Origin of the sequence: Paraniabella hibiscisoli (assembly GCF_022512515.1) — a bacterium.
Lineage (GTDB): Bacteria > Bacteroidota > Bacteroidia > Chitinophagales > Chitinophagaceae > Niabella > Niabella hibiscisoli.
Genome location: NZ_JAKWBK010000001.1, coordinates 3,721,885 through 3,779,555 on the forward strand (window position 1 = coordinate 3,721,885; position 57,671 = coordinate 3,779,555).

The following is a 57,671-nucleotide window of genomic DNA, read 5'->3' on the forward strand; positions in this document are numbered from 1 at the left end:
CATCGCGTATTCATTTAGAAATCGTGGAGCATGTAAAAAGCTGCAAGAAAAAATAGTTATTGAAGACCAGTTATTTAGACATTTTATTTATAAATCCCCCTTTTTTATTTAAAAGAGCCACCCGTTAAATTTTAAATCTGAGTATACATTCATGGCCTGATAGCGATCCGGTTCAACGATGTATCCCACCCGGTGATGCTGATTAAAACCAATATTAACCAACTCTTCAAATGCAAGCGTAGATGGAAAAATTAATGGACATGCTATTTTTCAAGCGGGTTGTAGTGATCTCGCTGACTCTGATGTTGCCTTTTCTTTCGTTTTCCCAGGACGAGGATACGGTAACATCCATTCAATATAAAAGTCCCTTTCAGACGTTCATATCCCCGACTGGTTCCCAGGATTCAGTTAATGGATCCAGACTTTTATCTTTCCCGGTAACCAATATTGAAACCGCCTTACATGGCTTACTTTCTGGTTTAGATATCCGTATGTCTTCAGGAGACCGTTTTAGCGGTGGTGCGTTGAATCTTAGGGGGCAAACACCTTTGGTTGTAATAGATGGTATTGTTAGGTCCTGGTCTTCCATTAATCCGGAACAGGTAGAGACTGTCTCAGTATTGAAAGATGCGGTTAGTTTAAGCCGCTATGGAATGCGGGGCGCTAACGGCGTACTGCTGATCACTACGCGGCGCGGCGGTGTTTCCAAACCTCGTATATCTGCGACCGCACAAGCGGGTGTACAGCAGCAGCTTTTCCAGGCGAAGTATTTGGATGCGTATAATTATTCACTCTTGTTGAATGAAGCAATCGTAAACCAGGGAGGTACCGCCAGGTACACACAGTCGGACCTGGACCTGTATAAATCGGGCACTGATCCATTCAGGCATCCTAACGTTGACTGGCGGGAATTGCTCACCAACAAAAATGCCGGTATGCAACGCTATAATGTCAATATTGACGGGGAGGCGCGGCAGCCAGGTATCATCTCGATTTTGACTATCTGAATCAAAATGGTTTTTTAAAATCGGGAAAGAGTATGAACTCTTATGAAACCAACGATTATGCAGAACGCTATTTGATAAGAGCTAATGTTGATGTAAAGGCTACGAAAACAACCACACTGGGCGTTAATATTTTTACCCGCATCCGCGAGTTGAATCAGCCTGGTGCAACGGTGGCAACCATCTACAATAATTTATATTATACACCTAATAATGCCTACCCGGTTGTTGATCCGCGCGATTCGCTCGCCGGAACACTTCAGTATCGGGATAATCTTTATGGCAGCGCTTTCAACTCGGGTTACAGAAGAGCCTTCGATAGAATATTATATTCTGACGTGGCGTTAAGGCAGGAACTTCCATTTATTAAAGGTCTGTATGCAAAAGGTATTGCATCATTTAATTATTCATTCGGGCAAACGATTAATCGCTCCAAAACCTTCCCCGTATATTCAATGTCCATTGGAGCCGCAAATGACACAACCTATTCCCAGATTGGAACCGCGGGGGCGCAGGCCAATAGTATTACCTACAATAGTCAGAACAGGCAGTTTTATATGGAAGGCGGCCTGGGTTATGACTGGACGGGAAATCAACATACCCTTCATGGTGAGTTAATATATAATATAGATAGATCGGACATTGGCGGTTCCGGAGACCTACCGGTTTTAAACAAAAATATTCTCAATACTTATTCTTACAATTACGCGGACAAATATTTTGGAGATGTTTCAGTGGCCTATTCCTACTTTAATCGTTTACCTGAGGCGAATCAATGGGGGATGTTCCCGTCTATAGGCCTGGGTTGGAAGCTGTCGTCTGAAAACTGGTTTAGTTCCAATGCAATTGACCTCCTTAAGATAAGGGCTTCCTACGGGAAGGTAGGTAATAATCTAAATATTGGTAATTTTACTTACCTGGTGGACTATGCTGAAAATGGACCTCTATTTTATACCGGAACATCTACCACGCCTACTTCGAGTGCCACTATCAGGGAGCCTGCCCTGGTTAACAGCGATCTGAGATGGGAGAGCTCCTATAACCTGAATCTGGGCGTTGACATTGGTTTACTGAATAACCGCCTTTCCCTGTCTGCAGATTACTTTAATAACAATGTTAAGGATAACCTTATTTTACGCAGGAGCGGCGCCAGCACTGTGCTGGGTTCAGCGCTGACCGTGGAAAACCTGGGAGAACTTAAGTATTCGGGCTTTGACATAAGCGCTGACTACAATAACGGACCAGAGAAAAAGTTTAACTATAGCGTAAATGCTAATGTAGGGATCAGTCAGTCGAAAATGGTTTTTGATGATGAATTGCCGGTGTCTTATTCCTATATGGCCAGGACGGGCCAGCCCGTTAACCAGGCTTTTGGTTATGTAGCTGATGGGTTTTATAATACACAAAGCGACCTGGATAATGCGCCAATCATAGAAGGATATACACCTCAGCTGGGCGATATAAAATTTAAAGATCTGAATAACGATGGACGCATTGATATTTTTGATGAAACTGCCCTGGGAAATAAAGGCCCCCGGATTTTTTATGGACTTTCTTTCATGGCCAAATGGTCGGGTATAGAATTTTCGATGCTTTGGAACGGTTCTCAAAACAATAATGTATGGACCAATGTATTGAACAACCTTGAGTTTCAAACAGGCGCTAATAATAGTATTGGGCAGGCATCAGAAATGCATTTAAACCGCTGGACAGCGGCTACGGCTGCAACAGCCACTTATCCCCGGTTGAGTTTAGGGTATAATCCTAATAACCACAGGGCTTCCAGTTTCTGGCTGAAAGATGGTAGCTATATAAGGTTGAAGAACGTGGAGCTGGCCTATAACCTTCCTCAAAACTGGGTCAACGCCATTAAACTAAAAGGAGCGAGGATCTTTATCAATGGCCTTAACCTGCTCACATTTACCCAACTTGAAAATATGGACCCTGAAGTTACCGCTTCCTTACTGCCTAATACCCGGGTGTTTAATTGTGGCTTAAACCTGAAATTTTAACAGGTGGGCATACGGTCAAATCAACACGAACAAAATAAACAACTGATGAAAGCTATTATACATACATTATCTATTGTAGTGCTGATGGCATTGGCAACTACATCTTGTAAAAAGGAAGTGGAGAAGGTTCCTTTTGAAAGAAATGACCTCGACAATATTTTTGATGTACGCGATTCTAACGCCGACCAGGCTAAGAAATATCTTTATGGAATTTATACGAATCTTCCCGACATATATGGTCGCTTCGATGGGGGCTTTTTAGAATCGGCTACTGATGATGGAGTCTCCATCAATTTTGATAATGCTACCAGTTCGTTTCGCCAAAACTGGGTATCATCCAGAAATGTTTTTGAAGAAACGCTATGGGCTCAAAATTATGAAGGTATCCGACGGGCCAATGTGTTTCTGGCTAATATCGACAGAGTGCCTGTACGACCAGCTGTTTTAAAACCACAGATGAAGGCGGAGGCCCGTTTTTTAAGAGCTTACTTTTATTTTGAGTTATTGAAAAGATGGGGCGGCGTACCGGTAGTGAATGATGCTATCTATGAATTCGATTCTAAAATTGATATTCCCCGTAAAACAGCAACCGAAACCTTCGATTACATCATTGGTGAGTTGAATGCAGCAATGGTGGATGCACTTCCGTTAGCGCAGGCCGACGTTACATGGGGCATGGTCTCTCGTGGTGGTATCATGGCATTGAAATCAAGAGTGCTGCTTTATAAAGCAAGCCCCCTATTTAACACAGGTAATAGTGTTGAGTACTGGCGGGAGGCGGCAGCAGCTGCTAAACAGGTATTAGATTCGAACTACTACAGTTTAGCCACTAACTATATTACTTTATTTAATTCGGTAAGACTAACCGGCACCGCCCGCGAAATAATTTTTAGCAAAATTAGAACTGCCGGTACAAGTATTGAAACGCTTAATGGTCCGGTAGGTTATGTACAAGGTTCCGGCGGATCTAATAACCCATCGCAGAATCTGGTAGATGCTTATTTGATGAAGTCTACAGGAAAACGAATTAATGAGGTCGGGTCGGCTTATGATCCTGCTAATCCATATGCAAATAGGGACGACCGTTTTGCGGCCAGCATTTTTTACAACGGTAAAAGCTGGTTCAACCGTGCGGTGCAAACCTACGAAGGAGGCCTGGATAACCCGCTGAATACGCAGAACAGAACCCGGACAGGTTATTATCTGCGCAAGTTCATGGGCGCTTTTGAAACATCAGCTTCCATATCTAACCAAACACATAATCATATTCTTTTCCGGCTGGGTGAAGTAATGCTGAATTATGCTGAAGCTGAAAACGAATTAAACGGTCCTGGCGCAACCAGTTCCCCGTATATCAGCAACTGATCAATATACGCAAAGAGCAGGTGTTGCTGCCGGCACAAACGCTTTATATGGATTGCGGCTACCGCAACAAAAGAAGAGATGCGTGATATTATCAGGAATGAAAGACGTATAGAATTAGCATTTGAAGAGCACAGGTTTTGGGATATACGAAGATGGAAGATAGCGGAAATTGTGATGAATCAACCGGTGAGAGGTATGAGGATCATTAACGGCACGCCATTAACTTATACAGTATTTGATGTAGAACAATCCACGTTCGATGCATCGAAAATGTATTTCTATCCTATACCTTTTTCGGAGATACAGCGCAATCCTTCATTAACCCAAAATCCTAATTGGAACTAAAATTACAATCCAATATTATGAGAAATATTTTTCTGTTGCTGTTTCTATTTTTTCTGAATATGGCTAGCGCACAAAATACGAAAACCATAAATGGTCGCACTGTAAACCAGGATGGGGCGCCCGTAATTTATGCTACCATCAAAATTGCAGGGTCTGGATCTAAACAAGTGCTGTCCTCTGAAGATGGTTCCTTTGCACTGGAAGTGGGTAATGGCGACATACTGGAAGTGAGCTCGGTAGGTTATAATCCTACAAAAGTTACCATTAAGGCCGACTCCAGCTATTATCTGATCCGGCTACAGTCCAACAATACCGAAATGGGCGAAGTAGTGGTGACCGGTTTTCAGAAACAAAGGAAGCTTACCGTTACCGGCGCTATCAGTACCGTTAGCGGATCAGAGTTGGCGCAAAGCCCTTCGGCCAGCTTTCAGAATGCGCTGGTGGGTCGTATGCCGGGAATATTTCAACAACAAACTACGGGGCAACCGGGAAGAGATGCGGCCAATGTATTCATCAGGGGCGTTAGTACCTATGCTACAACCGGGGGCATTAATACCCCGCTGGTTATTGTAGATAATATGGAGTTTGATTATTCAAAACTTAGCCAGATAGATGTAAACGAGCTGGAGAGCTTTTCGATTTTAAAGGATGCTGCCAGCACCGCGGTATATGGTATAAGGGGTGCCAATGGCGTTATCGTAATTACTACCAAGCGTGGTAAAGAAAGTAAGCCTGTGATTAATGTTACAGTGAATAATGGTATTCAATCACCCACTTTTTGAGAAAGCCTTTAGGCTCTGCAGATGCGCTGTCACTAATTAGAGAGCAACTTATTCAGCAGGGGGCCAATGCAGATGTAGAAGAGGGCGGATTGTATTCGCAGGCGTCTATTGATAGTTTCCGGTATAGTGCGAATCGTTATAAATATCAAGTGTGAACTGGTACGATGAGTTGATTAGGAAATATGCCGCTCAAAACAACCAGAACATCGATATGTCGGGCGGTAACCGCATCATGCGTTACTTTTTACCTTATCGCATTGGTTTCAGGATGGTATATTGACCGAAGTGCCGAAAAGCGAGCCTTTTAATAATAACTATTATTTAAGAAGATTCAATTTACGTACCAACCTCGATTTTACCGTAACCAAAACCCTGACAGTAAAAACAGACCTGAGGGCTAACTTCAGCGAGATCAACGAACCTAATTTGCCCGATGTAATGACTGGCGGGGCCTGGCCCATGTGGAGGCGTATTACTAGTGGTGTATTAACTCCATGGTTATATCCCGTAAATAATCCTGATGGTAGCTACGGAGGGAGGATCGGTAACTATAGCCTGAATCCTAAAGGAATACTGGAGTATGCCGGCTATAGCAGGGAGTTTAATAACGATTTTAATATTAATATTACCGGTAACCAGAAATTAGGTTTTATAACCAACGGTCTTGAGATAAGCGGAGCCTATTCATTTGCACAAAATACCGGCTTCACCAGGAGCTTGACCCGGCCAAGGTTTCCTACCTACATCTACAATGAAGATGGATCTTATACCCCGGTGTTCAGCGATTTGACCCGACTGGCTCAGCTAACTAGGTCTGCAGGTATCACACGGCCTGTTCGAAGAACAAATAAACAATTACAGCTGTCCTATAACCGAACCTTTGCTTCCTTACATAATGTATCAGCTAATGTGGTGGGTATGGAAGTAATTACCAGGACGATTAACGGCACTTCGGGCCAGCCTAACAGAACAGAGGTATACAAAGGTATAAACGGGCAATTTATCTACACCTATGATAATAAATATATAGTGGGGTATACCGCATCTTACAGTGGAACAGATAAATTTAAATCTGCACAGAAGTTTGGCTATTTTCCGGCATATTCCGCAGGGTGGATTCTTTCCGAAGAGGGCTTTTTCAAAGATCATGTAAAGTTCATTAATTTGTTTAAGATCCGCGGTTCTTATGGTACCACCGCACCGATAATATTGCGGCAACCGATTACCTGTATGTGGATCGCTATTCAAGATCAACCAGTTCCTATTTATTTGGTGAAGTGCCCAGTGGTATAGCAACTATTTCACCCGCCTCCATTGCCAATGAAACCATTACTTGGGAAAAGAAACGCGCTTATAATATAGGAGCAGATATAAAACTGTTCAATAATAAGGTAGATATTGTGGTAGACAGATTTGACGAATTGCGTTACGATATCTTATCTACCCGCGCAACTGTTCCCACATTTGCATCTATCGAATTAACGCCTACCAATATCGGCCGCGTATCCAATAAGGGCTGGGAGTTTGAGTTAAAGTATAAAGATATGGTGGGCAGTAACCTTAGCTATTTTGTGGGTGGCAACCTGTCTATTGCGAAAAACACAATCGTCTTCAGAGATGAGCCTTACAATTTCAGAAATCCTTTAAATATGACCACAGGAAATCCGGTAGGTCAGATATTTGGCTACAAGGCATTGGGCTTTTTCAAAGCCAGGAGGAAATTGATAACGGTCCCAAAGATTTCAGGAGCAATTTAAAGCCAGGTGATCTAAAGTATGCTGATATGAATGGTGATGGTGTTATTAACGACCAGGATATTGTGCCTATTGGTTTGCCGGGTGTGCCTCCTTACACTTTTGGTATCTCGGCAGGCTTTAGCTACAAAGGATTTGATCTTTCAGTATTGTTCCAGGGCGCTACGGTAGCAACCTGGCTGCCAATACCATGCTGCAGATTGGTAATGTAAATGGCCTCCCGCAAGAAATACATCAGCAGCGGTGGACCCCTGAAACTGCGACTACGGCAGAACTACCCAGGTTGGGCGGACCCAATTGGGATATATCATCTTTTTGGCTTAGAGATGCGAGTTACCTGAGGTTTAAAAACTTTGAATTAGGCTATACACTTAAAAGTAAATTCTTAAATAAAGCTGGTATTAAAGCCTTCCGCATTTTCGGAAATGGCCAAAACCTGTTAACGTGGTATAAGCTAAAAATTTATGATGTAGACCCGGAATCGCAAAATGATAATACGGTTGCCGCCTACTCCAATTATCCGCAGATGAAAGTGATCAACCTTGGTTTACGGGCCACATTTTAAAATTCAGACCCCGGTTATTTAAAATAAAAAACAAGCTGATGAAAGCAAAATATATACTACTGGCAGTACCTGTTTTGGTTAGTCTTTTGATAGGCTCATGCAGGAAAGATTCGGAGAGCAGTCTCTTTGATGTAAACCCGGATGATATTCCATATAATGAACAAAAAGTTTTTGCGGATAGTATCCAGACAATGGAGTTTGTTACCTCTATTTATAGAAATCTTTCCTATAACTACTTTTTAGACAATGCAGAACATACTGGCGGTGGCTACTGGAGCTTTGCTGATATTACGGATGATGCAGAGAACAGGTGGAGTGGTAATGCCCAGATAGCGCCCATGTTTAATCTAAACACTTTTCCTTCTGAGTCTGGCTGGTCGCGTTTCAACAATGCATGGACCATGGGGTATAGAAATATACGTTGGTGTAATATCTTTTGAAGAATAACGAACGTGTGCCTATCTCGGCACCTGTGAAGAGCCGTTTGATAGGCGAAATTAAATTCTTAAGGGCTTATTATTATCTGCATCTGTTTAGGTTGTATAGTGGCATTCCTTTGGTGGGCGATAGTGTGTATGCACTTACAGATCCGATAAAAGCAACCCGTGCAACGTTTGAAGAAACAGTTAATTATCTTAGCGATGAACTGGAGGGAGCGGCCGTTGCGCTGCCATTAAAGCACCAGGCCAGTGATTTTGGAAGGCCTACAAAGGGAGCTGCATTAGCATTGAAATCTAAACTGCTTTTGTATGCGGCAAGTCAGCTGTTTAATGGCAATAATATAGCAACCGATCCTGCTGTGGCGCCATTGGTTGGGTATACGAATTCAGATCCTCAGCGCTGGAAAAAAGCGGCCGACGCCGCAAAAGCTGTAATCGATCTGGGGCAATATACGCTGTTACAGGGGAATCCTGCAATTACCTCACAGCATGGATTATATCTTGCAACAACGCAGAGAGTAAACGATGAGCTGATATTTTCTATTCTTCCAACCTCAGGCAGGGTTACTGAAAACAGGTTGCTTCCTCCAAGCAGGGGCGGGCAATACTACTCATTTCCTTCGCATGCTTTGGTTGATGCGTTTGATATGAGTAATGGAAAACCGATTGCGGATCCGCAATCCGGCTATAGCGAGACAAATCCGTTTGTAAATCGTGATCCAAGGTTTTATATTACCATTTTGTACCAGGGCGCTTTGTGGCTCAACACCAACCTTACTACGTCTTCGGCAATCAATTTTGCGGTAAATTCTACAACCGGCGATGTTTTCGGCACTTCTACAAGAACCGGTTTTTTATTCAGAAAGCTCTGTAATGAAGGTGCCACAGGCGGTGGTGGACTTTCTACCAATGCAGGGCTAATCGTAAGCAGGTACGCGGAGATTTTACTGAACTATGCCGAGGCTTTGAACGAATTTCAGGGGCCTGGCCCGGAAGTATACCAGGCTGTTGAAGCAATACGTCAACGTGCAGGCCTGAACCCCTACACACTACCGGCTTCTTTGAGTAAGGATCAGATGCGGGATATTATCCGAAATGAAAGGAGGGTGGAGCTGGCTCTTGAAGAAGCGCATCGTTTTTTTGATATTAAAAGGTGGAAAATTGCTGAAGATGTTGATAAAGGACCATTGGTAGGAAGACGATATGCAACTCCGGCTTCAACTGGTGAAAGGGTAACTGCCGAAACCCGCGTGTTTGTAGCGCCTAAAATGTATAATTTCCCGATACCGTTAACAGAAGTAAATAAAGCGGGAGGAGCTATCCTTCAAAATCCGGGATGGTAGGTTATTGAACAATTGTTCAATCCTATTCAATTTCCTGCTGCATCCGGAAGATCGATCTTTTAATAAAAATTATTCTATTTAAATTTTTAAATATTAAGTTATGAAAAAAGTATTCGTTGTTGTTTCGTCAATGCTTGTTTTATGCCTGCTGTATAGTTATACTCCTAAGGCAAAGGCTTTCCCATGCGATCATACTATTCCGGCCACGTTTTATTGTGGAACAGGGGATCAGCTTAAGTTAGTGTTTGATGATGTATCAAATCCTGCTACAGGCAATGTACATATTTATGACATTGATAATAATTATATAGGTGATCCGCATATTGACCTCATTCCAACAACTCCCGGTAGCGTCAACATAGAATTTCAGTTAATAGATGAGAACGGACCAGATTATCTTGGAGAGATTTATGGACTGCAATGTCAGGGGTATAGCTATGCTTCGTCTTATGTATCATGCTACTAATGGTCACAGAATAATCCAATAAAATAATGCGATAAACAACATAGCGATCATTATAAGCTCGGTTTGCAGTTTGGAACTGTCTAAAAGATGATTTAAAATAGTTGAATTGTCTTGTAAGGTTTTTTGCGGCTGAGATAAAATTGAGTGATGAAAGTGTGGAATTAAAATGATACTGTCAGAGGGTAATGGCGAAGGCTATGAATGTCTGAATAAGAAGATAATTCCTGGAAATAATGGAATAGTAAATTGATACTGTAAATTAATATTTGTAGCTAAGAAAGATGCGAAAGTTTTTAATAGGTTTATATACTTTATGGTGCGGTACCGGAACATTAGTGGCACAACAACCGGGAAATGTGAATATGCGAGAGTTGATACAGGACAACTTTGCTTTTGCCGACTCGCAATACCAGTATATGATGAAACAGGTTGCCCCGGACAAAATGCCACAGTCTTACGACGAGAAAAATAAGAAATCAATTGCTTACCAGCGTACCTGGTGGTGTACCGGTTTTTACCCCGGAGCTCTTTGGTATATTTTTGAGCAGACCGGTAACCCTGTCATAAAAAAGAAGCGGAAAGAGCATTAAAAGTAATTGAACCGAATAAAACCTATACCGGCAATCATGACCTGGGCTTTATGATGTACTGTAGCTTCGGCAATGCTTATCGGATAACAAAGAACGAGTCCTATAAAGAAATTATTATTCAATCCGCGGCCGCGCTTGCAAGCCGTTACAGGCCCTCGGCGAAAGTGATCCAATCCTGGAACACCAACCAGTATTTTAAAGGTCCGGTAATAATAGATAATATGATGAACCTGGAGCTGTTGTACTGGACAAGCCTGAATGGGGAGATAAAAAGTATAAGGACATAGCTATTGCCCACTCTAATACTACATTGAAACATCATTTCAGACCTGATTTCAGTTCTTACCATGTAATAGACTACAATATGCAAACAGGGGATGTGCTTCGCAAAGCCACCTGGCAGGGAGCTGCCGATTGTTCTGCCTGGTCCCGCGGCCAGGGTTGGGGTTTATACGGTTATGTGATGATGTATCGTTTTTCTAAGGATAAACGATACCTGGACCATGCAAGAAAAGTAGCAGGTTTTATACTCAATCATCCCAACCTGCCCAAAGATAAAATACCATACTGGGATTTTGACGCGCCGTTGATACCACTGGCTAAACGCGATGCCTCCGCTGGTGCTATCACTGCATCTGCATTGCTTGAATTGGGACAATACACCGTTGGTAAAGAGAAAGCGACTTATATTGAAAATGCTAAGGATATAATTCTTGCTTTATCCGGTGAGAAGTATAAAGCTAAATCTGGCGAAAATGGCGGATTTCTTTTAAAACATAGTACCGGAGCTTTGCCGCTGAACTCTGAAATTGATGTGCCGTTAATCTATGCCGATTATTACTTTCTCGAAGCGTTAAAACGTTATAAAGATTGGTATTTATAATCCGGCATATTGATACTCAACCTCATTTACTGATTGATGACGGGCCAGCAATGATGATGATGCTTGGGTTGTGAATAAGACAGTTAGAATTTTGTTGCGAACCTGTTATGTATAGGTTTCCAATAAGTAGTCCGTTGTTTGGATAATAGTATATAGCAGCTTCAGCAAGCTACCTCGCAAGAGGAAGAAGAGCTTTGGGATTGGACTATGTAGGTGAATTGTGTAATACGTAAGCTGATCAAACTGTTAACGGTGTAGACCAGAGTGATAGGTTTGGAGCTATTGTCCACCAGTATGATTAGAGTTCGAATTAATAGGTTTATTGGCGATTGGTAAAATTTTTGTATTGAAAATCAATTGTTTATTTATGATGTTTACAATTGCCCCTTTTTATTTAGGATAGTACCCTCACAACTTTGAGGTGAGGGTCTATATTCGGAGTTAAATATAATTTGTTAATGTCTTTCGCTGATTTTTTGAAACTGTTGTTTCCTCCATTATATACAGGTATATGGACAATTTTTAAAATCACTGCAGGACTGGCAAGAGGAGTGCTTTTTAAACAGTTTTAAGAGTTTTATAATGATAAAGAATTTTTTAGGGTTACTAATAATAATACAAGTATACGTTCCCCATGCCTTGGCCCAAACTACAGGTAAAACGGATATGGCAGTGCTTATTAAAGAAAATTTTGCTTTTGCCGACTCGCAATACCAGTATATGATGAAACAGGTTGCCCCGGACAAAATGCCACAGTCTTACGACGAGAAAAATAAGAAATCAATTGCTTACCAGCGTACCTGGTGGTGTACCGGTTTTTACCCCGGAGCTCTTTGGTATATTTTTGAGCAGACCGGTAACCCTGTCATAAAAAAAAGCGGAAAGAGCATTAAAAGTAATTGAACCGAATAAAACCTATACCGGCAATCATGACCTGGGCTTTATGATGTACTGTAGCTTCGGCAATGCTTATCGGATAACAAAGAACGAGTCCTATAAAGAAATTATTATTCAATCCGCGGCCGCGCTTGCAAGCCGTTACAGGCCCTCGGCGAAAGTGATCCAATCCTGGAACACCAACCAGTATTTTAAAGGTCCGGTAATAATAGATAATATGATGAACCTGGAGCTGTTGTACTGGACAAGCCTGAATGGGGAGATAAAAAGTATAAGGACATAGCTATTGCCCACTCTAATACTACATTGAAACATCATTTCAGACCTGATTTCAGTTCTTACCATGTAATAGACTACAATATGCAAACAGGGGATGTGCTTCGCAAAGCCACCTGGCAGGGAGCTGCCGATTGTTCTGCCTGGTCCCGCGGCCAGGGTTGGGGTTTATACGGTTATGTGATGATGTATCGTTTTTCTAAGGATAAACGATACCTGGACCATGCAAGAAAAGTAGCAGGTTTTATACTCAATCATCCCAACCTGCCCAAAGATAAAATACCATACTGGGATTTTGACGCGCCGTTGATACCACTGGCTAAACGCGATGCCTCCGCTGGTGCTATCACTGCATCTGCATTGCTTGAATTGGGACAATACACCGTTGGTAAAGAGAAAGCGACTTATATTGAAAATGCTAAGGATATAATTCTTGCTTTATCCGGTGAGAAGTATAAAGCTAAATCTGGCGAAAATGGCGGATTTCTTTTAAAACATAGTACCGGAGCTTTGCCGCTGAACTCTGAAATTGATGTGCCGTTAATCTATGCCGATTATTACTTTCTCGAAGCGTTAAAACGTTATAAAGATTGGTATTTATAATCCGGCATATTGATACTCAACCTCATTTACTGATTGATGACGGGCCAGCAATGATGATGATGCTTGGGTTGTGAATAAGACAGTTAGAATTTTGTTGCGAACCTGTTATGTATAGGTTTCCAATAAGTAGTCCGTTGTTTGGATAATAGTATATAGCAGCTTCAGCAAGCTACCTCGCAAGAGGAAGAAGAGCTTTGGGATTGGACTATGTAGGTGAATTGTGTAATACGTAAGCTGATCAAACTGTTAACGGTGTAGACCAGAGTGATAGGTTTGGAGCTATTGTCCACCAGTATGATTAGAGTTCGAATTAATAGGTTTATTGGCGATTGGTAAAATTTTTGTATTGAAAATCAATTGTTTATTTATGATGTTTACAATTGCCCCCTTTTTATTTAGGATAGTACCCTCACAACTTTGAGGTGAGGGTCTATATTCGGAGTTAAATATAATTTGTTAATGTCTTTCGCTGATTTTTTGAAACTGTTGTTTCCTCCATTATATACAGGTATATGGACAATTTTTAAAATCACTGCAGGACTGGCAAGAGGAGTGCTTTTTAAACAGTTTTAAGAGTTTTATAATGATAAAGAATTTTTAGGGTTACTAATAATAATACAAGTATACGTTCCCCATGCCTTGGCCCAAACTACAGGTAAAACGGATATGGCAGTGCTTATTAAAGAAAATTTTGCTTTTGCCGACTCGCAATACCAGTATATGATGAAACAGGTTGCCCCGGACAAAATGCCACAGTCTTACGACGAGAAAAATAAGAAATCAATTGCTTACCAGCGTACCTGGTGGTGTACCGGTTTTTACCCCGGAGCTCTTTGGTATATTTTTGAGCAGACCGGTAACCCTGTCATAAAAAAAGAAGCGGAAAGAGCATTAAAAGTAATTGAACCGAATAAAACCTATACCGGCAATCATGACCTGGGCTTTATGATGTACTGTAGCTTCGGCAATGCTTATCGGATAACAAAGAACGAGTCCTATAAAGAAATTATTATTCAATCCGCGGCCGCGCTTGCAAGCCGTTACAGGCCCTCGGCGAAAGTGATCCAATCCTGGAACACCAACCAGTATTTTAAAGGTCCGGTAATAATAGATAATATGATGAACCTGGAGCTGTTGTACTGGACAAGCCTGAATGGGGGAGATAAAAAGTATAAGGACATAGCTATTGCCCACTCTAATACTACATTGAAACATCATTTCAGACCTGATTTCAGTTCTTACCATGTAATAGACTACAATATGCAAACAGGGGATGTGCTTCGCAAAGCCACCTGGCAGGGAGCTGCCGATTGTTCTGCCTGGTCCCGCGGCCAGGGTTGGGGTTTATACGGTTATGTGATGATGTATCGTTTTTCTAAGGATAAACGATACCTGGACCATGCAAGAAAAGTAGCAGGTTTTATACTCAATCATCCCAACCTGCCCAAAGATAAAATACCATACTGGGATTTTGACGCGCCTTATATCCCCCATGCAAAAAGGGATGCTTCAGCGGCTGCTTTAATTGCTTCTGCGTTGCTGGAACTGGGACAATATACTAACGGATCTGAAAAGGAAAGCTATATCAGCAATGCAAAAGATATGATTGTATCATTGTCAGGAGAAAAATATAAGGCGAAGCTGGGAGAAAACGGAGGTTTCCTGTTAAAGCATAGTACGGGCTCATTGCCTTCTAATTCAGAAGTAGATGTGCCGTTGATTTATGCTGATTATTATTATCTTGAAGCACTGAAGCGTTATAAAGACTGGTATTTGTAATTGTTCCCTCAATATTAAGCTCAACTAATAAAACATAAGGATGAATAAAATCGTTAACAGAATTGCTGCTATACTGCTTTTAGCCGGCATTGGTATAGGGGTACAGGCCCAATCATGGACGGGTCCCAAGGAAAAGCCAAAGAGCAGGATTGATTTGAAATATGGTCCTTTAAACCCAGGTAAACGGACCGATGCTGATATGCAGCGGTTCAGGGAATATGGCCTGGGGCAGTTTATACATTGGGGTGTTTATGCTATCGCCGGAGGCGAATGGAATGGCGTAAAAGCGCCCACCGCTTCGGAGTGGATAAGAGTATGGTCGGGCAATACCGCTCCGCAAAACTGGCAGCAAACCTATGATAATTTGTACAAGCAGTTTAATCCTAAAAGTTTTGACGCCCGATCATGGGCGCGCCAGGCAAAGCAAATGGGAGCCCGTTATATGATCATTACCACTAAACATCATGATGGATTTTGCCTGTGGCCGAGTAAATACACCAATTATACGATTGCCCAAACGCCTTACAAAAAAGATATTGTTAAGCAATTGGTAGATGCGTATACAGCTGAGGGCATTGATGTATATCTGTATTTTTCTATCATCGACTGGAACAATAAGGACTACAGGAGCGCTTCACTCAAGACGGAAGATGAAAAACAAGCCTATAACCGGTTTTTAACTTTTACACGCAACCAGTTATTCGAGTTAATGGATAATTATCCGAAGATGAAAGGATTTTGGTTCGACGGTACATGGGATAAGGCATGGATCAATGCTTATGAGTGGACCTACCAACTGGAAAAGGATTTGCGTAACGCGCATCCTGGTCTAATTATCGGGAGCCGTTTTAGAAACGATGAGCATGGTAAACGACATTTTGATTCAAACGGCGACCTGCTGGGTGATTACGAGCAGGGGTGGGAGCGTAAGCTGCCGGCTCAGTACGAATGGCTGAATGGCAATGATTGGGATTGTGTAATGACCATACCACCTAATGGTTGGGGATATATAAAGATTGGTCGCAGTTTTATACCAAAACGGCCTATGATTTAATTGATATGTTGATGCATTCTGTATCCATGGGCGGCAATTTTGTATTGAATTTTGGCCCGGACGGAAACGGGCAAATGCATACAGGAGAAGATAAGTTGGCTAAAGAATTGGGTGATTGGATGAAGCTCAATAGCGAAGCTGTTTACGGAGTTACTCATGCGGCATTAGAGCCCTCCAGCTATGGCTATTATACGCAAAAAGCAAATGCGTTATACCTGACTGTTTTTAATCGTCCGGTTAATAATCAAATCAGGTTAAAAATTCCAAGATCGGCAACCCAGGTGCCTGAGGCGGCAAGTCTATTGGCAAATAAAACATCTTTAAAAATGAAGTTCGTTGACATAGGTATCGATTTAGATAAAAATGTTTATTTTGATATTACCCTTCCGGCAAGCTTTATGAGTAAAGATCCTTTTGTAATTAAAATAGATACCAAAACGGGGAAGATCAATGCCCGTGAGTTGGAAAAAGCCCATATGTAATCAAGGTTTTAAGCCAGTTTTTTTATTATACTACCTTCAAAATGATGCCGATGAAACAAATAAAATTACCTGTTGTAGCAGCTAAGATTGTATTAGCCTTGATGTTCTTTTTAGTTCAATATACCCTCATTGCACAACAGCCGGCCACACCAGCATGGGCAAAGGAAACCGCGTTGGCTAAAGAGAAGCGGATGCAATGGTGGGCCCACGATCGATTTGGCATGTTCATACACTGGGGATTATATGCGTTGCCCGCGCGCCATGAATGGATACAGAACAGGGAGCGAATCACTCCGGAGAATTATAAGAAGTACTTTGATTATTTCAATCCTGATCTGTATGATCCTGTACAATGGGCCAAAGAAGCCAAAGCTGCCGGTATGAAATACGTAGTGCTCACCACCAAACATCACGAAGGTTTTTGTCTTTGGGACAGCAAGTTCACAGATTATAAAGTAACCAATACGCCTTATAAAAAGACCTGCTCAAATCTTTTGTAGAAGCTTTTCGTGCGGAAGGGATACATATTGGTTTCTACTATTCTTTAATTGACTGGCATCATCCTGACTTTGTTTACGACGGTGGGCACCCTCCAACACCTGTATCCAGGGAAGAAAGAGAAAAGGCTAATAAAGGCCGGGATATGGCCCGTTACCAGGAGTATATGAAAAATCAGGTAACTGAACTGCTGACAAAATATGGTAAGATCGATCAGTTGTTTTTTGATTTTTCTTACGCCGGAAAAGGCCATAAAGAATGGGATTCTGAAAACCTGTTAAAGCTGGTTCGTAAGCTGCAGCCCGATATTATTGTAAACGACAGGCTGGATTTAAACGATACGCAATGGGGATGGGATTATAAAAACCCCGAGCAGTTTATGCCCAAAGAGTGGGTAAAAGTAAACGGGCAGAAAGTGCCCTGGGAAACCTGCCAGACTTTTTCGGGCTCATGGGGCTATTTCAGAGACGAGTACTCCTGGAAAAGCCCGGAGCAATTGGTGGTAATGCTGGCCGAAACGGTGAGCAAGGGTGGTAACTTACTGCTAAATGTGGGGCCAACGGCGCGTGGTAATTTTGATGAGCGCGCCAGCGAAAGACTGGCTGCATTGGGAAAATGGATGAAGTATAATAGCCCCGCTATCTATGGCTGTACCGAAGCACCCGAAGCATTTAAAAAGCCGGCTAATTCGCTTTTAACCTACAATGCCGAAAGAAAGCGTCTGTATATTCATGTGTTGGAGTGGCCCTTTAAAACGCTATTGCTCGAAGGATATAAAGGACGGTTTAAATACGCGCAGTTATTACAGGATGGGTCGGAGATCAGGTTTTCTACAGTAACAAAAACAGGCGGACATACAACGGAAACATCCGGAGAGGATGATGTAATGTTGCAATTGCCTGTACAAAAGCCCGACGCACTCGTGCCTGTTATCGAACTTATTTTGGAATAGGTAACAAAAAAGTAATTCATGAAGTTTAAATTGTTTTATGTTCTGTTGCTGACATTGTTTCAAATGGAAGCCAGTGCTCAAAATATTTGTCCTGTTATACCTCAGCCAGTGGCTGCCAGAGAATTGCCCGCCAGTTTTGTTTTGAATAAACACACGGAGTTGGTAGTGGAAGATGAATCATTACTGCCAGCAGCCCGTTATTTTCAACAGCAATTACTACAACAGCACAAAATTGCTCTCAGCATCCAGGCAAAAGCAAGTGGGCCATCCATCAGGTTGTCGTTGTCGAAGAAACTGGCATCCAGCTCTTACAGGTTAGATATGAACGCTCAGCAAATTCAAATTTCAGGCATTGATGAGCCTTCTGTTTTCTATGGTATCATTTCTTTACTGCAATTAACTTCACCAGTAAAACAGCGTTTGGGTAACCTGGCGCTTAAGTGCTGGAGTATTGAAGATCGTCCCGCTTATGGCTGGCGGGGTTTGATGCTGGACGAATCAAGGCATTTCTTTGGTACTGATAAAGTGAAATCCATTTTAAACTGGATGGCCTTTTATAAATTGAACCGCTTTCACTGGCACCTAACTGATGAGCCCGCCTGGCGTATTGAAATTAAAAATTATCCCAAGCTTGCATTGGTGGGTGGCATTGGTTCTTATACAAATCCGGATGTTCCCGCACAGTTTTATACCCAGGATCAAATTGCAGAAATAGTACGATACGCAGCAGAGCGGCATATAACGGTAATTCCTGAAATAGATATGCCAGGTCATGCTACGGCGGCTAATAATGCTTACCCCCAGTTTAGCGGAGGGGTAGTGATAAGCACCCGGAGTTTACTTTTCATCCGGGTAAAGAAGCTACTTATACCTACCTGACAGATATATTGAGAGAGGTAAATGCTTTATTTCCCTCGCGTATGTTACACCTGGGGGAGATGAAGTGAGCTTTGGAAATGATAAATGGCTGGCTGACCCGGATGTGAAAAACCTGATGGCCCGTAAGCAGCTAAAGACCGTTCAGGAAGTAGAGCAGTATTTTATGCAGCGGATGGCAGACTCCGTGTACGCGATAAATGCAAAATTGCTGGCCTGGGATGAAGTAGCAGCTATGAATTTGCCTAAAAATAAAACCATTGTATTCTGGTGGCGACATGATCAGCCTCAACAGCTGCAAACAACTTTAAACAACTGTTATCAAACCGTGCTGTGCCCGCGCATTCCTTTTTATTTCGACTTCGTGCAGGATAGTACCCATACTGCGGGACGCAAGTGGAATAAGGCTTACAGCGGATTGAAGGATGTATACGATTTTAATGCTGCTACTTTACCGGGAGTAAATAAAGGCAACCTGCAGCAGATCCTGGGCGTTCAGGCCAACGTATGGACCGAAACCATCGCAGATAATTACAGGCTCGATTATATGTTGTATCCACGGATAGCCGCATTGGCGGAAACAGCATGGTCTTCGACTGAGCAAAAGAACTATGCTTCCTTTGTTCAGAATTTAAAACAACATTTTTTATTATACAATAATGAAAGGATCAACTATTTCAATCCTTTTAAAAAGTAAATGTTCGATATGCAAAGAAGGAATTTTTTAAGATTATCATCATTATTAGGTTTAGCAGGCTCCATGCCTTTTACCAGTAACATAGCCGCACAAAAAGAAAACGCATCCTCTTTAGCAGCACCCGCCAATGACAGAGCCTATTGGGTTTCGCTTTTAGATAAGATAGCAACACCGGTATTGTTGAACATGAGTAAAGGTCAACTGCGAAAAAATATGCAGGTGGAGTATAGCGCTACATGGGACGGACGCAATAAGCAAGTGGCTTATATGGAAGCCTTTGGGCGTTTGATCGGCGGTATTGCTGCCTTCCTGGCCTTACCTGTTGACGGAACTGCTGAAGGTAAAGTACGTGCGCGATTATTAAAACAAACGCAGGAAAGTCTTGCTCATTCGGTAGATTCCCAAAGCCCGGATTATTTATTCTGGGGAGACGGAAAGACTACGCAGCCACTGGTAGATGCGGCACATATTGCCCAGGCTTTATTATACGCACCAGATGCACTGTGGAAGCCTTTGAGTGAAAAGACAAAGCAACAATTCATTCATGAGTTTAATACTATTCGCCGTATTAAACCCTGGAACAATAACTGGGTGCTTTTTGCGGCCATGATCGAAACTTTTTTATTGAGTATTGGCCAACCCATTGATGAAGCGCGTATAGATAACGCTATTGATAAAATTAACAACTGGTATGTTGGAGATGGCTGGTATAATGACGGGGATCATTTTCATTTCGATCATTATAACGGGTATGTGATCCACCCCATGCTGGTAGATGTGTTGCGGGTAAACGTTGCACATGGTCGTCGTACAGCAAAAGAATATGAGTCAGCATATAAAAGAATGCAACGATATGCTTCTTTCCAGGAACGTTATATTTCACCCGAGGGTACTTACCTGGTAGTTGGACGCTCTTCTACCTACAGAGTAGGCGCTTTTCAACCACTGGTTAAATTAGCTTTAGAGCAAAAGCTACCTAAAGAAATTCAGCCGGCCCAGGTTCGTTGTGCGCTTACCAAAGTCATGAAGCGCATGTTCGTTCCCGCTACCTTTACAAAAATGGATGGCTCACGCTAGGCCTCGTGGGAGATCAGCAAACAGATCTGGCAGATTATTATTCCAATACCGGAAGCATGTATGTAACTTCTCTGGTATTTCTGTCATTGGGACTGCCTGCTACAGACTCCTTTTGGTCGGCTCCTTTTACTGAGTGGACCCAGTTAAAAGCATGGTCAGGCAAGCCGTTTCCAAAGGATTATGCTGTAGCTTACTAATCATTACAATCTTTATTTAGCTTTAATTGTTTTATAGAAAGTATTTTCTTGTTATGTAAACTGTTTTACATGCCGGCTGACAACTCCGATATAGTTTTTAAAAAGGAACTGGTAAAAGCTTTAAATCAGTTAAAAGGAGATTGGGACAACCTGGAGGCCGCCGGCGTTATTCAACCTTTGCTGAGCGGGTACGATATGCCATCTTACATCATCGATTCCGGCATAATGGAAGAGCTGGGTATGATGGAGCGCAGGCATATTTATGTATCATTACAAAAAAATTATCGCCGGTAGAAACAAAAGATTACCGCATCAGTTTTCTTGCACAACCTAATGCGATATCCGGGGAGTTGATACCCTACCTGCAACTATTAGATCTTATCCTGCTTTTTCAACGGAGGGATGAGCCGGAGTACGGCCGCTTTATAACAGAATTAAAAAGGTTGATTAGTCGCTTAACCTACCATGAGCAAAAGCTGATGATACAACTCGCGCGGAAGTACCCGGCAGCGGTAAGAGCTTGCCTTGGCTTTTTATTGGCAGGTATCAACCAGCTTACGCTATCTTCCAAAGCCCTGCAAACCCTGAATCCAGCTACGTTAAACCGGTATAAAAAAGAATACGCCTGGAGTTAATAAGTTGCTTTCTCGTATACAACCGGTAATAGGTATGGGAGTATCACTAATAATAGTGAGGATAAGACTGGGGAACTTGTTTCATTTTTGTAATGAAACTTTTACCATGATCTCACGTCGAAACTTTGTCAGAAAAACTGCTTTACTCTCAGCAGGGCTTATTGTACAACACCAGGTAGGTACTATCGCCACAATCAGGAAAAGAACTGATGTCGTTTGTATCGGCGCCGGGTTGGCAGGCCTGTCAGCGGCTTATGCTCTGAAGCAAAAAGGTTATAAGGTGACCGTGCTGGAGTGCAGGGATAGAATTGGCGGACGGGTTTTTTCTCATCAAATGTCTGAGCAGTTGGTGATCGAACTGGGTGGCGAATGGGTAGGTAATTCTCATAGCCGTATACAGGAACTATGTAACCAGTTTAAACTGGACTTGATCAATAACCAAATGGATACCCATCTGATTTATAAGGGTGATTATGCACCGGCGGGAACCTGGGGTTTTAGTGAGCCCTGGAGTAAGAAATGGGAACAGTTGCTGAAAGGTTATGCTGACTTAACCGATAAAGATAAACAGCATTTAGATCAATATGATTGGTGGCGTTACCTGGTGAACAATGGCTGTGAGGGAAGGGACCTTGAAATAAGGGAATTGCTGGATAGCACGGATTTCGGCGAAAGTATTAGGCAGGTATCAGCCTTCTCTGCTCTTGCAGAATATGCGGAAAGCAGTGAGAAGAATGAAATGGACTTGAAAATAAAAGGCGGCAATCAACAATTGGCCATGAGGCTGGCAGATGCTATTGGCCGGGAAAATATTATATTGAATTGTACCGTAACCCAGGTACAGCAAACTGACCAGGTAACAATTACCTGTACCAATGGAAAACAATTTACCGCAGACAAACTGATCTGCACGATCCCTGCTTTTGCTTTATCAAAAATTAACTGGAGCCCTGCATTGCCTGCTGAACAATTACAGGCCATCAACACACTACAATATGCCCGTATCAACAAACACGCGGTATTATTTGGGCAAAGGTTCTGGAAAGAAGATGGTTTTGATATGGTTACCGACCAGTTACCCCATTATTTCTATCATGCTACCAGGGGGCAGGCCGGCCCGGAAGGGGTGCTGATCTCCTATAGCATAGGTGACAAAGCTGCCGTAGTAGCTAATCAGAGCAATGCTGTCAACGCCCGCGTAATTGCAGATACACTGCAGCCCTGTGTAAAGGATGCCGCATCACTAATGCGGAAACAGGTAAACTATTACTGGGGTAATGATGACATATCCAAAGGTGCTTATGCTTTGTACGGACCAGGTCAATGGTTTACTTTGCGTCCGGTACTCAGTCGCCCTTTTAAACATACCCATTTTGCCGGGGAGCATTTGGCCGATTGGCAGGGGTTTATGGAGGGCGCTATCAACACCGGTGAAGAAGCCGCTTCACAAATCATAGGTTAGCTATAATGCCGGTAGTAGGGCCGAACTATATCTGCAGAGCTTGAAGTTTTTGCGCAAACCTTTGCACAGTTTTTACAAAAGCAGAAGGCCTAATTTGCAGCAATTGCTTTATTATGGCCAGACTCTTTATACAATTATGCCTGAAAATCGTATGTGTATCAGTAACCCTCGTTACAGGAATCAACATCATTCAGGCACAGTCAATTTCTATTATACCTCAGCCAGTCTTCGTACAAAAAGGAACCGGCAGTTTTCAGATCTTACCCGCAACTAAAATATTGTATAATAAAGCAGCTGGTTCAACAGCTTCTTTCCTGTCAGAACTCCTGAGAAAGTCTACCGGGTATCGAATGCCGCTTGAAATAACAACGGCTCCCGGCAGCCAGCCAGCCATTTATCTGATCGTTAACGAAAGGTTTGCTGATACGACTACAGGCGCGTATAGCCTTGAAGTGAATTCGCGATCTATTGTAGCCGAAGCCAGGGGGCATGCAGGATTGTTTTATGCAATACAAAGTCTGCGCCAGCTACTTCCGACAGCAGTAGAAATCAGTAGTGTACAAAAAATACGGGTTGGTTAGTGCCTGCAGTTACCATTAAAGATGCTCCGCTTTACCAGTGGAGGGGTTATATGCAGGATGTGAGCCGTACCTTTTATAATGTAGATGTGATCAAAAAATATATGGACGTGATGGCCTTGTATAAGATGAATACATTGCATCTGCATCTAACCGATGATCAGGGCTGGCGGTTGGAGATAAAAAATATCCTGAACTTACTTCTCCCAAAACTACGGTATTTGATGTGCGTCATAAGCAACCGGCAGAGCGGAGCGGTTTTTATACCCAGGCGGATATAAAAGACCTGGTGAGTTATGCAGCGAAGCGACACATCACGATCGTTCCCGAAATTGATGTCCCGGGGCATTGCTGGCCGGTTATTCTCACGCATCCTGAGCTGGGTGTTAATAAAACCACGCAACCCGACTATGTATTTCCTTTCCTCGATTCCTGGGGGTACTGGGGCTTCCAGTTTACGCCCAATCCTTTAGATCCAACCAAAGAAGAAGTGTATACTTTCCTCGATAACGTGTTTACGGAAGTAGCGCAGTTATTCCCATCTGCCTTTATTCATTTTGGCGGAGACGAAGTGGTGCACCGGCTTTGGGAGAATGAACCGCACGTAAAAGCCTTTATGAAAGCTAAAGGCATGCAGAAGGTAGAGGAACTGCAAAGCTATTTTGTGCAGCGGGTAAGCGATATTATTGTGAAAAAGGAAAGCGACCTATCGGGTGGAATGATATACTGGCAGATGCAGACCATCTTCCTAAATCCACCGCTATCATGTCCTGGCTGGGAGGAAAGGCTGTGGTTAAAGCTGCACAAAACCAGTTTTATACCATTGCTACTCCGGCAGGGCCGCTTTACTTCGATATTCAGCAGTCATCAAGGCATGATGGTACGATGGCTGATTTAAATTACCAGGGGCCTAATACGATAGAAGCAGTATACAATTATGATCCCTCCGGCGGACTTACACAAGAGCAGAAAAAGTATGTACTCGGTGTACAAGCCAATATGTGGCCCGCTGTGCCACAGGAAGTGAAAGATATTAATGTACAGAATTTTCCCCGTTTGCTGGCTGTTTCAGAAATCGGTTGGGTGAAGCCTGAGGCTAAACAACTAAGTGTATTCTTAAATAAAGTGCAGGACCATTTGCCGCGCCTGGACATCTTAAAAATCGATTACTTTAAACCCGGTGGCTATACAGTTGGCACCTGGTCGTCTCAACAGCTGGATACCGGTTTTACTACCCGCAAATGGGAGGTAACATCCAAAGTATATGCCAACGGCAGGATAACAGCGGGGTTCTTTTATACGGAGGGTGCGTCTTTTCTGAAAGTAAAAAATGTAAAGCTGATAGAAAACGAAAAGGTTATTGCAGAAGATAGGCATGAATCGCTGGCAGACAAGTTTCGAGGTATTCCTTATAAAAAGAACATGTTCCTGTATTCTTTAAAAATCGATCACTACCAACCAGGGGCCCGTTATTTTCTGGTAGCCGATATCGCGGGCGCTACCGGCTTAGATTCTAAAGGTAATATCACCTTTAATCTCAGCCCTTATCAGCCGTTCAGATTTACAGAAGCTCATTAAGATATTTTATCACTATTCCTTCTTTTTGCGACTCCAGCCGGTTTGCATGTCTTCGTATGCTTTTTTACTAATGGTGGAGTCCTTTTTACTTCTGCTTACGCCTTTTTCTTTTCGGGCATTGATATTATTGACCAGCGAATTTTTAACCCCCAGCTTATTAGTCGCACTTTTCGATTTTGCCATGTTTTTTTTGAATAGAAGGCAAATTATGTGCCTTTAAATATGCCTGGTAAAAAGCCGTTGCCGTAAAAAGAAGAGTAAATGGGTTAATGGATTGTTAGTGAAGATCCTACATGATCTCATAGGCATCCCAGAGATCTGCATCATTTTTTCGCTCCTTCATCTGGCTCATAAAAATATCGGTGCCGTTGCAACGCAGGTTGATCATGCCGAACAATATTTTATTACCGGTAGCGGTAGACCGGGCCAGTTCGGTAGAATAAACCAGGGGCCGCTTACTTTTGGAGTATTTGCCGGCGCAACCTATCGCATCCGCCCTGGGGTGACTATACGCTTCATTGTCACCCGATGAGATAACGCTAGCATAGGGGTTTACCCATTGCATAAATTTTTCGGTGAAATCCGACGCCCCGTGGTGGCATGATTTAGCCACGTCTACTTCAAACGGGTTGTTGGCACCGTATTTTGCCATCAGGTATTCCTGTGAAAGGGTATTTAGATCGCCTCCCAACAAAACGGTTCTGCCGCCAAAATTTAATTTGATCACCAGGCTATGCCCGTTAATGGTTTTGCCATCATCTTTCCAATATATAAAACCCCTGCCATTGGGTATGTCTTCCATAAAGGGCGCCAGGACCTCCATATAAAAACGTTTGTCTTCGATCAATTTATCCAGTATAAAAGATCCCTGTTCATATCTTTTAACAGATGATACTCTTCCTTCGGTCTTGGCTTTTTGCAGTGCTTCTATAAAGTTTGAAATATCGCGGTTAAAAGGTTGCTGCTCATTAATGTTCAGCAGATCATTAAACACATGAGTAAGTATTGTTTTTCCCGATTGTTTTATCGTATTGCCGAGGCCGGTACTGTAAGGATTGTCTTTGGTTGCAAACTTTAAAATACCGGGATGAATAAGGGTGCCAAATGTAAAGTTGGTGTCTTCTAATATCTTAATAACGCCTTTGTAATGATCTGTATCGAAATGGCTGATGATCACATAGTCGATATGTATTTTTTGATGAGATTCCAGCAGGTACTTAAACTGCCATTTGCTTAAGTAGCTATACATATTGTTATTAGGTCCTGCATCGATCAGTATGCGGTACCGGCCAATCTCTATCAGTACGCCATCTCCCTGTCCTACATCCAGGAAAAATATTTTCAGGCCCATATCTTCAGAAAGGTTCGTGGTATGTATCCATCCGTCCGGGCCCGCCGTGGCAACGCGATACCAGTCGCCCTGTTGTTCCAGTAAGGTTACATAAGTGCCCATCAATATTTTATTGATGATTTTTTTACCTTTATTATTGACCACCGATTCATATATGGGTGCAGCATTTTTAGCAGCGTATTTAAAAGAGCTCATGATTGATTGGTTTAGTCACTATAAAGCTAGTCATTTGCCCGTTGCCAGGTAAATGGGAGAAATCCCTAATTTAGGGGGTGATATAATTAAAAGAATGGGGTATGAAACGGTATAAATTTATTAAGACGGGAAAAGAATGGTATGTCGATTTGCCCGAGTACGTTGAGCAGGGTGGAAGTATCGGTGATTTGCAGATGGTAGAAGGTGCTGATATGATGCTTGACCTGGTTGCCGGCAATGAAAATGAGGTGATGCTATATATAGGGACCGATGATTTTGAAGGTGCAGACCTGCTGGTACTAACAGAGAAATGTAACCCACTCAAAGGGGGCGGCTATTATTTTTTAGAAGAATACAATGGGGAGCCCATTAACATGAGGCTTTGGTTATGCCAGGTGACCGAGTTTGTATTTGGCGAAATTCCGGAGCAGATTTTCATTAGGAAAGCAGAAAACTAAAAATGAATCCCTGTTTACTCAATTCCCTTCGATTGGTAGGTGATATTTTCTAACTCATATTATGAAATATTTAGCAAAGGAGAAACTGGATGACAGGTAATTGAAATAATCAGGCATTATATTATAAGCCGCTATCAATGCCTTCCATATCAGGATTTTTGCAAAATGGTTTTACGATGCTTTTTTCCCCAGTCAATCATCGATTGTATAATGTCACCAAATGTTTTGCAATAAGCAGTAGGCTCATAGTCAACCAAAACCGGTGTGTCGGCATAAACCGTTCTTTTTACCAGCTTGTTTAGTTCCATATCTTTTAATTCTTTAGATAACATACGCGTGGTAATGCCCGGTATGCTGCGCTCTATTTCGCGAAAACGCCTGTTGCCATTGCATAATGAGTTGATAACAGGTATGCGCCATTTGCCCCTATAAAATAAAGGGTGTCCTGCAGCGCTTTTAATTCCTCTTCCTGGTTTCGGGTAATTGCCATAATCAATATTGGTATACTCTGTGATACTGGTTACAAAAGTATACCATTAGCTCGATAGCTTTGTAAAAAATTATACAATGAACAATGCATTAAAAAACAAAGTAGCCGTAATTACAGGTGGCAATAGCGGTATCGGCCTGGCCACGGCAAAAGAACTTGCGGCTCAGGAAGCGATCGTACTCATAACCGGAAGAAGAAGGGAAGCAATAGAAGCTGCCGCGGCAGAAACAGGCACGATCCCTTTTTTAGCCGACCAGGGGCTTTTAGAAGACATAAACGGGTTAAGTGACGAATTGCAAAAGCGATTTGGTAAAATTGATATCCTGTTTATCAACGCGGGTATCACCGGCTCTTTGGGACCGATAGCAGATGCTTCCGTTGAAAATTTTGATTCGGTAATGAATATCAATTTCAGAGGGGCCTATTTTACCTTAAGTAAATTGATCCCGCTGTTAAATGATGGCGCTTCGGTGGTGATCCTTTCGTCTATTGTGGCATCCACTTATCATCCCAATAGCTCTGTTTATCAGGCCAGTAAAGCTGCACTCAACTCTATAGCAAAAACTGCGGCTGCTGAGCTGGCACCCAGAAACATTCGGGTAAATATTATCAGTCCGGGCCCACATAAAACAGAAGTTATGAAAAAGTCGGGGCTGGATGCGGCAACGATGGAGCAGATCAATGATCAGCTGGTTAATAAGATCCCGCTGAAAAAATGGGAGATCCCGCAGATATTGCAAAACTGGTTGCTTACCTGTCCGGGCCTCAGGCAGGTTTTATTACCGGATCTGAAATTATTGTGGATGGAGGAATGACATTATAACTTATGTTTCCGGCAGGAACGAGAGTAGGAGCACGGTCTCTTTCGGGACAATTTACCTACAGGACTTTTATAGGCCGGTGATGTTCATTAATAGCAACGAGTGTGAAAAATCCGGTAACAGCTTTCTCTCTTCCTTCTTCAAGCATTTTTTCACGAAATACATCTACCCGGATATGGACGCTGGTAGTGCCCACTTTTTCAACCCTGCCAACCAGTTCAATTAAAGAGGCAGCCGGAATGGGAAGTATAAACTCGGCTTGCTCAGCGCTTTTGATTACAAAACTTTTACGGGCAAATCGCGTGGCGGTCATAAAGGCAGCCTCCGTCATCATTAGTAAAATCCTGCCGCCAAACATCGTGTTATGGTGGTTAGTGGTATCGGGAAAAACCGTTTTAAAAACATGAGTTTCCGATTGTGCTATCTTTTCTTCCAGTGTCATAGTAATGAGTTGCCCTGCAAAATAATCATTTTGTCTATACTATATAAATAGTAAGAGTTCTGTAAAAGCAACAGGTGCAGGTTAGGACGGTCAGTCAGGAAAAGCTAGTGATTACTACAATAAATAATACCAGGAGAGAAGCCCGAAAGCTCTTTCCTGGTATCATTATTTAAATAGTATATTATTTACTTACGTTGCTGCTTACAATCTTTGCCAGGTCAAACATAGATACCTGGGATTTGCCGGCAAACAATGCTTTCAGTTTATCATCAGCATTGATCATACGTTTGTTAATAGTATCCTGCAGTCCTTGTTTCTTAATATAAGCCCACACTTTTTTAATGATATCGGGTCTTGATGCCGGTTTGTTACCGATCACCGCAGCCAATACCGCACTTGGCGTTAGCGGCACTAATAAAGCGGGATTAATTTTTCTTTTCTTTTTAGGGGCCGCCTTTTTGGGAGCTGCTTTCTTAGCTGCTACTTTTTTAGGAGCTGCTGCTTTTTTTAGGCGCCGCCGCAGGTTTTGCAGCTGCTTGTTTTTTTACAGGAGCTGCCTTTTTAGGAGCTGCTTTTGCCGGAGCGGTCTTTTTAGCTGCCGCCTTCTTTACGGCTGCTTTTTTGTTGCCATATCAGAGTTTTATGTTGAATTATAAATGGGTTAACTAACTAAAGTTAGGAAGAAATTAAATTCGTAATTCATAATATTTGAGATAATATTCTGGAAGGATCCCCAGGGAGGTTCAGGATCGCTCCTGTTCTTTCACCTCTTCTGTTTCCTGAACGGTTTTTTTCCCGGTTTCAACGGTTACTTCACGGGTAGTAACGGCATAGTCGTTCGGGTGAATATCATCTCCATATTCAACCGCATACGCTTTGGTAAACTCTGCGCCCAGGTACAAAATAATGGAAGAATAGTAGATCCAAACGATCAGGACCACCAGCGAGCCCGCAGCCCCGTAGGTGCTACCTACCTGTGTTTGTGATATATATACGGAAATCCCGAATTTACCGAGAATAAAAAGCACGGCGGTAACGATAGCTCCGGCCAATACATCGCGCCAGCGAATCTTTGCATCTGGTAAAACCTTAAATATTACGGCAAATATGATTGCGCTTATGACAAGGGTGAGTAAAAGATTAATAATGTAAAATACAACAACAGTAACATCCGGGTATCTGGCCTGCAATGCATTGCTGATGCCCTCAATAATGCCCGACAGGGTGAGCGACACCAGCAGGAGAAATCCCAGGCTAACAATCACAGAAAACGAAAGAAACCGGTTCTGCAACATTTTTAGCCACCCTCTTTTAGGTTTGGCTTTCAGTCCCCAGATGGAGTTGATCGAGTCCTGGATCTCTCCAAATACAGTGGTGGCACCCAGTAGCAGGGTTACCCCGCCAACAATCGCCGCTATTTTACTTTTTCCTGCAAGTGACGCATTTTTGATGATCTCCTGTAGTTGGGCAGCTGTGTCAGCTCCTACAAAACCTTTTAAAACTGAAAATACCTCACCTTCAACGGCTTCCTTTTTCAAAAAAAGGCCACAAAGCGAAATAATCATCACCAGTAGGGGGCCCATCGAAAATACCGTATAATAGGCTAATGAGCCGCTTAGCTTGGTCACTTTATGCTCCGAAAAGCCCTTAAAGGTTTCTTTGATCACTTTCCATATCCCTTTCAGCGTAAGTGCTTTTCTTTTGCGTACAGTTGCTGATAATTCAGTCATAATTAAACAATGTTTAGGGCGGGCTATAGAAGCCTGTTTACCAGGGCATACCCGGGTTTAACGGATACGAATGAATAATAAATAAGCATGCCAAACACAGAAAAGCAGCATTGCAATGCCCGGATACAAAGGCTTTATGGCGGCAATAAACTCCTGTTATTGGGTGCTGGTAGTTTGCTTATGGCCTAAGCATTTCCACACAGCTACGGTTAAAGAGCAGTTGAAGAAAGAAATTCCGCATTTAGTAAACACCATCGAAAGGGGCACAGTTACTTTTGTACCTCAATTATTATAATTTATCAATAAGTCATGTATACCTTACTGACCATTTGTTGTTTTATGGGTTTCTTTCACCAATACAATACTTCGGCTAAAGCCAGGTTTTCTGGTGCAGGACATTACGAAAAGTGGCTGAGGGCCAATCCTGCTAAAGCCAGATGGACAGGTTTGTTGCTGATGCTGGTAAGCCTGTTGGTATTGGTGCTGAAAGATGGCTGGATGCTGGGTTTTTTCACCTTTATCTTACTGCTTATGGCAGGAGCCTGTTACGTAATTGCGCTGGCCCCATTGGGATATATCAAGCTGAAGCACATTTTGCTGCTGGCGGTTTTTAGTTTATTGATAGAGTTAATTATACTTAAATAGATGCCTGCGAATAAAAAATACCTGAGTGCTCCCGGTCAGCGGGTTCTGAAGATAACTGCTGCATTTGTTGGCGGATACCTGGTCACACTTAGCTTTAGCCATCAGCTGTTAATGTGTTTGTTTGATGCAAAAACTATTGCAGTTACAGCCTTTTTTCAACCTATCTTTTGTGGTGCGCCCTCATGATCCTGGCATTCCTTTCCAAAAATGGCTGGAAGATCTGGCTTTGGTACCTGCTGCTGGCCCTGGCCTTTTCAGCACCTCTTTTTACAAGTAGTTTTTAAAGTTTTCGTTGAATGAACAATCGCAATTACAATATTTATTTTCATACACATACCATCAGCGGCATCATTATCAGCGCCATCTTATTTGTTATTTTTTTGCAGGCTCATTTGCCTTTTTTAAAAGCGAAATATCTAACTGGCAGAAGAATGTTTCCAACCCTACGGCTTCACGATATGAGCTGGATTTTAATACAATAACCTATTCCTTAAACAAAGAGTACGGTTTATATGGGCGTAATGTGTCTTTTTATGTATATCCCCATACACCGCGCCTGGGTGTTTCGGTGTCCGAATCAAAAGATACTACCAATAAAGTAAAGGGTAGCTTTTTCTATTATGATATTCAAAAGCATACGCGGTCGGATTATAAACAATCTTACGACCTGGGAGAATTTTTATACCGGCTTCATTTTCTGGCACAGGTAAACAGCATTGCCAATGTGGGTTTCCCCTGGGCTATTATATTGCCGGACTAGTAGCTTTCCTGTTCCTGTTTGCATTGATCACCGGCTTGCTGCTGCACTGGAACAAAATTGTTGCTAATTTCTATGTATTCAGGCCCTGGGAGAAATTGAAAACGGTATGGACAGATTTACATACCGCCCTCGGTGTCATCAGTTTCCCTTTCCTGTTTATTTTCGCGGTTACGGGGAGTTTTTTCCTCATCAGTTACCCATTATTTACACAACCCACTGCCAAAATTCAGTTTGGCGGAAATGAAGACTCATTGAATGCTGTATTAGGTTATGACCAACGAAAAACGGAGTTTGCCAATATACCGTTGCAGAATAAAGCTGATGTAAACTATTTTCTGGAACAGGCGGCTGCCAAATGGGACCATACCCGTTTGTCGAGCCTGCAGCTGGTGAACTATGGTGATGCATCAATGGAAGTTGTAGTTAAAAATGCCTTACCCACCCAGCAAAAGTTTGTGAGCAGCGGAGAGATCATTTACAAGGCAGCGTCAGGTGAGGTACTGGAGCTTAAAGATCCCAACCGGTCTTCCGGTTATGCTGATGTGGTGCAAAACCTGATCTATAACCTGCATTTTGGAAACTATGGAGGCTATGCTGTAAAAATTTTATACTTTCTTCTGGGAATATGCGGTTGCGTAGTTATTATCTCCGGCGTTTTGATTTGGTTAACCGCCCGCAATAAAAAGAACATCCCTGAAAAGAAAAAACGCTTTAATGAATGGCTCACGCATATTTACCTGGCTATAAGCCTGGGAATGTTTCCTGTTACAGCTGCAGCGTTTATTGCGGTTAAAATTCAACCCAATGGAGGCACAGCCTTTATTTATCCGTTTTATTTCTGGAGCTGGCTGGCGGTGGCGTTTTTACTCAGCATCAGAAAGAATAATTATAAAACCAACAGGGATTGTATGTTGTCTGGAGCGATCATAGGATTAGCTATTCCTATCGTGAATGGTATCGTTACGGGGAACTGGATATGGGTAACTTATAATAAAGGATATACTGATATTTTGCTGATAGACCTGTTCTGGGTTATAGTTTCAGCTGCTGCATTTACCTGCTGGTGGTTAATCGTAAATAAACAAAGAGCTGTTCAGATAAAGAAGCCGTTGGTAATTGAAGAGAATAATTAGATTTAAGCAGGGTTGCTTTGGCGCGACATTTGCCTGTAACCGATCTGTAAAAACAAAATGATGGTGAGTGAAGTAGAAAAAGTAGCGGTTGAGCTGTTATATCAGCTCAAAGATCAAAAAAGAAGATTTATTGCACTGGAGCCCTGTGAAAACGCTAAAGCCTTAAATGTTGATGCTGGTAAACGGGTGCTGAAGCTTAGCTATTACGAGGCACTTATTAATGCCCGTGTTCATATGAATTTGTTGAAGGGGAAATATGCCTTCGTATTTGATCTCGAAAATGAAAGTCATTTGCATAAGCTTCAACAGCTTGCTGGCAACAGCTCTGAATACCATATTTATTCAAAAACAGAGGTAAATGGACTGGCATAATTTAAATAGAACACTTTCGGAGAATAAGGTCTAAATGCCATTGTTAGGGCATTTTATATCCTCTTTGACCTTCTAAAGCCTATTTATGTACGTTTAAAGCGAAATAAAGGGAATAATTTTTTGTTATAAAGCAGAAAGGGTGTATATTGGGGGTAGTAATTTAAGTAATTGATTTTTTGCTTTTTAGATGCCGAAGGAATTTATTTAATCATGATTTTTTAGTTGTTTAAAATGACGGGCTACAACCCGTCATTTTTATTGTCTGCTACTCCATGAAAACCGCGGGTATGATTACACTGATCATACTTATTGAATACAATAAGGTGCTTTTTTAAAATCCTTTTTATCGCCATTCCCGAATAGGTAAAGCTGCTATGCCTGGTTCTTAATGCTACCCTTGAAGAATTTGTTCTTGTAGCCTTCCGTGTTTTTTGTTTATGTCTTTTTGTCTGTAGCTGTCCTTTACTTTTCCGAGAATAGTTTATCGACTGTACTACAGGGGTGAGCATGTATTATTAATAGTCCAGCCTCAATTTTATCCTGTTTTGCATGTCTGAGGTTTTCAACGAAGATGAAGATGCAGGTCGATTTCTATTACAGCCAGGCTTTTTAGCTAGCCTTGGTGTAAGAAATCTGTAAAAGAATCATCTTTTTGTACAAAAACTGCCCTAAACCTGCTGCCTGTACAAAAATGTACCATTTCCGAATGAAACCCACCCGTTCTCCGGCGTTAGCCGCTCTACATTCGTTGCAACGATGCATTTCCCAATTGTGTATGAAGCAGATCAATAATTGCAAAATTCGTTAGTGGGAATAAATACCTCTTAACGAAGATCGATCGCAAGTGGCCACTGTCAATTTCGGACAAATTGGCGGAGAATAATAATTGCTGATAAACGTAAAACGATTGTATATGAAAGGTAATTCGATAACGATTGTAGATATAGCGAAAGAATTGAATATTTCTAAATCAACAGTGTCCCGTGCATTAACCAATAATCCTAATGTTAATCCGGAGACCCGGCAAAAGGTATTGGCACTGGCTAATCAATTGGCTTATCAGCCCAATATGTTATCGATTGGTTTGCGAACCAATAAAACCAAAACCATCGGTATTGTAGTGCCTGAGCTCATTTCGTCTTTTTACCCAACGGTAATGGCAGGCGCCCAGGAAGAAGCGGCTAAACAGGGCTTTTCGGTGTTGACAGCCTCCTGTAACGAAAGCTATGCAACGGAAGTAGCTAATTCAAAAGTAATGTTGGCCAATTGCGTGGATGGAGTGCTTGTATCTATCACCAAGGAAACCATCGATTACGATCATTGGATGACTTTTTATAAAAGGGGTATTCCCATCGTTTTTTTCGACCGGGTATGTGGCGAAATGATGGTGCCGAAGGTAGTCGTAAGCGATTATGAATCTTCTTTCAATGCAGTGGCACACCTGATTGCATCCGGAAGAAAACGGATTGCACATTTAACAGGCGCCGACCAGCTGTTGATTACGCAAAAAGACTGAATGGGTATCGTGCCGCTTTAAACAAACACGGTCTTTTATTTGATGAAAACCTGGTGATTGATACCGATCTGAACCTCGCCAACGTGAGAATGCAGGTGAAGCATCTGTTGGAGCAGGAGCAACCAGTTGATGCCATTTTCGCTGCGAATGATACAATAGCTATCGAGGTTATACAGGTACTCAAAAGAATGAATAAAAGGATTCCCGAAGATATTGCGGTGGTGGGTTTTGGCGATTATTATGGTTCGGGCTTTGCCGACCCGGCACTCACCACCATTGCAGTGCCCAACAGGGAAATAGGAAAAACCGCTATGTCGCTGCTATTTAGTTTAATGGATAAAGAGCCCGCTACCTGGAAACCGATCACCCGCATATTGGATGGGGAACTGGTGGTTCGGCAATCCAGTATTAAACCAGAGCCGATGGTATCCTATATTTCTTCTTATCCGGGAGTATATCAAATGAACAGCGTACATGCCCGCGAATTTTCAGATGATAAAAAGTTAAAGGCAATTTAATGAGGCGCTTTATAACGATACTATTGTTGGTAGTAATCTCTTTTACCGCTTTTTCACAAAATGATTGTTACAGCCGGCTACAGGAGGACACTCTTGTAATGGGCAATGGGCTGATAGAAAGAAAATTTATCTGGAATAAAGGTAACCTGATTACCCATAGCCTTACCAATAAAGTATCCAAACATACCTGGCTCAATCAATCCAAATCTACCGACTTTTCGGTTGCCGGGAGCCAGGCTCCCGCGTTCAATAGCTCCTTCGTTTCTGAAGAAGTGGCCGAAACAAGTATACGGCCGGGATATCTCGAAACTACGGTGGCATTTACCATAAGTACATTAGAAGTGAAGAGGGTTTTTCGTATTTATAAAGATTGCCCTGCTATTGCCTGCGATACTTATCTGAAAGGCAGGATGAACGCGTCATTAGAGAAACTGGCAACCAGCCAGGGAGATCAAAAGAATATTGAGTTTGCCGCCGATATGCAATCGAAACCCGTATCAGGTCTCCTCGATCAATTCAGGCCCGGTGGCTTTCACTGGCAGACCAGGGTAGTAGAATTTTACGATATTACTGATTGGAATAACAATCTCGTTTTTGAAACGAACATTATTCCTTACCGGAAAAACTCCTATCGCGGCAATCTTTTGTTTGCACAGGATGTGGAGCATAACAGCGGGTTCTTTTTCCTGAAAGAAGCGCCTTCGTCGGGCACGCAACTGGCTTACCCCGGCAATGACTTTACTACAGAGTTTGGTCACTTTATGGTAACAGGACTGGGCCTGGTACCAAAGGATCTAAAGGAAAAGGAATGGCGTAAAGCGTATAGTGTAGTCACGGGCGTTTACGAGGGAGGAGAGTTGAGCACGCTTACTGCCTTACGCAGTTATCAAAAAATATGCGGAAACTGCTTCCCGGGCGTGATGAAATGGTGATGATGAATACCTGGGGCGACAGGAGCCAGGATTCAAAGGTAAACGAAAAATTTAGCTTACTGGAAGTGGAGAAAGCGGCGCAATTGGGAATCACCCATTTCCAGATAGATGATGGCTGGCAACAGGGAAAGAGTCCTAACTCGGCGCTAGCCAAAGGCTCCTTTGAAAATATATGGAGCAACCCCGATTACTGGACACCCGATCCGTTGAAATATCCTAATGGTCTGAGGCCTATAGTTGATAAAGGCAAAAAGCTAGGTGTGGAAATTTGTCTGTGGTTTAATCCCAGTGTTCAAAACGATTATGCCGATTGGGAGAAGGATGCACAAGCCCTGATAACCTTGTATAAGACTTATGGTATCCGCACTTTTAAAATAGATGGATTAGCGATACCCACCAAGCAGGCAGAGATTAATCTGCGTAAGTTGTTTGACCATGTGCTGGAAGGCAGTAATAATAATGTAGTGTTTAACCTGGACGCAACTGCCGGGCGCAGAAGTGGCTATCACACGTTTAATGAGTATGGGAATATTTTTCTGGAAAACCGTTATACAGACTGGCAGAATTATTATCCCTACTGGACGCTTAGGAATCTCTGGTTACTTTCTAAGTATGTACCTGCTGAGAAATTGCAGATAGAGTTTCTGAATAAATGGCGTAATGTAAACAAATATGGAAAGGATGTTTTTGCCCCCGCCAACTATTCTTTCGAATACCTCTTTGCCATTACCATGGCTGCTCAGCCGTTGGCATGGTTTGAGGGTACTGGGTTACCGGCAGAAGCCTTTGGACTCGCTAAAGTGATCAACACTTACAGAAAGATTCAGCACGATTTTCATAAAGGAACGATTCTTCCTATTGGGGATGAACCATCAGGCAGATCCTGGACCGGTTTTCAATCTATTCATAAAGGCCAGGGATACTTACTTGTTTTTCGCGAAAAGACCTTGAAGCAACAGACCTCAATAAAAACCTGGTTGCCGCAAAAAATAAAGGTGAAGCTTACAAAGATCCTGGGCAACGGAAACAATATGGAACAGGTGACGGGGCCAGACGGAATCCTGACTGTACAGTTACCCCGGGAGAACGATTATGTTTTGTATCAATATAAAATAGCAGGTTCAGATAAGTTAAAATAATAGATATACGAATGCGATTTTTTTACTAATGATTGGTTTGCTGAGCAGCATTTTAAGTCTTAATGCCCAGCGGCATTTTAAGCTACAGTCACCGGATGGCAGGCTGTCCATCAACATCCAGGTAGGCCGGCAAATCGTCTATTCGGTTATACATGAAGGCGACCCGGTGTTAAGTTCTTCGCCGGTTGCTATGGAACTGGAAAACGGAGCGGTTTGGGGAGTGAACTCAACGTTGAAAAGAAATAATACTGCAACCGTTAAGCAGGAAATCAGAACGGCGCTCTATAAGAAGAGTGTTATTACGGATCATTATAAAGAATTGCTGCTTGAATTTAAAGAAGGCTTTCAGCTCCTATTCCGGGCCTATAATGAAGGAGTTGCATACAGGTTTATATCAACAAAGCAGTCAGACGTTAAAGTAAAAAATGAGCCGGTGATTTTCAATTTTGCTAAAGACCATTCCAGCTGGGTACCTTATGTAAAAAGCAAGGCAAAGGATATCGAAGGGCAGTACTTTAACTCTTTTGAAAATACCTATACCTACACGCCGCTAAGTAAAATGAGTCCGGATAAGCTGGCATTTACACCGCTTGTGGTAGCATTGGATGATGGAAAAAAGGTATGTATTGCTGAATCCGATTTGGAGAACTATCCGGGCATGTACCTGATGAATAAAGATGGAACGACTTCTCTACAATCCGGTTTTGCACCCTACCCGCTAACAACTGCTCAGGGTGGCCATAACCAGCTGCAGCAACTGGTTACGTCAAGAGCGCCATACATAGCTCAATGCAAAGGCAATGCCCGTTTTCCCTGGCGTATACTCATCGTGGCAACCAGTGACAAAGAGCTGCTCGACAATGATATGGTATATAAACTGGCCGCTACTCAACGAATAGCTGATGCCTCCTGGATCAAACCGGGCAAAGTTGCCTGGGAGTGGTGGAACCATTGGGGACTTTCTGGGGTAGATTTTGAAGCTGGTGTCAATACGGCTACTTACATGACCTATATTGATTTTGCCGCTAAAAATGGTATTGAATATGTGATACTGGACGAAGGCTGGGCTGTGAACTTAAAGGCCGATCTGATGCAGGTAGTGCCGGAGATCGATCTGAAGAAACTGATTGCTTATGGGAAGCAAAAAAATGTGGGGATTATTTTATGGGCCGGCTACTATGCTTTTGACCGGGATATGGAAAAAGTGTGTAAGCATTATTCAGATATGGGGGTGAAGGGCTTTAAGATCGATTTTATGGACCGGGATGATCAGCCAATGATTGACTTTCATTACCGGGCGGCTCAGACAGCAGCTAAATACAAATTGCTGGTAGATTTTCATGGCACTTATAAGCCAACCGGCTTAAATCGCACCTATCCTAATGTGATTAATTATGAAGCAGTGAACGGAATGGAGCTGATGAAATGGACCGGCACTGAAATGGATATGGTAACTTATGACGTAACCATGCCGTTTATTAGGATGATAGCGGGACCTGTGGATTATACCCAAGGCGCAATGCGCAATGCCACCAAAAGAACACATAGGGGTATTAACGATGAACCAATGAGCCAGGGAACGCGTTGCCGCCAGCTGGCCGAGTATGTGGTATTCGAATCGCCGTTAAATATGCTTTGCGATAGCCCCAATAACTATGAAAAAGAAGCCGAATGCACGGCGTTTATTTCGGGTATACCAACTGTATGGGATCGTACGGTTAGCTTAGATGGAGTGATCGGGAAGTACTTAGCTATCGCCCGTCAAAAGGCTGATGTATGGTATGTAGGAGGGCTCACCAATTGGGAGTCGCGCACTATGGAAATTGATGTATCATTTTTGGGTGCCGGCGATTTTGCCGCTGAAGTTTTCAGGGATGGTATTAATGCTGACCGCATTGCATCCGATTATAAAAAGGAAATCGTTAGCGTTCCGGCTAATCGTAAAATGACTCTTAAAATGGCACAGGGTGGTGGCTTTGCTTTAAAAATTTACAGGAATAAATAAGTGAATATGATCAGCAGATGTATAATGGTGATGATTGTTGTGTTGAGCTCTTTAGCTGGGAAGATCAATGCCCAACAACTAATAGCAAATGTATATGGCCGTAACGTACAGTCTCTAAATGGCAAATGGGATGCAATTATTGATTTATACGACCAGGGACGTAAAAACAAGATCTACCTGAATAAAAAGCCGGAGGGTAAAACGGATTTTTATGAATACTCTTTGAAAATGGTCTCAGGCTCAACGTACCGTCAGACTGGAACAGCCAGCTGCCGGAACTCAAGTATTATGAAGGTACGGTTTGGTATGCAAGGCGCTTTGATGTTGCTAAAGTACCCGGGGAGCGATTGTTTCTATACTTTGGTGCAGTAAGCTATCGCTGCCGTATATATTTAAACGGGCAGGAGATTGGCAGGCATGAAGGAGGGTTTACGCCCTTCCAGGTAGAAGTAACGAATGCTGTTAAAGCGTCGGGTAATTTCCTGGCAGTAGAAGCTAATAATACCCGCACTACCGATGCCATGCCTGCGATGGCTTTTGATTGGTGGAATTATGGTGGCATTACCCGCGATGTTTTCCTGGTAAAAACACCGGCTCTGTTTATTGAAGATTATTTTATACAGTTAAATAAATATAAGAACGACCAGGTAGATGCCCGTATACTACTTTCCGAAAAATCAGCCAATAAAAATATTGAGTTGAGCATACCTGAGTTGAACGTAAAGCAAGGTTTGACTACCGATGAAAATGGCGTGGCGCAGGTTTCATTAAAAGTGAAGAAGCTGGAACGCTGGTCTCCCCATTCTCCCAAATTATATAAAGTGATCATCAGTTCCAAAACGGATAAAGTGGAGGAGCAAATAGGGTTTCGCAATCTATATGTAAAAGATGAGGACATATACCTGAATGATCAACCAATCTTTCTTAAAGCCACCAGTTTTCATGAGGAAATACCGCAGCGGCAGGGACGTGCTTTTTCAGAAGCAGATGCCATGATGCTCTTATCTGAGGCAAAAGCGTTGGGGTGTAATATGATCCGCCTGGCACATTATCCGCAAAATGAACATACGGTTCGCCTGGCTGAAAAAATGGGTTTCCTGCTTTGGGAGGAAATACCGGTATGGCAGGGCATCGATTTTGAGAACAACAACACACGCCTGAAAGCGGGCAATATGATCAAAGAAATGGTGATGCGTGATAAAAACCGCTGTGCGTTGGCTTTTTGGGGTGTAGCCAATGAAACACAGCCTTCGCCAGCCCGGAATGAATTTCTAAAATACCTGATCCGGAATTGTAAAAGTATCGATACCACAAGGTTGATCACTGCTGCCTGTGATCTGGTGCGTTTTGATAAAACGAAACAGCAGTTTGTGATGGATGATCCTTTCATAAAAGAGCTGGATGTAGTTGCTGTTAACAAATATATGGGTTGGTATCATCAATGGCCGGTTAGTCCTGATAAAGCTATATGGAATGTAGCCAAAGGCCAACCACTGATTATCTCCGAATTTGGTGGCGAAGCGCTATTAGGTCAAACGGGCAATGCTGATATAGTAAGCTCCTGGAGTGAGGATTACCAGGCAGCCTTGTACCGCAATAACCTGGCTATGTTTAAAAATATACCTAACCTGCGTGGTACGGCTCCCTGGATACTGTTCGATTTTCGCTCTCCTTTTCGTTTTCATCCTACCAACCAGGATGGGTGGAACCGTAAAGGCCTGGTATCTGACCAGGGACTTCGCAAAAAGCCTGGTACCTGATGAAAGCCTACTATGATAGTATTAAATAATAAAATGAATCTGCTTTTATGAATAGACTTATTGCCATTATGATCTGCCTGTCATGCGTTATAACACTTAACGCGCAGAAACCTAATTACGACGAATCAAAGATGCCGCCTTATACTTTGCCTGATCCATTAAAGATGGAGAACGGTCAGGCTGTAACCAGTACGAAAATGTGGAATGAGAAACGCAGGCCGGAGATTATGAGACTGTTTGAGACGCATGTGTATGGCAAAGCGCCTGCTCATCCGAAAGACCTGCATTTTAAAGTGTTGAACGAAGATAAGTATGCGGTGGGTAATATGGCTACCCGTAAAGAAGTAGCTGTTTATTTTACCAGGGATGAAAAACACTATATGACGGTCTTAATGTATATACCGAACAAGCGAAAAGGTGCAGTGCCTATGTTTTTTGGTCTGAATTTTAAAGGCAATCATTCTCGAGTGAAGACCCGGGCATTACGCAGTCTGTAATTCGCATGAAACCGGGCGCAGATGGTGTAGAGGGACGTACGGGTGTTTTTAAAAGAGGCGCTGAGGCATCGCGATGGCCCATTGAAATGCTGATTGCGAATGGCTATGCTGTTGCTACGGTATATCGCGGTGATATTGATCCCGACTATGATGATGGCTTTAAAAACGGTGTACAGCCTTTGTTTTACGCTAAAAATCAAACAAGGCCTAAAGCTGATGAATGGGGTACGCTGGCTGCCTGGGCCTGGGGCTTAAGCTGTGCGATGGACTATTTTAAAACCGATGCTGATATCGATAGCGAAAAAATAGCCGTAGTTGGGCACTCGAGACATGGAAAAACAGCTTTATGGACTGCCGCTATTGATCCGCGTTTTGCAATGGCGATATCCAATAATTCGGGCTGTGGTGGAGCAGCGCTTTCCAAACGTATTTATGGGGAAACCGTTAGCATCGTCAATAATCTTTTTCCGCATTGGTTTTGTGAGAATTTCAAAAAGTATAATGATAAGGAAGCCCTGCTGCCGGTGGACCAGCACCAGCTGATTGCTATGATGGCACCACGTCCGGTGTATATAGCGAGCGCAGTAGATGATAAATGGGCCGATCCTAAAGGAGAGTTTCTATCAGGAGTGCATGCGGAACCGGTGTATAAACTATTCGGGCTGGATGGTCTGAATACTACCGAAATGCCGGCGGTAGACCAACCGATAAGAGAAGGGGCTATCGGTTACCATGTACGAAGCGGGGATCACGATATCAATCTTTATGACTGGCAACAATTTGTAAAGTTTGCAGACAGGTTTTTAAGTAACCCAATCCAGTTTTTTAATAATGAATAATAAAGTTCTAGTAAGAATTGCAATAGCTGTTGCTTGCATAGTTATGGGATCAATAGTTATTGCCCAGGATAAACCCCCGCTCAAAGTAGTGATCAATAAGGCATTGGCAGCCGCAGAAAGACAGTCTTTGTTGATGGCCAAAAAATACGAAGATCAGCAGGGGAGATTACCTCGCACATTTGAAAATGGCAAAGATGTATCCTCCGATTCGCGCTGGTGGTGCAGCGGCTTTTTTCCGGGTGTTTTGTGGTATTTGTATGAGAATAATAAAAGTGCCGAATTACTAAGATATGCAAAGCTCTATACCGCCAGGGTGGAAAGAGAAAAATATACGACTGATAATCATGATGTAGGTTTTATGCTCTATTGCAGCTTTGGCAATGGTTTAAGACTTACCGGTGAGCCAGCCTATAACGATGTATTGCTGACCGGTGCGAAATCGCTGGCTACCCGTTATCAACCACAGGTAGGGTTGATCCGTTCATGGGATCACAATAAAAAACTATGGCAGTACCCGGTTATTATTGATAATATCATGAACCTGGAACTGCTATTATGGGCCAGCAAGTATTCGGGTGACCCGGTTTTTAAGCAAATAGCTATCTCACATGCCGACAAAACCATGCAGCATCATTTTCGTCCCAATTATAGCTCATACCATGTAGTGTCTTATGATACGATCAGCGGTCAGCCGCATTTGAAACAAACCCACCAGGGGTATGCTAATGAGTCGGCCTGGAGCCGGGGACAGGCATGGGGTTTATATGGTTATACTTACCTGTACCGGGAAACCAGGGAACAGCGTTACCTCGAACAGGCAAATAAAATAGCAGCTTTTATTATCAATCACCCCCGCATGCCCAAGGATTATATTCCTTACTGGGATTTTGATGCACCGCAGATTCCCAATACGACCCGCGATGCTTCTGCTGCAGCCCTGATCGCTTCTGCTTTAATTGAGTTGAGCGACTATGTGGATCAGCCCTTGTCGAGAAAATATCGGTCAGTAGTGGAGGTACAGATCAGAACCCTGGCATCTCCGGAATATACAGCCGCCGCAGGAGAAAACGGTGATTTCATTTTAAAGCATAGCACGGGAGCTTTTCCTATGAAATCGGAAGTGGATGTACCACTGACTTATGCCGATTATTATTACCTGGAAGCGCTCACGCGTATGAAGAACAAAAAGTAAAATCCGGCTTTACTTAAGAATACACAAAAATAAAAGAATCAGTTAAGCATATTAGTATGAAGAAAGCAAAGCTATGTTTGAAGGTATTGATGATGACGGGGTTGTTATTATCATTTATGCCTTCAAAGTCCCAGACACTGGAAATGGATCTTTCCGGTACCTGGGGTTTTCAAACCGATGTAATGGATTTTCGGAGAGGATCACTCTCACCCCGTTACAAGCATGCATTACAGGAAACAATTGTACTGCCTGGTACTACCGATGATTACCAGATCGGGTATAAAGTTCCTTACAGGTATATTGACCGGCTGACCCGGAAATATGAATACATGGGACCCGCCTGGTACCAGCGTGATATAGCCATTCCCAAAGAATGGAAGGGCAAGCGCATTTTTATGTACTTCGAACGTACGCATTGGCTCAGTTCCATCTTTGTAGATACAAAGGAGGTAAGCAAAATCGATTATATCAGTGTGCCTCATAACCACGAGCTTACCGAATTTGTAATACCTGGCCAAACGCATCGTATTACAGTGGGCATAGATAACCGTTTTCAGTATAACACGCATAAATGGAACCATGCGCATACGGAGTTTACCCAAATTAACTGGAACGGTATTTTAGGGACAATAAAGCTGGTGGCTGTAGACCCGGTTTATATCGATGATTTACAGGTCTATCCCAACATAGCAGAAAAGTCTATAAAGGTTAAAATGCAGATCCGTAATCGTACCAATAAGCCCGTGGAAGGTGTCGCCAGCTTTAGTGTTAATGGAGTAAACTATCAACTCAATAAAAGAATCGACTTAAAAGTAAAAGACACAGCTGTGTTGGTGGAAGAAACAATTGTATTAGGCAAGGATGTAAAATTATGGGAAGAGTTTAATCCAAACCTGTATGACATTAAGTGCACTTTAAATACAAAGTCGGATAAAGCCAGTTATCAGCATGAAAAAAGCACCACGTTTGGTATGCGCGAAGTGACCCAGGGCAAAAATCATGTGATGATCAATAATCGACCTGTTCATCTACGGGGAACTGTAGAGAATGCTGTCTTTCCTAAAACAGGACATGCGCCTGTAGATGATGCCGAATGGGAGCGGATCATGAAGATCCTGAAGGATTATGGTATGAATCATCTGCGCTTTCACTCCTGGTGCCCGCCGGCAGCTGCTTTCAGAATGGCTGATAAATATGGTATTTACTTTGAAGTAGAAATGCCGATGTGGGGAAAGGATGCGGAGCCGGATGAAGCCCGCTATGATTTCTTTCGCCGGGAGATGCGCGCTATTTTGAAGGAATATGGTAATCACCCTTCCTTTGTATTGTATTGCAACGGAAATGAAATTACCGGCAATTTTGATTTTATTGAAGAGCTGACTGCCGACGCCAAGGCGTTAGATAACCGGCATTTGTTTAGCGGTTCTACTGCCCGCATCAGGGTGAAGTCCGATCAGTATTATGTTTCCCAGCAAACCAATAAAGGCCCGGTGAAAGTGTATGAAGGGCTTCCTTACACAAACTGGGACCGTAACAGGGAGTCAGACGTGGATGTGCCGGTGATCTCTCATGAGTCGGGGCAGCGCTGCATTTACCCGGATTTCAGAGAGATAAAAAATATGATAAAAGCCCTGTTGAGGCGCGGAATTTTGAAGTATTCAGGGAACTCCTCGATAAAAACGGCATGCTCGATCAGGCTCATGATTTCTTCAGGGCATCCGGCGCTTTAACGGTACTGGAATATAAGGCGGTTACAGAATCGCTGCTTCGATCTTCTAAGTCTGCGGGTTTCCAGCTATTATCATTAAACGATTTCCCCGGCCAGGGTTATGCGCCTGTCGGATTGCTGGATCCTTTCTGGGATTCCAAGGGGCTTGTGACACCGGAAAAGTTCAGGGAGTCCTGTGCACCTACAGTTGCGTTGTTGCGTTATACCCAGAGCTGTTACTTCAATAATGAAAGTTTTAAAGGCGATGCCGAAGTCTATAATTTTAGCAATGGCCCTATAAAAAATGCCCGGATCAAATGGTGGGTTACTAATGCAGCTGGCAAAACAATAAAGAAAGGTAACCTGAAAACGCAAATTATTGGCAACGACAATGTTTTTCCAGTGGGGTCTTTTTCTTTCGATTTGAAAGAGTTTATAACAGCGCAGCAACTAACCGTTCATGTGTCGGTAAATGACCAGGTACAAAATAGCTGGGATATATGGGTGTTCCCCAAGAATGAAACGATCTTGCGGTCGACCGATGAGGTGCTGTACGCCACTACTTATGATGATAAGGCTAAACAGTATTTGTCTCAGGGTAAAAAGGTAGTATTATGTCCGCTGCCATCTAATGTAAAAGGCCGCTCGTCTACTTTCCACAATCATTTTTGGAACCCCATCATGTTTGCATGGGCACCCATGACTATCGGGGCATTGATCAAAGAAGATCATCCTGTTTTTAGCCAATTCGTCACGTCTTATCATACCGACTGGCAATGGTGGGATATACTCAATAATGCAAAAGTTATCGAGATGAAAAACGCACCGCAGCAATTACGTCCCTTTATACAGGTAATAGATGCGTATGATAATAACGAAAAGCTAGGTATTGGTTTTGAGGCTAAGGTGGGTAATGGAAAGCTATTGGTGTTGGCTGTAGATACACAAAAAGATATGAGCAAACGACCCGCTACCCGGCAGTTATTAACCAGCGTGGATCAATATGTAAAAAGCAACCGGTTTGAACCACCTGTAGCGATAGACGAATCCTTTATCCGCTCATTCCTGTTAAAATAAATGGTGTAAAAGATGAAAAGAATATGGATGATTATTGTGGCGGTTGCAAGTTGGATGGCTGTACAGGCACAGGAAATAAGGATGACGGACTATGCTGCATTAAACCAGGTATATGCAGAACCAGTTTTGTCAGAAAAGTTACTACCGTTTAATGAGTTGCATATAGAATTCGGTTACGTGCTGTACGAAGCTAAAATTAAAGTGAGTTCTGATGAAGATATCCTGGAGTTAGAAAATGTAAGAGACTATGCGGCCATATACACAGACAGCACCTTACAGGGTACGCTTACAGATAGTAAGAAACAAATGTCATTAAGGGCAGCTCCGGGAGCGTATACTTTAAGAATTTATGCCGAAAATATTGGAAGGATTACTTATGGTCCGGAGATACTGGATAACTACAAAGGACTGTTTGGTAATATAACGCTTGGTGGAGAAGCAATAGAAGGTTGGACGATTACGCCGCTGAATATCAGGGAGGCTGATGTATCGCAGTTAAAGTTCGCAATTGCCAAAGGGGTAAAGCTTCCAGGGTTCCATAGAGGCATATTGAATGTGATGAATCCTAAAGACCAATACCTCGATATGTCCGGATGGGGGATGGGGGAAGTATGGATCAATGGACAGTATATAGGCGCTTACTGGGAGAAAGAGAAACTACAATCGATACAGGTAGTAGCCGGTCTGCTTCAAAAAGGAAAAAATGAAGTAGTGGTTTTTGAAATGAAAAACAATGATCAAAAAATGATCCGGCTTACAGAAAAACCGGTTTTTAAATAAAAGCAAGATTAAAGATGATGCCTAATAAAAAATGTTATTCGCTTTGCTGTGGATGCTTACGACCTCATTAGCTATAGCTCAGTCGTCGAAGAATGCGCCTGTTTATAAGAACGCTGCAAAGCCTGTTGAGGAGCGCATTACAGACCTCGTAGCCAGGATGACCCTGGATGAAAAAGTAATGCAGCTCAACCAGTATACCTTAGGGAGAAATGACAATGCCAACAATATGGCAGATCCGGTTAATGATATACCTGCTACTGTTGGTTCATTGATCTATTTCAGCAGTAACCCGGAACTGCGTAACAGGGTACAGAAAAAGCTATGGAGCAATCACGCCTGGGCATTCCCATATTGTTTGGCTATGATGTGATTCATGGATTCAAAACGGTATATCCCATTTCATTGGCACAGGCTTGTTCCTGGAACCCTCAGCTGGTGCAGCAGGCATGTGCGGTAGCTGCGCAGGAAGCCCGGATGTCGGGTGTAGACTGGACCTTTTCGCCCATGGTAGACGTGGCCCGTGACGGCAGGTGGGGCCGTGTGGCTGAAGGATATGGTGAAGACCCTTATACCAATGCGGTATTTGCGGTGGCTTCTGTAAAAGGATACCAGGGCAATAACCTGGCAGCCCGTGACCGGGTAGCTGCATGCCTGAAACATTATGTAGGATATGGTGCTTCAGAGGCTGGTCGCGACTATATGTATACTGAAATCTCAGAACAAACCCTTTGGGATACTTATATGCCTCCTTACGAAGCGGGCGTAAAAGCAGGCGCAGCTACTTTGATGAGCTCATTCAATGATATCAGCGGAACGCCCGGTACTGCTAATCATTATATTCTTAGAGATATACTGAAAGGAAGATGGAAACATGATGGTTTTGTGGTGTCTGACTGGGGTGCTATTGAGCAATTGCGGTCACAGGGTGTTGCAAAAGATAAAAAGGAAGCAGCATTAAAAGCCTTTACCGCCGGAGTTGAAATGGACATGATGAACCGTAGCTATGATAATCACCTGGGTTCATTGGTAAAAGAAGGTAAAGTAAGCGTGAAATTGCTGGACGATGCAGTAAGGCGGGTGCTAAGAGTGAAGTTTCGCCTGGGACTTTTTGATCAGCCTTTTACGCCGGAGACCCAAGATAAAGATCGGTTTCTGTTGCCTCAAAGTTTAGCAGTAGCAGAAAAGCTGGCCGAAGAATCGGTGGTATTGCTTAAGAATAGTAACAAAGTTTTGCCCCTGTCTAATGTTTCAACAATCGCTGTATTGGGTCCTTTATCTAAAGATAAATGGCATTTGCTGGGTTCCTGGAGAGCACATGGCAATGCGGAAGATGTAACAACAGTATATGATGCGCTGAAAAAGGAGTTTGCCAATAAAGCGGAGATCCTGCAGACAAAAGGCTGTGATTTTGACGGAAACGACCAGTCAGGTTTTGAAGAAGCCAAGTCAGTTGCAGCAAAAGCCAATGCGGTTATTATTTGCCTGGGTGAGAAAGCCACCTGGAGTGGCGAGAATGCATCCCGGTCGAGCATTGCTTTACCTAAGATCCAGGAAGAGCTGGTGACCGAGATCAAAAAAATGGGCAAACCGGTGATCCTGCTACTGTCGAGCGGCCGCCCGCTTGAGTTAAACCGGCTTGAACCCCTGTCTGATGCTATTTTAACTATGTGGCATCCGGGTGTTCCGGGTGGCAGGCCTGCTGCTGGTGTTATATCGGGCAGGGTAAATCCGTCAGGTAAATTGTCGATGACCTTTCCTTATACTACAGGGCAGATACCTGTTTATTATAATCATCGGCAAAGTGCCCGACCTCACCAGGGTAAATACCAGGACATTCCTTCAACACCTTTATATGATTTCGGTCATGGTTTAAGCTATACCAGTTTTCAATATGGGGATTTGAAAGCATCTGCTCTAAAAGTGAAATCGAATGGGAAAATTACCATTGAGATACCGGTAACCAATACCGGTGACAGAGACGGACTTGAAACAGTTCATTGGTTTATTAACGACCCGGTGGCTACTATTTCCCGCCCCGTAAAAGAATTGAAATATTTTGATAAGCAACTAATTAAAAAAGGAGAGACCCGGATCTTCAGGTTCGATATCAATATTAAAAAAGATTTTGGCTTTGTGAATGCAAAAGGAGAGCAGTTCATAGAGGAAGGAAACTATTACGTGCTAGTAAAAGACAAGAAGATCAAAATAGAAGTGACCCCATAAATTCATTATAATCTTAAACTATTCAACATGAAACTAAGCCGACAGGTACAATCAATTGCGCTGGCCCTGGTGCTGATAGCAATGCTTGCCTTTACCAACTGTTCTAAAAAGGTAGCCGCCTCAAACGGGAATGGACAGGAAGATCCCACCAATCCTAATGCGGTGGTTCGTATCCCAGCGGATACAGAAACGATGCTTCGTAACCCATTAAACGGATGGGTATTGTATGGGTCTCTGAATGCGGCCACTGATTTCTGGTCTAAATTGGACCGTATCAGTGTTCCGGGTCAGCAGGGTACCTTTAAAATAGAAGATTTCGCCGGAACCCTATATTTAAGAACCAGCTGGACCTCGTTAAACCCAACAGAAAATGTATATGGATGGGATACCAACGATAAGCTAAAAACCTTGATCAGCAATGCGCGTCAACGTAAAATGAAAATAGCGTTACGTGTTGTAATTGATAGTCGTGATAAGGCGGAAGATTTTACACCTGCCTACGTAAGGGATGCTGGCGCACAGGGCTATTACACGCAAACCGGCAGTAAAACCGTTTGGTCTCCTTACCCCGATGATCCTGTCTTTCAACAAAAATATACGCAGTTCATCAAAGCTTTTGCTCAAAAATTCAATGATCCGGAATGGGTGGAATTTATTGATGGCTTTGGCTTAGGTAAATGGGGAGAAGCGCACTCTATGAACTACCTGGATGCGAATAATCGCGAGCAGGTTTTTAAATGGGCTGTAGACCTGTATTCAAGTGAGTTTACAAAAATTCCATTGGCTATTAATTATCACCGGCTTATTGCTATGCCTAAAGACTGGGGCGCTGCAGACCCTATGAGTGAGAATCTTTTAAACTATGCTTTTTCAAAAGGATATATCCTAAGGCATGACGCATTTGGCATGTCGGGCTATTACCAGTCCTGGGAAAAAACGATTGCCGAAAAATGGAAACATAAGTTACCCAATATTATGGAAGGCGGATGGGTTACTGCTCAGCATCCTTTTCAAACGGATGCGCGGAAGTATGTTACCAAAGGGGATGTAAGACGGGGAGAATATGATGATTCTAAACAGGCAGGCGTGAATATGATGGACTTCAGGATCGGCGAAACGGATATATGGTTTAACGAAACCTTCGGCCTGGTGAAATCTTTTATCAGCGAAGGTGGGTATCGTTTATACCCGGACCAGATTTCTATTCCCGCCCATGTGTTGAAGTCTGCAAAAACCACTATTGAACATAAATGGAACAATATGGGCTGGGGTTATTGTCCGAATAATATAAAGCAATGGAATTATAAATATAAAGTAGCATTTGCTTTACTGGATCCAGGTACTAAAAAACCAAAATCTGTATTTGTAGACGAGGCTTCCGATCCATCCAAATGGATCAAAGGCAGCGCAACATCTTACCTTTTACTCCCGATCTGAGCCAGGTAGCCGGCGGATCTTATCTTTGGGCGGTAGCGATAGTTGACAGGTCCAAACAGGACCAGCCGGGAATATTGCTGGCAACAAAAGGCGATGTGACCGCGGAAGGCTGGACCATCGTTTCGAATGTAACCATAAAGTAATTACATAAAGTACTGATTACATTGAATAGGAATTTTATGAGCGTTGTTTTAGTGAATATGGGCGGACTTTTAAAGCGGCAGTGTCATCAATTTTGCTTGATAGCGGCACTGCTTGTTTTAACTGTAAGTAAATTATCTGCTGTAGCCGCGCCAGCTGCTTCAGGCCGGACTGTTGACTACTTTACGCCTAATATGTTAAAAAGGGTTCGCAGATAGAGCGAATTCAACGGGCAATAGATGAAGCCCAAAAGTATAAGGCCAGAGTAGTGATACCTGGATATGATGCAGTAAAAAAACTACTGTCTGGCTGATTGATAAGGCCATTTTGTTACCGGGTGATATAGTGCTGGAACTGGACAATTGTACAATTAAGCTTTCCAACCGGTGCAGGGATAATTTTATACGTTCTGCCAATGCGGGTTTAGGTATTTCGAATATAAAGCCCCTGAGTAATATCAGGATCATCGGTAGGGGTAATGTTTTACTGGAGGGCGCTGCTAATCCGCGGGCCACCGGGGACCATAACAAAACACTATCGGTAGATCCAAGGGGATTTACTCAATCTTACGGTACTGATGCCGGAAAGCCAGGGGAGAATCAAAAGGGCGGCTGGCGTAATCATGCTATAGTATTGGCTTATGTAGATGTATTTGAGATCAGTGGTATTAAACTAAAAGATTATCATGCTCATGGAATTGTATTGGAACGCTGTACTAACGGCGCATTGAGGGATATTAGTTTCCAGGTGCGGCAAGCCGTAAGTATAGCCGGTGTTGAAAAACAGGTATTAAACCAGGATGGATTAGGGGTGCGATTTGGCTGCCGGAACATTGTGATAGAGCGCTGCCGGGGTAATAGTGGTGATGACTTTATCAACATAGGCTTAACCGATACAGGCGTGCCGGCAGGAGCTGAGAACGTAAACGTAGTGAGCGGATCGGTTTATAATGGGGCAAAAGATAATATATCGAATATATACCTGTTGAACTGGCAGGATTTTTATTCGATCTCTCATCGGGCCATTCGTATTATGCCCGTAGGCAGGCTAAGGATACAAAATGTATTGGAGAATATGACCATTAATGCTTTATCTAACCAGGGCCTGGTAGCTGAGTATGCAGCGAATATTAAAGGCTTGTTTGTAAAGAATCTGGTTACCTATCAACCAGTGATGGCCAAAGGCATAAAAGATGCGAGTTTCCGGGATATATTATACCTGGGAAAGGGTAATGCTATTGATGTTGTTAATAGTGACTCGGTAGTAGTCGATAATGTAAAGAAAGCGGGTTTCTAAATCAACTCGCTATTTTCAGGCCTTGATGATATCATCATAAGCGCACTTCTTTCAACATATTATTTAATAAAGTTGAATAATGTGAATGCTTGGATCAAACAGGAATAATATTGAACTTATACAAACTTTTTAGACGAAATGATAATATGTCGCCTCTACGAGGCCTAATGTCCTTAAATGGATTTTTTCTACCAATATCTCGTCCTTTCGGGACTTTACATTGGTAAAAATTGCTGAACGAGTTCGTTAGAGTCCATAAGGACGGCGCCTAAGAAAGGTTAAACAAGTTCATTGTTAATAAGCTCCGAATTTGCACTTGGACCGATACCAATCAATTAACGAAAAATAATCAAAACAAGGATAATGCTTCTTAGAAATCTTAGGTTGCTCCTAAAGTCATGCATTTCTGTACCTGTATTGGTAAGGAATGGGAACGGTCCCAATAATGGGATCGTTCCCAATAAAAAAAGAGAAGGGTTTGTTTCGCCACCCTTGTACTAGCTGATAAATTTGTTAATGGTTCTAACGATTATATTAAACCACTTTAAAGCCAACATGAAACGTAAACGAATGCTGCTTCGCTACCGGGAGAATGTATTTTGATGAAAACAGATCTTCCTATTTACAACAACGATTATCTACCAATAACGCAATGTTAATTTTAAAAAACTATGATATCATTTAGACAAACGCTGGCATTTAAAGCCCTTGCTGTGATGCTTTGCTGCTTTCCCTTCGGCTTGCTGGCACAGTCAGACACAACTGCCATTGATACAACGGGTGAGAATGATGCTATGGAAACCGTTTACCCGCTTATCTATTATAAGATCGAAAAGCCAAGGTCTACGGCATCCGCATCTGTAATTCCGGGCACATCCATACATCATGTACCTGTAATGTCATTCCCTATCGGATTAGCTGGTCAGTTACCTGGCTTAAAGGTGAGCCAGACCAACGGACAACCATTAAGCGAGAGCGTGTCGATGTTGTTGCGGGGTAGAACACCACTGGTGTTAATAGATGGAATACCCAGGTCAATAACAGAAATAGGCATAGAAGAAATTGAGTCTGTTACGGTGTTGAAGGATGCGGTAGCATTAGCTATGTTAGGAGTTCGGGGTGCAGGAGGTGCTATATCTGTGGTTACCAAAAAGGAGCGCCTATGAAATCGGAAATCAATTTTTCTGGTCAATGGGGCACACAGCAACCCACACAAAACCTGATCGGTCAACCTCTGGACGCTTACCAATACGCTTTGCTATATAATGAAGCACTGAAAAATGATGGGCTGTCTGTACAAAATAATGGGTTTAGTGATGCAGCCATACAGGCATACAAAGATGGTTCTAATCCTTATTTATATCCTAACGTGAACTGGCGGGATGAAGTGACCAGGAAGTCGGCACCCGTGGCCCGCTATAATATCAATGCGCGTGGAGGAAACGAATATTTTAAGTATTTCGTGAATCTCGAACATTTTAACCAGGATGGATTCTTTAAAACAGATGACAATAATAACTATAGTACCAATGCAGGCGCTAAGGGATATTTTGTGCGTTCCAATGTGGATGTGAAAATTACCGACCGTTTGGATGGAGGTATTTATATTATGGGCCGTATTATGGATATGAACGCACCCGGTAGTGATGGTGCCAATAATATTTTCCAGTCCATTTTAAATACGCCTGCTAGTGCTTACCCTATTCGTAATCCTAATGGTAGCCTGGGAGGCTCTGCCCGTTTTCAAAACAATATAATGGCGCAGACCTTAAACTCCGGCTATTTTGTAGGACATACCCGAACAGTTCTGACAGATTTTTACCTGCGTCGCGAGCTGGATGATGTATTGCCAGGCTTATGGGCCAAAGCGCGCGTATCTTTTTCAGTGATATGCGGGAGAATTATACACGTACCAAATCGTTTGCCGTTTTCCAGATCATGAACAATGACGCTAACGCCCCGGTGTATGGCCAGTATGGTACTAATAGTGAACAGGGAAATAGCAATGCTGTTTCTTTTCAAAACCGTTCTAATTTCCAGGAGTTTTCTTTAGGGTATTCCAGGAACAAAGGACTGCACGATTGGGATCTGTTGCTTTTGGCTAACCGGGACAATCTTATCGCCGGGTCAAACTTAAACCTTACCGTTCAGGGTATTTCAGCACATGCGTCTTATGTATATGATAAACGCTTTATTGCTGAGTTCGCAGCTGCTTATAATGGAGCTAACCGTTATCCTTCGGATGGTGGATTTAAGTATGGAATGTTTCCTTCAGTAGGCCTGGGCTGGAATTTGCACAATGAAGCCTTTTTGAAAGACAAGAGCTGGTTAAGTGAGCTAAAGCTTCATGGCTCTTACGGTATAACGGGCCTGGATAATGGCAGCTACTTTACCTACATCCAGTCTTACAATAATGCACCTACCACTTATTTTGGAACCAGTGCCACGTCTACCACTACTATTGCAGAATCCTTTCTTGCAAATCCCAATATAACCTACGAGAAAGCTAATATGCTGAATATTGGGTTTGATTCCCGTTTCTTAGACAACAGGCTGTCTTTTGACCTGGACTACTACTTTAATAAGTACAGCGATCTGAGCATTGTAAGAGGTACGAACAGCGGTACTTTAGGTATAGCTTACCCTAATGAAAATATAGGGAAACAAAATAACAGCGGTATAGAAGCGGTATTGGGTTGGCAAGAGACCAGGGGCAAATTCAGTTATTGGGCTTCTGTGAATGCTGCCATTCAACAATCCAAACTCATTGATAATGGCGAACCTGCCCAGATGTATGAATGGATGCAAAGAACCGGTCACCCTGTAGGGCTTACTTACGGTTACATTGCTGAAGGGCTTTTTCAAACACAGGCAGAGCTTGATAATCGTGCAACTACAGAAGGATATATACCACAACTGGGAGATATCAAGTTTAAAGACCTTAATAATGATGGGGTGATCAATCAATATGATATGACCATTATCGGTTCTGAAAAACCGCTTATTCTTTTGGGCTCTAATTTAGGATTCAGGTGGAGCCAGTTTGATTTTTCTACGCTGCTGGTGGCCGAATTAAACAGGCAGGTATATCCTTCAGGCAATAGCTATCGAGAGTTTCTCGAAGGAGTAGGACAGGCATTTGATATGCACCTTGATCGCTGGACACCCTCTAATCCCAATGCCAGCTATCCGCGGTTAACCACCAACGGGGACCTTACAATGGTGAATTTAATAATGCAGCCACCAATAGCTTCTGGTTAAGGAATGGCAATTTTTTCTTCGGGTGCGCAGTATGGAGTTAGGATATTCATTACCTGCTTCTATACTAAACAGGATCAAGCTTAAATCGACCCGGGTATTTGTAAATGGATATAACCTGTTCAGCTGGTCATCAAAAACCTTTAACGGTGCTGATCCCGAAAGTTATAGAGGCGCATATCCCATTCAAAAAGTGATCAGCTTCGGTGTGCATGTTAAACTGTAGGCACGTCGGCGAATTTCAAACAGGTATACTTTGTTCCGGCCCTGAGTGGGAAACAATGGGACATTCAAAAAATATAAAAAGTACAAGGATGAAAAAGATAATATTTTATTTATCAGCCTTATTAATAATAGGATTACACTCCTGCAAAAAATGGGAAACAGAACCTAAAGACCGGGTTTTGATATCGGATGTTTTTGATCCGACTGATAAGGAAGCTGTACAGGCAAAAGCTTATTTATTTGGTATCTATTCATTGTTGCCAAACGGCTTTAATCGTATCGACGGAGACTTCCTGGATGCGGCTACAGATGATGCAGTGCCATCGTCAGAAAGATCCAACGTGAGCTTTTTTACAAACGGACAACTCACTGCTGTAAACTACCCGGATAATAACTGGTTTAACAGCTATGCCATTGTACGCAGGTGTAATGTGTTTTTAAAAAATATCGATATAGTGCCTATTTCTGATACATTAATCAAACAATATAAAGCGGAAGTACGCTTCCTGCGTGCATTTTCTTATTTCGAATTATTGAAGCGCTACGGAGGTATTCCCTTGCTGGGTGATGAAGTGCTTGAGCTGGATTCAGATATCAATATTGCCCGTTCAAACTATGCAGATTGTGTGAACTATATCGCAGGTGAAGTAGATGCCATTAAAGCCGATTTACCACTGGGGTCAAAGATTACTACTACCGATTTTGGTCGCGCTAATCTTGAAGCCGCTTTAGCACTGAAATGCAGGTTGTATTTATACGCGGCCAGTCCGTTGTTTAATGGGGAGGCGTATCAGCTGATCCTCAGAAAAAGCACTTACAGGTTATACAGACGTTGACGCTTCGCGCTGGGATCGTGTTATACAGGTAGCAGAAGAGATTATCAGTAAAGGATATTATAAGCTGCCGGCAGGTACCGGTACAGCAGTTTACCGTAATATATTTACCACCAAAATCAATACGGATATTATCTTTTCCAAGCAATCTGCCAATTCTACCGGGCTGGAAACCGCCAGTGCACCCATTGGCTATGTAGCACCAGCGGCAAGCAATGGCAGAACAAGCCCTACGCAGGATTTTTTAAATGCCTTTCCCAATTTGAATGGTTCTCCTTTTGAGGGGAGCGCAACCACGCTTAGCCAATACCAGAACCGTGATCCTCGCTTAAATGCCATCATTTTTTACAATGGGGTTCAGTGGTTGGGAAGAGCAGTAGAAACTTTTGAAGGTGGAAGGGATAAGCCGAACAGACCTTATCAGGTACAAACAAAAACCTCTTATTACCTGAGGAAATTCCTGGGCGATTTTACAAGCGGAACTACATACTCTAATCAAAGCCACAACTTTCCTTATTTCCGTTATGCTGAAGTGCTATTGAATTATGCTGAGGCTTTGAATGAAAAAGGGCGTACCGAAGATGCTGCTAAACAGGTTTTCCTGTTAAGGGCCAGAGCAGGTATTACTGCGGGAGCTAATGCCCGCTACGGGATACCTGCAGGTGTGGGCCAGGCCGATCTTCGCAGGCTCATCAAAAATGAACGTCG

Annotated in this window: 61 protein-coding genes and 7 pseudogenes (1 of these 68 running past the window's edge); 61 read left to right on the top strand and 7 right to left on the bottom strand. The window is 42.7% G+C overall.

Features of this window, described 5'->3' with window-relative positions; genetic code table 11:
* Positions 1-260: 260 nt before the first annotated feature.
* The 31 genes and pseudogenes from MKP07_RS23170 to MKP07_RS23310 all read left to right on the top strand — a co-directional run bounded on the left by MKP07_RS23170 (position 261) and on the right by MKP07_RS23310 (position 25,190).
* The gene (locus MKP07_RS23170; RefSeq protein ID WP_240849444.1) at positions 261-1,007 is read left to right on the top strand and encodes a TonB-dependent receptor plug domain-containing protein; all 747 of its coding nucleotides are present in this window, start codon (positions 261-263) and stop codon (positions 1,005-1,007) included.
* A complete protein-coding gene (locus tag MKP07_RS23175; protein ID WP_240851021.1) occupies positions 1,004-3,016 on the top strand; it encodes a SusC/RagA family TonB-linked outer membrane protein in 2,013 nt (670 codons plus the stop codon). Before MKP07_RS23170 ends, MKP07_RS23175 begins: the two co-directional genes overlap by 4 nt.
* Before the next feature lie 84 nt (positions 3,017-3,100).
* A pseudogene (locus MKP07_RS23180) lies at positions 3,101-4,726 on the top strand (RagB/SusD family nutrient uptake outer membrane protein).
* A 17-nt stretch (positions 4,727-4,743) separates the two neighbouring features.
* Entirely contained in the window at positions 4,744-5,508 is a 765-nt protein-coding gene (locus tag MKP07_RS23185; protein WP_240849445.1) for a TonB-dependent receptor plug domain-containing protein, read from the top strand.
* A complete protein-coding gene (locus MKP07_RS23190) occupies positions 5,505-5,663 on the top strand; it encodes a hypothetical protein (protein ID WP_240849446.1) in 159 nt (52 codons plus the stop codon). The genes MKP07_RS23185 and MKP07_RS23190 overlap by 4 nt, the downstream gene beginning before the upstream one ends.
* Positions 5,660-5,788: a hypothetical protein gene (locus MKP07_RS39360; RefSeq protein WP_262919437.1), complete on the top strand. Its 129-nt coding sequence runs from the start codon at positions 5,660-5,662 to the stop codon at positions 5,786-5,788. The genes MKP07_RS23190 and MKP07_RS39360 overlap by 4 nt, the downstream gene beginning before the upstream one ends.
* A gap of 5 nt (positions 5,789-5,793) precedes the next feature.
* Positions 5,794-6,801, top strand: coding sequence for a SusC/RagA family TonB-linked outer membrane protein (locus MKP07_RS23195; protein WP_240849447.1), 1,008 nt, complete (start codon positions 5,794-5,796; stop codon positions 6,799-6,801).
* Positions 6,741-7,265 (top strand): TonB-dependent receptor domain-containing protein, encoded by a 525-nt coding sequence (locus MKP07_RS23200; protein WP_240849448.1) that lies wholly within the window; start codon positions 6,741-6,743, stop codon positions 7,263-7,265. Before MKP07_RS23195 ends, MKP07_RS23200 begins: the two co-directional genes overlap by 61 nt.
* 26 nt (positions 7,266-7,291) lie before the next feature.
* A complete protein-coding gene (locus MKP07_RS23205; RefSeq protein ID WP_240849449.1) occupies positions 7,292-7,474 on the top strand; it encodes a hypothetical protein in 183 nt (60 codons plus the stop codon).
* Complete coding sequence (locus MKP07_RS23210; RefSeq protein WP_240849450.1) at positions 7,453-7,827, top strand: hypothetical protein; 375 nt, start codon at positions 7,453-7,455, stop codon at positions 7,825-7,827. The genes MKP07_RS23205 and MKP07_RS23210 overlap by 22 nt, the downstream gene beginning before the upstream one ends.
* A gap of 38 nt (positions 7,828-7,865) precedes the next feature.
* Positions 7,866-8,267, top strand: a complete 402-nt coding sequence (locus tag MKP07_RS23215) for a hypothetical protein (protein WP_240849451.1) — start codon at positions 7,866-7,868, stop codon at positions 8,265-8,267.
* A complete protein-coding gene (locus MKP07_RS23220; RefSeq protein ID WP_240849452.1) occupies positions 8,264-9,610 on the top strand; it encodes a RagB/SusD family nutrient uptake outer membrane protein in 1,347 nt (448 codons plus the stop codon). The genes MKP07_RS23215 and MKP07_RS23220 overlap by 4 nt, the downstream gene beginning before the upstream one ends.
* Before the next feature lie 100 nt (positions 9,611-9,710).
* Positions 9,711-10,076: a hypothetical protein gene (locus MKP07_RS23225; protein ID WP_240849453.1), complete on the top strand. Its 366-nt coding sequence runs from the start codon at positions 9,711-9,713 to the stop codon at positions 10,074-10,076.
* 281 nt (positions 10,077-10,357) lie between these two features.
* Positions 10,358-10,666, top strand: coding sequence for a hypothetical protein (locus MKP07_RS23230; RefSeq protein ID WP_240849454.1), 309 nt, complete (start codon positions 10,358-10,360; stop codon positions 10,664-10,666).
* 50 nt (positions 10,667-10,716) lie between these two features.
* A complete protein-coding gene (locus MKP07_RS23235; RefSeq protein WP_240849455.1) occupies positions 10,717-10,953 on the top strand; it encodes a hypothetical protein in 237 nt (78 codons plus the stop codon).
* A gap of 23 nt (positions 10,954-10,976) precedes the next feature.
* Positions 10,977-11,549: a glycoside hydrolase family 88 protein gene (locus MKP07_RS23240; protein WP_240849456.1), complete on the top strand. Its 573-nt coding sequence runs from the start codon at positions 10,977-10,979 to the stop codon at positions 11,547-11,549.
* Between the two features lie 582 nt (positions 11,550-12,131).
* On the top strand, positions 12,132-12,452 hold the full coding sequence (locus MKP07_RS23245) for a hypothetical protein (RefSeq protein WP_240849457.1): 321 nt from the start codon (positions 12,132-12,134) through the stop codon (positions 12,450-12,452).
* A gap of 40 nt (positions 12,453-12,492) precedes the next feature.
* Positions 12,493-12,729: a hypothetical protein gene (locus MKP07_RS23250; protein ID WP_240849455.1), complete on the top strand. Its 237-nt coding sequence runs from the start codon at positions 12,493-12,495 to the stop codon at positions 12,727-12,729.
* A 23-nt stretch (positions 12,730-12,752) separates the two neighbouring features.
* Positions 12,753-13,325 carry a glycoside hydrolase family 88 protein gene (locus MKP07_RS23255; protein WP_240849456.1) on the top strand — a complete coding sequence of 191 codons (573 nt, stop codon included), beginning with the start codon at positions 12,753-12,755 and terminating at the stop codon, positions 13,323-13,325.
* A 666-nt stretch (positions 13,326-13,991) separates the two neighbouring features.
* Positions 13,992-15,104, top strand: a complete 1,113-nt coding sequence (locus tag MKP07_RS23260) for a glycoside hydrolase family 88 protein (RefSeq protein WP_240849458.1) — start codon at positions 13,992-13,994, stop codon at positions 15,102-15,104.
* A gap of 40 nt (positions 15,105-15,144) precedes the next feature.
* The gene (locus MKP07_RS23265; RefSeq protein WP_240849459.1) at positions 15,145-16,158 is read left to right on the top strand and encodes an alpha-L-fucosidase; all 1,014 of its coding nucleotides are present in this window, start codon (positions 15,145-15,147) and stop codon (positions 16,156-16,158) included.
* The gene (locus MKP07_RS23270) at positions 16,104-16,640 is read left to right on the top strand and encodes an alpha-L-fucosidase (RefSeq protein WP_240849460.1); all 537 of its coding nucleotides are present in this window, start codon (positions 16,104-16,106) and stop codon (positions 16,638-16,640) included. The genes MKP07_RS23265 and MKP07_RS23270 overlap by 55 nt, the downstream gene beginning before the upstream one ends.
* Before the next feature lie 191 nt (positions 16,641-16,831).
* Positions 16,832-18,090: pseudogene (locus MKP07_RS23275) on the top strand (alpha-L-fucosidase).
* Positions 18,091-18,108: 18 nt separating this feature from the next.
* Entirely contained in the window at positions 18,109-18,969 is an 861-nt protein-coding gene (locus MKP07_RS39370; protein ID WP_262919439.1) for a beta-N-acetylhexosaminidase, read from the top strand.
* A 5-nt stretch (positions 18,970-18,974) separates the two neighbouring features.
* Positions 18,975-19,663, top strand: a pseudogene (locus MKP07_RS39375) (family 20 glycosylhydrolase).
* A 186-nt stretch (positions 19,664-19,849) separates the two neighbouring features.
* Positions 19,850-20,937 (top strand): annotated as a pseudogene (locus tag MKP07_RS23285) (DUF2264 domain-containing protein).
* Between the two features lie 69 nt (positions 20,938-21,006).
* Complete coding sequence (locus MKP07_RS23290) at positions 21,007-21,231, top strand: hypothetical protein (RefSeq protein ID WP_240849461.1); 225 nt, start codon at positions 21,007-21,009, stop codon at positions 21,229-21,231.
* A gap of 56 nt (positions 21,232-21,287) precedes the next feature.
* On the top strand, positions 21,288-21,572 hold the full coding sequence (locus tag MKP07_RS23295) for a hypothetical protein (protein WP_240849462.1): 285 nt from the start codon (positions 21,288-21,290) through the stop codon (positions 21,570-21,572).
* A gap of 106 nt (positions 21,573-21,678) precedes the next feature.
* On the top strand, positions 21,679-23,034 hold the full coding sequence (locus MKP07_RS23300; protein ID WP_240849463.1) for a flavin monoamine oxidase family protein: 1,356 nt from the start codon (positions 21,679-21,681) through the stop codon (positions 23,032-23,034).
* Between the two features lie 113 nt (positions 23,035-23,147).
* Positions 23,148-23,615 (top strand): glycoside hydrolase family 20 zincin-like fold domain-containing protein, encoded by a 468-nt coding sequence (locus MKP07_RS23305; protein WP_240849464.1) that lies wholly within the window; start codon positions 23,148-23,150, stop codon positions 23,613-23,615.
* Positions 23,616-23,665: 50 nt separating this feature from the next.
* A pseudogene (locus MKP07_RS23310) lies at positions 23,666-25,190 on the top strand (beta-N-acetylhexosaminidase).
* Between the two features lie 12 nt (positions 25,191-25,202).
* Here MKP07_RS23310 and MKP07_RS23315 read toward each other — a convergent pair.
* Positions 25,203-25,373: a hypothetical protein gene (locus tag MKP07_RS23315; protein WP_240849465.1), complete on the bottom strand. Its 171-nt coding sequence runs from the start codon at positions 25,371-25,373 to the stop codon at positions 25,203-25,205.
* Between the two features lie 106 nt (positions 25,374-25,479).
* Positions 25,480-26,736, bottom strand: a complete 1,257-nt coding sequence (locus tag MKP07_RS23320; protein ID WP_240849466.1) for an MBL fold metallo-hydrolase — start codon at positions 26,734-26,736, stop codon at positions 25,480-25,482.
* 101 nt (positions 26,737-26,837) lie between these two features.
* Between MKP07_RS23320 and MKP07_RS23325 the strand changes: the two genes are divergently transcribed.
* On the top strand, positions 26,838-27,194 hold the full coding sequence (locus MKP07_RS23325) for a DUF6717 family protein (RefSeq protein WP_240849467.1): 357 nt from the start codon (positions 26,838-26,840) through the stop codon (positions 27,192-27,194).
* Positions 27,195-27,343: 149 nt separating this feature from the next.
* Here the strand turns inward: MKP07_RS23325 and MKP07_RS23330 are convergent, their stop codons facing one another.
* Both MKP07_RS23330 and MKP07_RS39380 read right to left on the bottom strand, forming a co-directional pair.
* A complete protein-coding gene (locus MKP07_RS23330) occupies positions 27,344-27,607 on the bottom strand; it encodes a winged helix-turn-helix transcriptional regulator (protein ID WP_317236085.1) in 264 nt (87 codons plus the stop codon).
* Positions 27,556-27,684: a hypothetical protein gene (locus MKP07_RS39380; RefSeq protein ID WP_262919441.1), complete on the bottom strand. Its 129-nt coding sequence runs from the start codon at positions 27,682-27,684 to the stop codon at positions 27,556-27,558. The genes MKP07_RS23330 and MKP07_RS39380 overlap by 52 nt, the downstream gene beginning before the upstream one ends.
* A 77-nt stretch (positions 27,685-27,761) precedes the next feature.
* On the opposite strand from MKP07_RS39380, the pseudogene MKP07_RS23335 reads away from it, so the two are divergent.
* Positions 27,762-28,507: pseudogene (locus MKP07_RS23335) on the top strand (SDR family oxidoreductase).
* A 56-nt stretch (positions 28,508-28,563) separates the two neighbouring features.
* Here MKP07_RS23335 and MKP07_RS23340 read toward each other — a convergent pair.
* The 3 genes from MKP07_RS23340 to MKP07_RS23350 all read right to left on the bottom strand — a co-directional run bounded on the left by MKP07_RS23340 (position 28,564) and on the right by MKP07_RS23350 (position 30,677).
* Positions 28,564-28,947, bottom strand: a complete 384-nt coding sequence (locus MKP07_RS23340; protein ID WP_240849468.1) for an acyl-CoA thioesterase — start codon at positions 28,945-28,947, stop codon at positions 28,564-28,566.
* A 181-nt stretch (positions 28,948-29,128) separates the two neighbouring features.
* A complete protein-coding gene (locus MKP07_RS23345; RefSeq protein WP_240849469.1) occupies positions 29,129-29,359 on the bottom strand; it encodes an SWIB/MDM2 domain-containing protein in 231 nt (76 codons plus the stop codon).
* A 331-nt stretch (positions 29,360-29,690) separates the two neighbouring features.
* Positions 29,691-30,677, bottom strand: coding sequence for a YihY/virulence factor BrkB family protein (locus tag MKP07_RS23350; protein WP_240849470.1), 987 nt, complete (start codon positions 30,675-30,677; stop codon positions 29,691-29,693).
* Between the two features lie 136 nt (positions 30,678-30,813).
* On the opposite strand from MKP07_RS23350, the gene MKP07_RS23355 reads away from it, so the two are divergent.
* The 28 genes and pseudogenes from MKP07_RS23355 to MKP07_RS23490 all read left to right on the top strand — a co-directional run.
* Complete coding sequence (locus MKP07_RS23355) at positions 30,814-30,972, top strand: hypothetical protein (RefSeq protein ID WP_240849471.1); 159 nt, start codon at positions 30,814-30,816, stop codon at positions 30,970-30,972.
* 14 nt (positions 30,973-30,986) lie between these two features.
* Entirely contained in the window at positions 30,987-31,322 is a 336-nt protein-coding gene (locus MKP07_RS23360) for a hypothetical protein (RefSeq protein ID WP_240849472.1), read from the top strand.
* A 292-nt stretch (positions 31,323-31,614) separates the two neighbouring features.
* Positions 31,615-32,082 carry a hypothetical protein gene (locus MKP07_RS23365; RefSeq protein WP_240849473.1) on the top strand — a complete coding sequence of 156 codons (468 nt, stop codon included), beginning with the start codon at positions 31,615-31,617 and terminating at the stop codon, positions 32,080-32,082.
* Positions 32,083-32,105: 23 nt separating this feature from the next.
* Positions 32,106-33,215 (top strand): PepSY-associated TM helix domain-containing protein, encoded by a 1,110-nt coding sequence (locus MKP07_RS23370; protein ID WP_240849474.1) that lies wholly within the window; start codon positions 32,106-32,108, stop codon positions 33,213-33,215.
* Between the two features lie 57 nt (positions 33,216-33,272).
* Complete coding sequence (locus tag MKP07_RS23375; protein WP_240849475.1) at positions 33,273-33,587, top strand: hypothetical protein; 315 nt, start codon at positions 33,273-33,275, stop codon at positions 33,585-33,587.
* A gap of 907 nt (positions 33,588-34,494) precedes the next feature.
* Positions 34,495-35,621, top strand: a pseudogene (locus tag MKP07_RS23380) (LacI family DNA-binding transcriptional regulator).
* Positions 35,621-36,553, top strand: a complete 933-nt coding sequence (locus MKP07_RS23385; RefSeq protein WP_240849476.1) for a hypothetical protein — start codon at positions 35,621-35,623, stop codon at positions 36,551-36,553. Before MKP07_RS23380 ends, MKP07_RS23385 begins: the two are co-directional and overlap by 1 nt.
* Positions 36,517-37,692 carry an alpha-galactosidase gene (locus MKP07_RS23390; protein WP_240849477.1) on the top strand — a complete coding sequence of 392 codons (1,176 nt, stop codon included), beginning with the start codon at positions 36,517-36,519 and terminating at the stop codon, positions 37,690-37,692. Before MKP07_RS23385 ends, MKP07_RS23390 begins: the two co-directional genes overlap by 37 nt.
* 28 nt (positions 37,693-37,720) lie before the next feature.
* Entirely contained in the window at positions 37,721-39,697 is a 1,977-nt protein-coding gene (locus MKP07_RS23395; protein WP_240849478.1) for a glycoside hydrolase family 97 protein, read from the top strand.
* A 6-nt stretch (positions 39,698-39,703) separates the two neighbouring features.
* Positions 39,704-40,069, top strand: coding sequence for a hypothetical protein (locus MKP07_RS23400; protein WP_240849479.1), 366 nt, complete (start codon positions 39,704-39,706; stop codon positions 40,067-40,069).
* A complete protein-coding gene (locus MKP07_RS23405; RefSeq protein ID WP_240851025.1) occupies positions 39,967-41,457 on the top strand; it encodes a glycoside hydrolase family 2 protein in 1,491 nt (496 codons plus the stop codon). The genes MKP07_RS23400 and MKP07_RS23405 overlap by 103 nt, the downstream gene beginning before the upstream one ends.
* Positions 41,458-41,504: 47 nt before the next feature.
* Complete coding sequence (locus MKP07_RS23410) at positions 41,505-41,954, top strand: hypothetical protein (RefSeq protein ID WP_240849480.1); 450 nt, start codon at positions 41,505-41,507, stop codon at positions 41,952-41,954.
* A gap of 5 nt (positions 41,955-41,959) precedes the next feature.
* Positions 41,960-42,793 carry an alpha/beta hydrolase family protein gene (locus tag MKP07_RS23415; RefSeq protein WP_240849481.1) on the top strand — a complete coding sequence of 278 codons (834 nt, stop codon included), beginning with the start codon at positions 41,960-41,962 and terminating at the stop codon, positions 42,791-42,793.
* 43 nt (positions 42,794-42,836) lie between these two features.
* Positions 42,837-43,985, top strand: a complete 1,149-nt coding sequence (locus tag MKP07_RS23420) for a glycoside hydrolase family 88 protein (protein WP_240849482.1) — start codon at positions 42,837-42,839, stop codon at positions 43,983-43,985.
* A 56-nt stretch (positions 43,986-44,041) separates the two neighbouring features.
* Positions 44,042-45,715, top strand: coding sequence for a sugar-binding domain-containing protein (locus MKP07_RS23425; RefSeq protein WP_240849483.1), 1,674 nt, complete (start codon positions 44,042-44,044; stop codon positions 45,713-45,715).
* A complete protein-coding gene (locus MKP07_RS23430) occupies positions 45,670-46,770 on the top strand; it encodes a hypothetical protein (protein WP_240849484.1) in 1,101 nt (366 codons plus the stop codon). The genes MKP07_RS23425 and MKP07_RS23430 overlap by 46 nt, the downstream gene beginning before the upstream one ends.
* 12 nt (positions 46,771-46,782) lie before the next feature.
* Positions 46,783-47,550, top strand: a complete 768-nt coding sequence (locus MKP07_RS23435) for a hypothetical protein (protein ID WP_240849485.1) — start codon at positions 46,783-46,785, stop codon at positions 47,548-47,550.
* Between the two features lie 31 nt (positions 47,551-47,581).
* The gene (locus tag MKP07_RS23440) at positions 47,582-47,920 is read left to right on the top strand and encodes a hypothetical protein (protein WP_240849486.1); all 339 of its coding nucleotides are present in this window, start codon (positions 47,582-47,584) and stop codon (positions 47,918-47,920) included.
* Positions 47,872-49,773: a glycoside hydrolase family 3 N-terminal domain-containing protein gene (locus MKP07_RS23445; protein WP_240849487.1), complete on the top strand. Its 1,902-nt coding sequence runs from the start codon at positions 47,872-47,874 to the stop codon at positions 49,771-49,773. The genes MKP07_RS23440 and MKP07_RS23445 overlap by 49 nt, the downstream gene beginning before the upstream one ends.
* Before the next feature lie 27 nt (positions 49,774-49,800).
* Positions 49,801-51,210, top strand: coding sequence for a DUF4832 domain-containing protein (locus tag MKP07_RS23450; RefSeq protein ID WP_240849488.1), 1,410 nt, complete (start codon positions 49,801-49,803; stop codon positions 51,208-51,210).
* On the top strand, positions 51,165-51,353 hold the full coding sequence (locus tag MKP07_RS23455; RefSeq protein ID WP_240849489.1) for a hypothetical protein: 189 nt from the start codon (positions 51,165-51,167) through the stop codon (positions 51,351-51,353). The genes MKP07_RS23450 and MKP07_RS23455 overlap by 46 nt, the downstream gene beginning before the upstream one ends.
* A 325-nt stretch (positions 51,354-51,678) precedes the next feature.
* Complete coding sequence (locus MKP07_RS23460) at positions 51,679-52,647, top strand: glycoside hydrolase family protein (protein WP_240849490.1); 969 nt, start codon at positions 51,679-51,681, stop codon at positions 52,645-52,647.
* A gap of 671 nt (positions 52,648-53,318) precedes the next feature.
* Complete coding sequence (locus MKP07_RS23465) at positions 53,319-53,813, top strand: TonB-dependent receptor plug domain-containing protein (protein ID WP_240849491.1); 495 nt, start codon at positions 53,319-53,321, stop codon at positions 53,811-53,813.
* Positions 53,810-54,589, top strand: a complete 780-nt coding sequence (locus MKP07_RS23470; protein WP_240849492.1) for a SusC/RagA family TonB-linked outer membrane protein — start codon at positions 53,810-53,812, stop codon at positions 54,587-54,589. Before MKP07_RS23465 ends, MKP07_RS23470 begins: the two co-directional genes overlap by 4 nt.
* Entirely contained in the window at positions 54,505-55,908 is a 1,404-nt protein-coding gene (locus MKP07_RS23475; RefSeq protein WP_240849493.1) for a TonB-dependent receptor domain-containing protein, read from the top strand. Before MKP07_RS23470 ends, MKP07_RS23475 begins: the two co-directional genes overlap by 85 nt.
* A gap of 31 nt (positions 55,909-55,939) precedes the next feature.
* Positions 55,940-56,131, top strand: coding sequence for a hypothetical protein (locus MKP07_RS23480; RefSeq protein ID WP_240849494.1), 192 nt, complete (start codon positions 55,940-55,942; stop codon positions 56,129-56,131).
* Positions 56,132-56,219: 88 nt separating this feature from the next.
* Positions 56,220-56,966 carry a RagB/SusD family nutrient uptake outer membrane protein gene (locus MKP07_RS23485; RefSeq protein WP_240849495.1) on the top strand — a complete coding sequence of 249 codons (747 nt, stop codon included), beginning with the start codon at positions 56,220-56,222 and terminating at the stop codon, positions 56,964-56,966.
* 130 nt (positions 56,967-57,096) lie between these two features.
* Positions 57,097-57,671 carry the 5' portion of a RagB/SusD family nutrient uptake outer membrane protein gene (locus MKP07_RS23490; protein ID WP_317236086.1) on the top strand. Its footprint extends 235 nt past the window's final position, so 575 of the gene's 810 nt are visible here — the first part of the coding sequence; its start codon is at positions 57,097-57,099; its stop codon lies off the right edge, out of view.

Coding starts and splice junctions, on each gene's coding strand:
- MKP07_RS23350 (WP_240849470.1), bottom strand. CDS start 30,677: ATGACTGAATTATCAGCAACTGTACGCAAAAGAAAAGCACTTACGCTG.
- MKP07_RS23440 (WP_240849486.1), top strand. CDS start 47,582: ATGTTATTCGCTTTGCTGTGGATGCTTACGACCTCATTAGCTATAGCT.
- MKP07_RS23215 (WP_240849451.1), top strand. CDS start 7,866: ATGAAAGCAAAATATATACTACTGGCAGTACCTGTTTTGGTTAGTCTT.
- MKP07_RS23250 (WP_240849455.1), top strand. CDS start 12,493: ATGATGTACTGTAGCTTCGGCAATGCTTATCGGATAACAAAGAACGAG.
- MKP07_RS39370 (WP_262919439.1), top strand. CDS start 18,109: ATGAAGTTTAAATTGTTTTATGTTCTGTTGCTGACATTGTTTCAAATG.
- MKP07_RS23170 (WP_240849444.1), top strand. CDS start 261: ATGCTATTTTTCAAGCGGGTTGTAGTGATCTCGCTGACTCTGATGTTG.
- MKP07_RS23470 (WP_240849492.1), top strand. CDS start 53,810: ATGAAATCGGAAATCAATTTTTCTGGTCAATGGGGCACACAGCAACCC.
- MKP07_RS23300 (WP_240849463.1), top strand. CDS start 21,679: ATGATCTCACGTCGAAACTTTGTCAGAAAAACTGCTTTACTCTCAGCA.
- MKP07_RS23410 (WP_240849480.1), top strand. CDS start 41,505: ATGAATAGACTTATTGCCATTATGATCTGCCTGTCATGCGTTATAACA.
- MKP07_RS23290 (WP_240849461.1), top strand. CDS start 21,007: ATGCCGGCTGACAACTCCGATATAGTTTTTAAAAAGGAACTGGTAAAA.
- MKP07_RS23390 (WP_240849477.1), top strand. CDS start 36,517: ATGCGGAAACTGCTTCCCGGGCGTGATGAAATGGTGATGATGAATACC.
- MKP07_RS23325 (WP_240849467.1), top strand. CDS start 26,838: ATGAAACGGTATAAATTTATTAAGACGGGAAAAGAATGGTATGTCGAT.
- MKP07_RS23185 (WP_240849445.1), top strand. CDS start 4,744: ATGAGAAATATTTTTCTGTTGCTGTTTCTATTTTTTCTGAATATGGCT.
- MKP07_RS23395 (WP_240849478.1), top strand. CDS start 37,721: ATGATTGGTTTGCTGAGCAGCATTTTAAGTCTTAATGCCCAGCGGCAT.
- MKP07_RS23425 (WP_240849483.1), top strand. CDS start 44,042: ATGAAGAAAGCAAAGCTATGTTTGAAGGTATTGATGATGACGGGGTTG.
- MKP07_RS23235 (WP_240849455.1), top strand. CDS start 10,717: ATGATGTACTGTAGCTTCGGCAATGCTTATCGGATAACAAAGAACGAG.
- MKP07_RS23205 (WP_240849449.1), top strand. CDS start 7,292: ATGAATGGTGATGGTGTTATTAACGACCAGGATATTGTGCCTATTGGT.
- MKP07_RS23480 (WP_240849494.1), top strand. CDS start 55,940: ATGGAGTTAGGATATTCATTACCTGCTTCTATACTAAACAGGATCAAG.
- MKP07_RS23430 (WP_240849484.1), top strand. CDS start 45,670: ATGCTCGATCAGGCTCATGATTTCTTCAGGGCATCCGGCGCTTTAACG.
- MKP07_RS23400 (WP_240849479.1), top strand. CDS start 39,704: ATGATCAGCAGATGTATAATGGTGATGATTGTTGTGTTGAGCTCTTTA.
- MKP07_RS23465 (WP_240849491.1), top strand. CDS start 53,319: ATGATATCATTTAGACAAACGCTGGCATTTAAAGCCCTTGCTGTGATG.
- MKP07_RS23415 (WP_240849481.1), top strand. CDS start 41,960: ATGAAACCGGGCGCAGATGGTGTAGAGGGACGTACGGGTGTTTTTAAA.
- MKP07_RS39380 (WP_262919441.1), bottom strand. CDS start 27,684: ATGGCAATTACCCGAAACCAGGAAGAGGAATTAAAAGCGCTGCAGGAC.
- MKP07_RS23360 (WP_240849472.1), top strand. CDS start 30,987: ATGTATACCTTACTGACCATTTGTTGTTTTATGGGTTTCTTTCACCAA.
- MKP07_RS23225 (WP_240849453.1), top strand. CDS start 9,711: ATGAAAAAAGTATTCGTTGTTGTTTCGTCAATGCTTGTTTTATGCCTG.
- MKP07_RS23315 (WP_240849465.1), bottom strand. CDS start 25,373: ATGGCAAAATCGAAAAGTGCGACTAATAAGCTGGGGGTTAAAAATTCG.
- MKP07_RS23455 (WP_240849489.1), top strand. CDS start 51,165: ATGGATCAAAGGCAGCGCAACATCTTACCTTTTACTCCCGATCTGAGC.
- MKP07_RS23485 (WP_240849495.1), top strand. CDS start 56,220: ATGAAAAAGATAATATTTTATTTATCAGCCTTATTAATAATAGGATTA.
- MKP07_RS23320 (WP_240849466.1), bottom strand. CDS start 26,736: ATGAGCTCTTTTAAATACGCTGCTAAAAATGCTGCACCCATATATGAA.
- MKP07_RS23210 (WP_240849450.1), top strand. CDS start 7,453: ATGCTGCAGATTGGTAATGTAAATGGCCTCCCGCAAGAAATACATCAG.
- MKP07_RS23375 (WP_240849475.1), top strand. CDS start 33,273: ATGATGGTGAGTGAAGTAGAAAAAGTAGCGGTTGAGCTGTTATATCAG.
- MKP07_RS23230 (WP_240849454.1), top strand. CDS start 10,358: ATGCGAAAGTTTTTAATAGGTTTATATACTTTATGGTGCGGTACCGGA.
- MKP07_RS23475 (WP_240849493.1), top strand. CDS start 54,505: ATGGGCCAAAGCGCGCGTATCTTTTTCAGTGATATGCGGGAGAATTAT.
- MKP07_RS23265 (WP_240849459.1), top strand. CDS start 15,145: ATGAATAAAATCGTTAACAGAATTGCTGCTATACTGCTTTTAGCCGGC.
- MKP07_RS23260 (WP_240849458.1), top strand. CDS start 13,992: ATGGCAGTGCTTATTAAAGAAAATTTTGCTTTTGCCGACTCGCAATAC.
- MKP07_RS23305 (WP_240849464.1), top strand. CDS start 23,148: ATGGCCAGACTCTTTATACAATTATGCCTGAAAATCGTATGTGTATCA.
- MKP07_RS23385 (WP_240849476.1), top strand. CDS start 35,621: ATGAGGCGCTTTATAACGATACTATTGTTGGTAGTAATCTCTTTTACC.
- MKP07_RS23340 (WP_240849468.1), bottom strand. CDS start 28,947: ATGACACTGGAAGAAAAGATAGCACAATCGGAAACTCATGTTTTTAAA.
- MKP07_RS23355 (WP_240849471.1), top strand. CDS start 30,814: ATGGCGGCAATAAACTCCTGTTATTGGGTGCTGGTAGTTTGCTTATGG.
- MKP07_RS23450 (WP_240849488.1), top strand. CDS start 49,801: ATGAAACTAAGCCGACAGGTACAATCAATTGCGCTGGCCCTGGTGCTG.
- MKP07_RS23435 (WP_240849485.1), top strand. CDS start 46,783: ATGAAAAGAATATGGATGATTATTGTGGCGGTTGCAAGTTGGATGGCT.
- MKP07_RS23445 (WP_240849487.1), top strand. CDS start 47,872: ATGGAGCAATCACGCCTGGGCATTCCCATATTGTTTGGCTATGATGTG.
- MKP07_RS23420 (WP_240849482.1), top strand. CDS start 42,837: ATGGGATCAATAGTTATTGCCCAGGATAAACCCCCGCTCAAAGTAGTG.
- MKP07_RS23245 (WP_240849457.1), top strand. CDS start 12,132: ATGATAAAGAATTTTTTAGGGTTACTAATAATAATACAAGTATACGTT.